This window comes from Streptomyces sp. NBC_00038 (assembly GCF_026343635.1).
Classification (GTDB): domain Bacteria; phylum Actinomycetota; class Actinomycetes; order Streptomycetales; family Streptomycetaceae; genus Streptomyces.
The window spans coordinates 7663204-7720122 of record NZ_JAPELQ010000001.1 but is presented as its reverse complement, the minus strand read 5'-3'; the positions used below and the strand labels follow the sequence as shown (position 1 = coordinate 7720122).

Below are 56919 nucleotides of genomic sequence, written 5' to 3'. Positions count from 1 at the left end.
CCCGGCGCACCCCCCGTTCGCCGGGGACCGTCCGGTTCGCAAGATCATCAGGGAGCCCCTCATGACCGCACTTCCGCAGGAGCGCCGCGTCGTCACCGCCATCCCCGGCCCGAAGTCGCAGGAGCTGCAGGCCCGACGCCTCGCCGCGGTCGCGGCCGGTGTGGGCTCGGTGCTCCCTGTGTTCACCACGCGTGCCGGCGGCGGCATCATCGAGGACGTCGACGGGAACCGCCTGATCGACTTCGGCTCCGGCATCGCCGTGACCAGCGTCGGCGCCAGCGCCGAGGCCGTCGTACGCCGGGCCTCCGCCCAGCTCCAGGACTTCACCCACACCTGTTTCATGGTCACGCCGTACGAGGGGTACGTCGCCGTCGCCGAGGCGCTCGCGGAGCTGACCCCGGGCGACCACGCCAAGAAGTCGGCCCTGTTCAACTCGGGCGCCGAGGCCGTCGAGAACGCCGTCAAGATCGCCCGTGCGTACACCAAGCGGCAGGCCGTCGTCGTCTTCGACCACGGCTACCACGGCCGTACGAACCTCACGATGGCGCTGACCGCGAAGAACATGCCGTACAAGCACGGCTTCGGCCCGTTCGCCCCCGAGGTCTACCGCGTACCCGTGGCCTACGGCTACCGCTGGCTGACCGGCCCGGAGAACGCCGGCGCCGAAGCGTCCGCCCAGGCCATCGACATGATCAACAAGCAGATCGGCGCCGAGAACGTCGCCGCGATCATCATCGAGCCGCTGCTCGGCGAGGGCGGCTTCATCGAGCCCGCGAAGGGCTTCCTTCCGGCTGTCAGCCAGTTCGCCAAGGACAACGGCATCGTCTTCGTCGCGGACGAGATCCAGTCCGGCTTCTGCCGCACCGGCCAGTGGTTCGCCTGCGAGGACGAGGGCATCGTCCCGGACCTGATCACCACCGCCAAGGGCATCGCGGGCGGTCTCCCGCTCGCCGCCGTCACCGGCCGCGCCGAGATCATGGACGCCGCGCACGCGGGCGGCCTGGGCGGCACCTACGGCGGCAACCCGGTGGCCTGCGCCGGCGCCCTCGGCGCGATCGAGACGATGAAGGAGCTCGACCTCAACGCCAAGGCGAAGAACATCGAGGCGGTCATGAAGGCCCGCCTGACCGCGATGGCCGAGAAGTTCGACATCATCGGCGACATCCGGGGCCGCGGCGCCATGATCGCCATCGAGCTGGTCAAGGACCGCGACACCAAGGAGCCGAACGCCGAGGCGGCCGGCGCGCTCGCCAAGGCCTGCCACCAGGAGGGCCTGCTGGTCCTGACCTGTGGCACGTACGGAAACGTCCTCCGCTTCCTGCCCCCGCTGGTCATCGGCGAGGACCTCCTGAGCGAGGGCCTCGACATCATCGAGCAGGCCTTCGCCCGTATCTGACGCACCACGAGCCCCACCAGCGGAATCCGGCTGCTCCTCGCACCGGATTCCGCTTCGTTCGAGTGGTGCGGCGGCGGGCGTCGGGCCGTGTGAAGAACGTGTGCGAGGTGCATGACGGGACGCGATTCCGGCTGTCGGACCCGCATCCCCTGTCGTAGGTTCTACCCAGATGAGAGATACACCCCGCCCACAGGGGACTGTGGGTGACACCGGGTCGAGGCCTCCCCAGCTTCGCCCTGGTCGTGCCCTCGCGCACACACCCGGAGCTTCCGGCTCCGGATCTCCTCACCGATCGGACAGTCGCCCGCCCCAAACCCCCCGGGGCGTGCGACGATCCGATCTGGACGGCCACCTCGGAACTGCCCCCCCTGTTCCGGGGTGGCCGACCTTCTCCCTCCTCTTCGGCCTTCCGGCCCTCCTTCTCGCGCTGATCACCTGGCAGGTCGCGGCCCACGGCCCCCTCGCCCGCGCGGACGAACGCCTCAGCGGCCATCTCGTACACCCCGCCCGGATCTACGAACTCCTCGCCGACCTCGGCGGCATCGCGGTCGCCGTTCCCGTCCTCGCCGTAGTCCTCGTGTACGTCGCCCGGCGCGCCCGCCGGGCCGGCAGGGACCGCTGGTGGCTGCCGTCCGTCGCAGCCGCGGTCCTGATGGCAGCCGTGCCCGCGCTGGTCGTGCCGATGAAAGAGCTGATCGCCCGGCCGGGCCCACCGGTCATGGGCCCGGGCACGGGCTTCTATCCCTCGGGTCACACGGCGACCGCCGCCGTCGCGTACGGCGCCGCGACCCTGGTCCTGCTGCCGTGGCTGCGCAGCAGCGGCGCACGCCGCGCGCTCATCACCGTCTGCACCGTCCTCAATCTCGCGGTGGCCTTCGGCCTGATCAGGCGCGGCTTCCACTGGCCGCTGGACGTGGTGGCGAGCTGGTGTCTGTGTGCGGTGCTGCTGCTCGCCCTGTGGGTGCTGCTCAGCCGGAGCGGCTCTGCGGCCGCCGCTCAGCCGAAGTAGCCGTCGAAGTTCTTCTGGAACTCCCAGCTCGAGTACCGGTCCCAGTTGATCGACCACGTCATCAGGCCGCGGAGGTCCGGCCAGGTGCCGTGGGTGGTGTACGTGCCGCAGTTGGTCTTCTTGGTCAGGCAGTCGAGTGCCTTGTTGACCTCCGTCGGTGAGACGTAGCCGTTGCCCGCGTTCGTCGACGCCGGCATGCCGATGGCTATCTGGTCGGGGCGCAGGGGCGGGAAGACGTTGCTCGCGTTTCCGGCGACCGGGAAGCCCGTGAGGAGCATGTCGGTCATGGCGATGTGGAAGTCGGCGCCGCCCATGGAGTGGTACTGGTTGTCGAGGCCCATGATCGAGCCGGAGTTGTAGTCCTGGACGTGGAGCAGTGTCAGGTCGTCGCGCATCGCGTAGATCACGGGCAGGTAGGCGCCGGCGCGCGGGTCCTGGCCGCCCCACGGGCCGGTGCCGTAGTACTGGTAGCCGAGCTGGACGAAGAAGGTCTCCGGGGCCATCGTCAGCACGAAGCCGGCGCCGTACTTGGCCTTGAGGGTCTTCAGGGCCGAGATGAGGTTCACGATCACGGGGGTGGTCGGGCTCTTGAAGTTGGTGTCGCTCGCGTCCAGCGAGAGCGAGTGGCCCTCGAAGTCGATGTCCAGACCGTCCAGGCCGTAGGTGTCGATGATGTTCGACACCGAGGTGACGAAGGTGTCGCGTGCCGCTGTCGTGGTCAGTTGCACCTGGCCGTTCTGGCCGCCGATGGAGATCAGGACCTTCTTGCCCGCCGCCTGCTTGGCCTTGATGGCCGCCTTGAAGTCGGCGTCGCTCTCGACGGTCGGGCACTCGGCGACCGGGCAGCGGGTGAAGCGGATGTCGCCGGAGGTGGTGGAGGTGGGTTCGCCGAAGGCCAGGTCGATGATGTCCCAGCTGTCGGGGACGTCGGCCATGCGGGTGTAGCCGGCGCCGTTCGCGAAGCTCGCGTGGAGGTAGCCGACGAGGGCGTGTCCGGTAGAGCCTCCGCTGCCGGCGGTCGTCGTAGCGGTGACCGTCGCTGACTTCGCCGACTCGCCCGCGTCGTTCACCGCCGCGACCTGGAAGGAGTACGCCGTAGAGGCCGTGAGTCCGCTGACCGTGGCCGAAGTCCCGGTCGCCGTCTGGACCTTCACTCCGTTTCGGTAGACGGCGTATCCGGTCGCGCCCGTCACCGCGGACCAGGACAGGGCGACGCTCGATGACGTGACCGTGCCGGCGGTCAGGCCGGTGGGCGCGGCCGGGGGCTGGCCCGGGTCGACGGCGGGGCCGACGAGGGAGATGTCGTCGGCGTAGTAGGCGCCGGTGCCGTACCAGCCGTGGGTGTAGAGGGTGACCCTGGTGGTGGACGGGCCGGTGCGGAAGGTGGTGGTGAGCTGCTGCCAGGCGGGCGCGGACTGGGTCCAGGTGGAGACGTCGGTGGTGCCGGTGCCGCTCGCGCCGAGGTAGACGTAGCTGCCGCGGACGTAACCGGCGAGCGTGTACTGGGAGTTGGGCTGAACCGTCACCGCCTGGGAGCACTGCGCGTAGTCGCTGCCGGCCGGGGTCGCCTGCAGCGCGGAACTGCCGCTCCGTACGGGTGAGTTGACGGTGGTGCCCGCCGTGCAGGTCCAGTTGTCCAGGCCCGACTCGAAACCGCCGTTCTTGGCGAGGTCCGCGTCGGCCGCACGGGCGGCCGACGAGAGCGCGGTCATGCCGGGAACGGCCAGAAGGACGGCCGTGCACACGGCGAGAAGTCTGTGACGCATGACTGATCCGTTGCGTCGGGTGCGATCCACGACTGCCTCCGGGCATGGGGGAATTGGAGGGTGGAGCGCGCCCAATTTGGTCCAGACCAATCCTGTTGTCAAGACCTCGGGAACCTCTGGAACCTCAAGACCTCTTGTCGAGTCCTGCGACGTGTCGAGTCCTGCGACAGTTGCCGGGGTCCGGCCCCGTCACCGCTATCGGCCCTCGTTCCCGGCACGGCCTGCCGCCGCCTCGTGCATGGCCAGTTCGAGCAGTGCCGGGTCGGTGAGCGTGCCGGAACCGTCCGGGGGGATCAGCCAGCGGACCCCGCCGGTCGTCCTTCCCGGATACGGCACCACGATCCACGTGCCGCGGCCCGCTGTGCGCACCCCCGTGCCGAGCCAGCGGGCCGCGGTGCCCGCGGGCACGAAGAAACCCATCCGGGCGTCCCCGAAATCGACGAGCACGGGCCCCAGTTGGTCGATCACCCGGGTCAGCACGTCGAGCGTGGGGTAGCCGAGTTCGCCCGGCAGGATGAGTACGTCCCAGGCCTTGCCCGCGGGCAGCAGCGCGATCCCCAGTGGATTGCGTTCCCATTCCCAGCGGCAGGCTTCGGGATCCGGAGCTACGGATGCCAGCCAGTCGACCGCCGTCTTAGCCCCTGTCATGGCGGAACCTCCCTTTCTCGTCGACGCTGGTCGCGTCACAGGAGAGAGGGGGGTTCGGGCCGGGCATTACGCGGGTTCTGAATAATTGTTGATAGTGAGCCGGATCACAGTGGCTGAGCTGGGCGTACGCCGTGGATCCGCGGGGTGCTGAGCGCCCCTCAGCTGTCGAAGCCGAGCCCCAGTCTGTCCATGGTCTTCAGCCACAGGTTGCGCCGCCCGCCGTGCGAATCCGCGCGCGCCAGCGACCACTTGGTGAGCGCGATGCCCGTCCAGGCGAAGGGCTCGGGCGGGAACGGCAGCGGCTTCCTGCGGACCATTTCCAGTTCGGTGCGTTCCGTACGCTCCCCCGCGAGCAGGTCGAGCATCACGTCCGCGCCGAACCGGGTGGCGCCCACGCCGAGCCCGGTGTAGCCCGCCGCGTAGGCGACCTTGCCCTGGTGGGCCGTGCCGAAGAAGGCCGAGAAGCGCGAGCAGGTGTCGATGGCGCCGCCCCAGGTGTGCGTGAAGCGGAGGCCCTCCAACTGCGGGAAGCAGGTGAAGAAGTGACCTGCGAGCTTCGCGTACGTCTCCGGGCGGTCGTCGTACTCGGCGCGCACCCGGCCGCCGTACGGGTAGATCGCGTCGTAGCCGCCCCACAGGATCCGGTTGTCCGCGGAGAGCCGGAAGTAGTGGAACTGGTTCGCCGAATCGCCGAGGCCCTGGCGGTTCTTCCAGCCGATGGAGGCCAACTGGTCGGTGGTCAGCGGCTCGGTCATCATCGCGTAGTCGTAGACGGGGACCGTGTACGCGCGCACCCGCTTGACCAGGTTCGGGAAGATGTTCGTGCCGAGGGCCACGCGACGGGCGCGGATCGAGCCGTACGGGGTGCGTACGGCCATTCCGTCGCCGTACGGCTTCAGGGCGAGCGCGGGGGTGTGCTCGTACACGCGGACCCCGAGTTCCACGCAGGCCCGCTTGAGGCCCCAGGCGAGCTTGGCGGGGTGGAGCATGGCTACGCCACGGCGGTCGTGGAGGCCGGCCAGGAATGTCGGTGAGTCGACTTGTTCCCGTACCGCTTCGGCGTCCAGGAACTCGGTGCCGTCCGCGAGGCCCTCGCGCTGCAACTCCTCGTGCCACTCGCGCAGTTCGGCCGCCTGGTGCGGTTCGGTCGCGACGTCGATCTCGCCGCTGCGCTCGAAGTCGCAGTCGATGGAGTAGCGGGCGACGGCCGCCTCGATCTCGTCGAGGTTGCGGGCGCCCAGCTCCTCCAGCTTCCTGATCTCGTCCGGCCAGCGGGTGAGACCGTTGGCCAGACCGTGGGTGAGGGACGCGGCGCAGAAGCCGCCGTTGCGGCCCGAGGCGGCCCAGCCCACCTCGCGGCCTTCCAGCAGGACCACCTCGCGCCGCGGGTCGCGCTCCTTGGCGAGGAGCGCGGTCCACAGTCCGCTGTAGCCGCCGCCGACGACGAGCAGGTCGCAGGTCTCGGTGGTGGTGAGGGCGGGTTCGGGGTGGGGTTTGCCCGGGTCGTCCAGCCAGTAGGACACCGGCTGTGCGTCGGAAAGAGACTTGGTCCAGCGGGTCATGGCGCTTGGGGCCATGATTTCAACTCCCTACAGGAATCTTGCGGTTATGCCTTTTGCTTGTTGCGGCGGTTGCTGACGACCATTCCGGCCAGGACGAACAGTACGGCGACGATGAACATGGCCGTACCGATGACATTGATCTGAACGGGTGTTCCGCGCTGTGCCGAGCCCCAGACGAACATGGGGAAGGTGACGGTCGAGCCGGCGTTGAAATTGGTGATGATGAAATCGTCGAAGGAGAGCGCGAAGGCGAGCAGCGCGCCCGCGGCGATTCCGGGGGCCGCGATGGGCAGGGTGACCCGGATGAACGTCTGCAGGGGGCCGGCGTACAGATCCTGTGCCGCCTGTTCCAGGCGCGGGTCCATCGACATGACGCGTGCCTTGACGGCCGTCACGACGAAGCTGAGGCAGAACATGATGTGGGCGATCAGGATCGTCCAGAAACCCAACTGTGCACCCATGTTGAGGAAGAGGGTGAGCAGTGAGGCGGCCATCACGACCTCGGGCATCGCCATCGGCAGGAAGATCAGCGAGTTGATGGCGCCGCGTGCGCGGAAGCGGTAGCGGACCAGGGCGAAGGCGATCATGGTGCCGAGGACGGTGGCGCCCAGTGTCGCCCACACGGCGATCTGGAGACTGAGCGAGAGCGAGCCGCACATGTCGGCGACGCCGCACGGGTCGGTCCAGGCGTCCGTGGAAAAGCTCTGCCACTCGTAATTGAAGCGCCCCTTCGGCTTGTTGAAGGAGAACACCGTGACGACGACGTTCGGAAGAAGCAGATATCCGAGTGTCACCAGTCCCGCGATGACGACAAGATGGTGCTTGAGCCAGCGTACGAAGGCCATTTAAACCAGATCCTCCGTCCCGGACTTGCGAATGTAGAGCGTGACCATGACGAGGATCGCGGCCATGAGAATGAAGGAGAGTGCCGCTGCCGTCGGATAGTCGAGAATCCTCAGGAACTGGGTCTGGATGACGTTTCCGACCATCCGGGTGTCCGTGGAGCCGAGCAGGTCGGCGTTCACGTAGTCACCGCTGGCCGGGATGAAGGTCAGCAGCGTGCCGGAGACGACACCGGGCATCGACAGCGGGAAGGTGACCTTCCTGAAGGTCGTGAACGGCTTCGCGTACAGGTCGCCCGCCGCCTCGTGGAGGCGTCCGTCGATGCGTTCCAGTGAGGTGTAGAGCGGCAGGATCATGAACGGCAGGAAGTTGTACGTGAGACCGCAGACCACCGCGAGGGGTGTGGCCAGGACGCGGTCGCCGGAGGTCATGCCGAGCCAGCTGGTGACGTCCAGGAGGTGCAGCGAGTTGAGGGTGCTGACGACCGGGCCGCTGTCCGCCAGGATCGTCTTCCAGGCCAGCGTGCGGATCAGGAAGCTGGTGAAGAACGGCGCGATGACCAGGATGAGGACGACGTTGCGCCAGCGGCCCGCGCGGAAAGCGATCAGATAGGCGAGCGGGTAGCCGAGGATCAGGCACAGGATCGTCGCGGAGCCCGCGTAGAGCACCGAGCGCAGGAACTGCGGCCAGTAGTCGGTCAGCGCGTCCCAGTAGGTCGCGAAGTGCCAGGTGACCTTGTAGCCCTCCTCCAGGGAGCCCGTCTGCACGGACGTGGAGGCCTGGTAGACCATCGGCAGCGCGAAGAAGACGACCAGCCAGAGTATGCCGGGCAGCAGCAGCCAGTACGGCGTGAGTCGGCCGCGCTTGCGATTGCGAGGCGGCTTGTCGGCCGGTTGCGGCGCCAGGGGTGGCGCCTCGGTGACGGTGGCCATCAGGCGGCCACCCCCGCTTCTGGGTCTACCGTCTCGACGCCCGCGTCGATGTCCTGGGCGGCGTCCAGGCCGAAGGTGTGCGCCGGGCTCCAGTGCAGGACGACGTCGGTGCCGGGCCTGAGCCGGGAGTCGCGGTCGATGTTCTGGGCGTAGACCTCGAACTCGGGGCAGACGGCGCTGTCGATGACGTACTGCGTGGAGACGCCGATGAAGCTGGAGTCGGCGATCTTGCCGGTGATCCGGTTGCGGCCCGCCGGGATCTCGCCTGCGTCGTCGGCGTGCGTGAGCGAGATCTTCTCCGGGCGGACGCCGACCAGCACCTTGCCGCCGGTCGTCGTGGGCGCGGAACATCGCGCCGCCGGCAGCAGGAGCTTGCCGCCGCCCGCCTTGAGGACGATCTCGTCGCCGCTCTTGGAGTCGACCTCGGCCTCGATGAGGTTCGAGGTGCCGAGGAAGTTGGCGACGAACGTGGTGTTCGGGTTCTCGTAGAGGTCGGCGGGCGAGCCGAGCTGTTCGACGCGGCCCGCGTTCATCACGGCGACGGTGTCGGCCATGGTCATGGCCTCCTCCTGGTCGTGCGTGACGTGCACGAACGTGATGCCGACCTCGGTCTGGATGCGCTTGAGCTCCAGCTGCATCTGGCGGCGCAGCTTGAGGTCGAGGGCGCCGAGGGGCTCGTCGAGGAGCAGCACCTTGGGGGTGTTGATCAGCGCGCGGGCCACCGCGACACGCTGCTGCTGGCCGCCGGAGAGCTGGTGCGGCTTCTTGCGGGCCTGCTCACCGAGCTGTACGAGCTCCAGCATGTCCTCGACCTGCTTCTTCACCGACTTGATGCCGCGCCGGCGCAGGCCGAAGGCGACGTTCTCGAAGATGTCGAGGTGCGGGAAGAGCGCGTAGGACTGGAAGACGGTGTTCACCGGCCGCTTGTAGGGCGGCAGGTTCGTCACGTCCTGGTCCCCCAGGTGCACGGTTCCCGAAGTGGGCTCCTCCAGGCCGGCGATCATGCGCAGCGTGGTGGTCTTGCCGCAGCCCGATGCCCCGAGGAGGGCGAAGAACGATCCCTGCGGCACGATCAGGTCGAGCGGGTGTACGGCCGTGAAGGCGCCGTACGTCTTGCTGATCCCGGAGAGGCGGACGTCGCCGCTGTTGTCTGTCGTCATCATGGTCACGCCCCTGTGAGCTTCGCGAACTTCTCTTCGTAGGCCGTCTCTTCCTTGCTGCTGAGCAAGCGGAAGGCGTGAGACTTGGCGGCCATGGCCTGGTCGGGAATGATCAGCGGGTTGTTCGCCGCGTCCTTGTCGATCTTCTCCAGGTACGGCTTCACCCCGTCGACCGGACAGACGTAGTTGATGTAGGCGGCGAGTTCGGCGGCCGGCTCGGGCTCGTAGTAGTAGTCCATGAGCCGCTCGGCGTTCGTCTTGTGGCGCGCCTTGTTGGGGATCAGCATGTTGTCGGTCGAGGTGATGTAGCCGCTGTCCGGGATGATGAAGTCGACGTCCGGGCTGTCCGCCTTGAGCTGGACGACGTCGCCGGCCCAGGCGATACAGGCCGCGAAGTTGCCGCTGGTGATGTCGGACGTGTAGTCGTTGCCGGTGAAGCGGCGGATCTGGCCCTTGTCGACGGCCTTCTGGAGACGGGCGATCGCCGCGTCGTAGTCGTCGTCCGTGAATTTGGCCGGGTCCTTGCCCATGTCGAGCAGCGTCATGCCGATGCTGTCGCGCATCTCCGTCAAGAAGCCGATGCGCCCCTTGAGCTTGGGGTTGTCGAGCATGTCGGAGACCGACTTCACCTCGATGCCGTCGAGCGCCTTCTTGTTGTAGGCGATGACGGTCGAGATGCCCTGCCAGGGGTAGGAGTAGGCGCGGCCGGGGTCCCAGTCGGGGTTGCGGAACTGCTGCGCCAGGTTGGTGTAGGCGTGCGGCAGGTTGGCCGGGTCCAGTTTCTGGACCCACCCGAGGTTGATCAGTCGGCCGGCCAGCCAGTCGGTGAGGACGATGATGTCGCGGCCGGTGTCCTGGCCCGCGGCGAGCTGCGGCTTGATCTTGCCGAAGAACTCCGCGTTGTCGTTGATGTCCTCGGTGTACTTGACCGTGATGCCGGTGCGCTCGGTGAAGGCGTCCAGCGTGGGGTGGTGCTTCTCGCTCTCGTCGACGTCCATGTACTCGGTCCAGTTGGAGAAGTTGATCGTCTTCTCCTTGGCCGAGAGGTCGTCGGCCGAGACGCCGCCCTGGGTCTTGCCGGCCGCGGGGATCCCGCAGGCGCTGAGCGCCCCGAGTCCACCGATGGCCAGCGCACCGCCCGCCGAGGCGCGCAGCAGCGAACGGCGGCCGAGGGAGGCCCTGCCGTTCCTGAGGCTGCGCCGCATGGCGGCCAGTTGGACCGGGGAGAGGCGTTCGGGCTCGTACTGCTCCATGCTCCTGGTGCCCTTTCGGAAGGATCTCGGCCGTGGTCGCGGCCTGGTCTGCCTCGGTGCCGCCAAAAAAGACTCGGCTAGCTCCGGTCCCCGAAGATCGTGCGGTGCCAGTCCTTCTCGGCAACCCCAGTGTTGTCGAACATGACGTGCTTGATCTGTGTGTACTCCTCGAACGAGTACGCGGACATGTCCTTGCCGAATCCGGAGGCCTTGTAGCCTCCGTGCGGCATTTCGCTGATGATCGGAATGTGGTCGTTGATCCAGACGCAGCCCGCCTTGATCTCGCGGGTCGCGCGGTTCGCGCGGTAGACGTCACGGCTCCAGGCGGAGGCGGCCAGTCCGTACGGTGTGTCGTTGGCCAGCGCGATGCCCTCGTCGTCGGTGTCGAAAGGCAGCACTACGAGAACCGGCCCGAAGATCTCGGACTGCACGATCTCGCTGTCCTGAGCGGCGTCGGCCACGAGGGTGGGCGTGTAGTACGCGCCGCTCTTGAGGTCCCCCTGCGGGGCGGTTCCGCCGGTGACCACGCGTGCGTAGGAGCGGGCCCGGTCGACGAATCCGGCGACGCGGTCGCGCTGGGCGTGCGAGATCAGCGGTCCGAGGTCGGTGTCCGGCGCGAAGGGGTCGCCTACGCGGACACTCGCCATGAGGTCGGCCGTTTTGGATACGAACGCTTCGTAGAGAGGCCTTTGTACGTACGCGCGCGTGGCGGCCGTGCAGTCCTGCCCGGTGTTGATGAGCGAACCGGCGACCGCGCCGTTGACCGCGGCGTCGAGATCCGCGTCGTCGAAGACCACGAAGGGCGCCTTGCCGCCCAGCTCCAGGTGGAGCCGCTTGACGGTCGAGGTGGCGATCTCCGCGACCCGCTTGCCGACGGCGGTGGACCCCGTGAAGGAGGTCATGGCCACGTCGGGGTGGCCGAGGAGGTGCTCGCCGGCGTCCTTGCCGGCCCCCGTGACGATGTTGATGACACCGTCGGGGATGCCTGCCGCCGTGGCCGCCTCGGCGAAGAGGAGGGAGGTGAGCGGGGTGAGCTCGGCGGGCTTCAGGACGATCGTGTTGCCGGCCGCGATCGCCGGGAGGATCTTCCAGGCGGCCATCTGGAGGGGGTAGTTCCAGGGCGCGATGGAACCGACGACACCGATGGCCTCGCGCCGTACGTAGGAGGTGTGGTCGCCGGAGTACTCGCCCGCGGACTGGCCCTGCAGGTGGCGGGCCGCGCCCGCGAAGAACGCGGTGTTGTCGATGGTCCCCGGGACGTCGAACTCCCGGGTGAGCTTGAGCGGCTTGCCGCACTGCAGGGACTCGGCGGCGGCGAGCTCCTCGGCGCGCTCCGCGAGCACGGCGGCGAAGCGGTGCAGCGCGTCGGAGCGCTCGCCGGGGGTGGCGCCGGACCAGCCGGGGAACGCCGCGCGGGCGGCCGCGACAGCGGCGTCCACATCGGCGGTGCCCGCGAGCTCGTACGTGTAGACCTCCTCGCCCGTGGACGGGTCGACGACCGCGTACGTGCGGCCGGAGGTGCCCTTGGTCAGTCGGCCCGCGATGTACTGCGCGCCGTCCGCGAAGCGGTCCTGCGCCTGGAAGCGATGGCCCGGATTGTGCATGTCGCTCTCCTCCGCCGCCCTCCCCGTCTGGCGGGGGTCGGCGTAGCTCCAGCTCGATTTGAGTGCCGATCCTGACAGAGCAAAGGGACTCCAACAAGTGATTCCGTTGTTGCCTTTTGGTTACGCGACGGAATCTGTCGACCAGGTGTCGAGTCCTTTTGGAAAAGGCAGGACGGATTGTCAGTGGTGGATGCCAGACTCGCGTGCATGGGGAAGATCGATTCACGGGACGCGCTGGTCAGCGCCGCTCGCTCCGGGGCGAGGGTGAAGTACCTGCACTTCTGGGGGCACCGGCCGCGGCCCGACGGTCGGGTGGGCGCGAGCTGTCTCAGCCAGTGGTGGCCGTCGCCGTTCACGGTGGACGGCGTGGCCTATGCGACGGCCGAGCACTGGATGATGGCGCGGAAAGCGCGGCTCTTCGGGGACCCGGAGGCGGAGCGGCGCGCTGTCGAGGCGCGCAGCCCGGCGCTCGCCAAGAAGGTGGGACGGCTCGTGCGCGGCTTCGACGAGGCCATATGGGACCGCGAGCGGTTCGGGATCGTGGTCGAGGGCAGCGTCCACAAGTTCGCCGCGCATCCGGAACTGGAGGCGTTTCTGCTGGGCACGGGCAAGCGGGTGCTGGTCGAGGCCAGCCCGATGGACCGGGTGTGGGGGATCGGACTCGCGGCGGACGACGAGCGTGCGGGGGATCCGGAGCGGTGGCGGGGGGCGAATCTGCTGGGGTTCGCGTTGATGGAGGCGCGGGAGCGACTCCAGCAGGCACCCGAGGGCGTCCACGAGGTGCCTGCGAAGCCCCTGGTCCGTTAGCGGAGGTTGTCCGGGTGCTCCACGACGAGTGACGTGGAGAAACCGTCGCCGTCGGTGCCCGAGTCGGTTTCGGAACTGGTGTCGTCCACGACGACCACGAAGAAGACGACCAGTGCGATGGACAGCACGATGCCGACCGCTCCGCAGATGATCCCGGCCAGCGCCTGGCCCCCGTTCGTCGCCTCGCCCCGGCCTGCCTTGCGGCGGCCGATCGCGCCGAAGACCACCCCGAGGATCCCCATCACGATGGTCAGCGGCCACATGCAGAACAGGGCCGCCGAGGCGATACCGAGAATCAGTCCGGCGGTGCCCAAGCCGTTGCTGGGCGGGAGCGGCAGCGCGGGCCAGCCGCCATACCCGGGCGCGCCCGGGTATGGGACCTGCTGGTGCGGGTACGCCGGGTAGGCGTACCCGTACGGGGGCTGGCCCGGGCCTCCGGGGGCAATGGGCGGCGGGGGGACGGGCTGTCCGGGGGCGGGCTGGGGATAGGGGGTGTGGCCGGCGGGGGGTGCGAAGGGGTTGTCCCAGGACGGGGGGTTGGGGGCGCCGGCGGCGGGCGTGGCCGGTGTGCCCGCACCGGGGGTCGGCGCGGGCGTCGACTGGTCGTGCGCGGGACCGTGCGTGGCGCCGCTTGCCCGGGAGGATGCCTTTTCCTCGGGCGAGGACCAGGGGTCCGGCTGGGGTCGCGGGCCGGGCCGCGCGTCGGCCGCGGGCTTGTCCAACGGGACCTTCGGGGCGGGAGCGGCGTCCTCGGGCCCGGAATCCGGTGCGTGGTCCGACGGCGGTATCGAGTCGGCGCGCAGCGGTGTCGGCTCCGTCGGCCTGCCCGACGGGACAGCCGGGGCGGGAGCGGCGTCCTCAGGTGTCGAGTCCGGTGCGTGATCCCCCGGGGAAACCGCATCCGACCGCGACGGCGGAGTTTCCTTCCCCTGTGCGGCCCGCGCGTCCGCGTCCTGCGGTGTTCCCGGCGTCTGCGCGTCCTCGGACATGCGTAAGGTCCCCCTCCGTCGTACGTTCCGTCATGCTACGGCCCGAGCCTGGGTGGCGTGGGCCGCCCGCCTACGATGATCCCTGAGTCACCGATCAGCCGATCACCCGCGTCCCGCCGACCGCGTTGCAGGGGCGCCGTTCCGGGGAGGAACCCTTGACCGACCACCACACCCCACGCGATGACGCCCGCGATCTGCACGCCTTCATCGCGGGACTTCCCAAGGCCGAACTGCACGTGCACCACGTCGGCTCAGCCTCCCCCCGTATCGTCTCCACGCTGGCCGCCCGCCACCCCGACTCCAAGGTGCCGACCGATCCCGAGGCCCTCGCGGACTACTTCACCTTCACGGACTTCGCCCACTTCATCGAGGTGTATCTGTCCGTCGTCGACCTCATCCGCACCCCGGAGGACGTACGGCTGCTGACGTACGAGGTGGCGCGGGACATGGCCCGGCAGCAGGTCCGTTACGCCGAGCTGACCATCACCCCGTTCTCCTCCACCCGCCGGGGCATCGACGAGCGCGCCTTCATGGACGCGATCGAGGACGCCCGCAAGGCTGCGGAGGCCGAGCTCGGCGTCGTACTGCGCTGGTGCTTCGACATTCCCGGAGAGGCGGGGCTCGACGCCGCCGAGGAGACGGTACGGCTCGCGACCGATGACCGGCTGCGTCCCGAGGGGCTGGTCTCCTTCGGGCTCGGCGGGCCCGAGATCGGCGTACCGCGCCCGCAGTTCAAGCCGTACTTCGACCGCGCGATCGCGGCCGGCCTGCACTCGGTGCCGCACGCGGGCGAGACGACGGGCCCGGAGACGGTCTGGGACGCGCTGCACGACCTGCGCGCCGAGCGCATCGGACACGGCACCAGCTCCGTCCAGGACCCGAAGCTGCTCGCGCACCTCGCCGAGCACCGTATCGCCCTGGAGGTCTGCCCGACCTCCAACATCGCGACCCGCGCGGTCCGCACCCTCGACGAGCACCCCATCAAGGAGTTCACCCGGGCCGGGGTCCTGGTGACCATCAACTCCGACGACCCGCCGATGTTCGGCACCGACCTCAACAACGAGTACGCGGTCGCCGCCCGCCTCCTCGACCTCGACGAACTCGGTCTCGCCGCGCTCGCCAAGAACGCCGTCGAGGCGTCGTTCCTCGACCCGGCCGGCCGGACCAAGCTCGCCGAGGAGATCGACACCTACGCCTCGACCTGGCTCGCGCCCTGACCGAACGCCACAATGGGACCATGCGCACAGTGACTGCCGTGGGCCATCGCGGCGACCCCTACCGTGTCCGCGAGAACACGATCGACTCGCTGCGTTCCGCGTTCCAACTGGGCGCGGACGCGGTCGAGATCGACGTTCGGCTCACCCGCGACGGCGTGCCCGTCCTGCTGCACGACGAGACGCTGAAGCGGCTGTGGGAGCAGGACCGGCCGCTCGGCTCGCTCTCCTCGGACGAGGTGTGCGGGCTCACGGGTGGTGGGGTGCCGACGCTCGTGGACGCGCTGTCCGCGAGCGGGGACGGGCGGTTCATGGTCGATCTGCCGGGGGCGCCCGATGCCGGGGTGGTACGCCGGATCGTCGGTGTCATCCGCGACTGCGGGGCGGAGGAGCGGGTGTACTACTGCGCGGGGGCCTCGGCCATGCTCGCCGTGCGGGCGGCCGACTCCGCTGCGGAGATCGCGATGACCTGGACGTCGCTGGCGCCGCCCCGGCCGGGTCTCCTCGGCGCGGTGCGGCCCCGCTGGCTCAACTACCGCTTCACCCTGATCGACCGCGACCTCGCGGCCCGCGTCCACCGTGACGGATACCTGCTGTCCGTCTGGACCCCGGACACCCGCCGCTCCATGCGTCGGCTGCTCGACATCGGCGTCGACTCGATCACGACGAACCGCGTCGATACGTTGTGCGCCCTGCGCAAGGTGTAGGGGACGGTCGGTTTTTTCGCCCCCTCCGCCCCTACCCGTCCCTTGCTCCTGGGGCTCCGCCCCAGACCCCGCTCCTCAAACGCCGGAGGGGCTGAGTTTTTCCCCTGGCCGGAGCTGAAATTTTTCAGCCCCGGCCAGGGGAAGGTCTTTCAGCCCGTCCGGCGTTTGAGGACGAGCGCGGCAGCGCGATGCGGGGGTCTGGGGGCGGCAGCCCCCAGGAACAAGGGACGGGTAGGGGCGGAGGGGGCGAAAAAACCATCCCTCAGGGCGAGACTTGTGATCTCTGGGCGACCGTCGCCTGGTCGGCCGGGATCGATCGGGTTACGTACTGCGGTACCGGAGTCGTGTCCTTGCCGGTGTCGCGGAGCAGGCCGTAGCGGATTGCGCCCTGGGCGGGGCCGGTGCGGATGTCCTCCGTCACCTTGTCCCAGGTCGATGGCTGGACGAAGAGGTTGTAGTCGGCGGAGCCCTCGTTCTGGTGGAGGGTGACGGTGCCGTCGATCCAGAAGTACTCGTTCTGCCACATCTGTTGGGCGCCGGAGGGAAGTACGACGGGGCCGGCGGACGGGCCGCCCATCCAGGTCGTGCCGTCCGTCGACCCGGACTGGACGTCGTCCATACGGTGGCCCCCGCCCGAGGCGACGTGGAAGAGCTTGCCGTCGAGCCCGGTCCATGTCGGCATCACCAGGTCGCCCGGACGTTCCCCGGGCCGGATCTGCCAGCGGACCCGAAAGTAGCCCACGCCGCTGAAGGTGACGGTCTCGCCGTTGTGGGTCAGCCCAGCGGCGGGGGCACCCGTCGCGGTGATGCCCTGCTCGGCGCGGCGAGGCAGCGCTCCCGGTTGGGCCGCAGCGGAGGGCGCGCCGTCCACGGCATCGACGACCGTGCCGTACAGCTGGACCCGGGTCGGGGACGGCGAGGGGCTCGGGGCCCGCGACGGCGGACGGGCCGTGCTCGCCGCCGTAGGAGAGGCGACGGATTCCGGGGGCCGCTGGTCCGGCGTCTGCGTCACGACGTACGCCCCACCCGCCGCGATGGTCGCGCCCGCCGTGACCGCGACGGCGGGCTTGGTGAGCGCGCTCAGGATCTTGGCGGACCACCCGACGGTCGTGGCGGCGGCCGTCGCCTTGCCACCGCCCACCAGGGCCAGGGAGATCACGAAAGCGACCGGCACCGGGACGAGCGCGATCCCGACGAGCAGCCGCTCCGCGGGGACGACCGCCTCGCTCGGGCGGCGGCCGGAGCAGTAGTCGCAGCCCCGGACGTGCCGGGCGAGACGCTTGCGCCACACCGAGTCGGGCCGGCCGTCCCAACGGGCGGTCACCGAGCCGAGATCCGGGCAGGCCGAGTCGAGTGCGCGGACGATGCCGCGTGCCGCCTCCAGGCGTTCCTTCATCCGCTGGACGCGGACGGCGGCGTGCTGCCGGCTGATGCCGACCGCCGACGCCAGCTCCCGCCGGGTGAGTTCGCCCGCGACCTCCAGCCACCACAGCGAGAGCAGCTGGCGATCCTCGTCGTCGAGCCAGCGCACCGCCTCCGCGACCTCGCGCCGCTGCCCCTCCAACTGGAGCCGCAGCACGGTGAGTTCGGCGAAGTCTGCTGCCTGTACGCCCGCGCCGTCGGCCGACGGCGCGGAGGTGCGGCGGCGAGCCCGGTCGCGTATCTGCCGCATCGCGATGGCGACCAGCCAGGACCGGAAGCTGTCCGGGTCGCGCAGCGAGCCGAGGTTGTCGACGGCGCGCAGCATGGTCTCCTGCACGACGTCGTCGACGTCCGCGTGGCCGTTCAGGGCGCGTCCGACGATGTTGTAGACGAGGGGCAGCCAGCCCGCGACCAGTTCGTCGAGCGCACGCCGGTCACCGGCCTGCGCGGCCGCGATGGTGGAGCGCCACTGCCGCCCGTCCACGTACGAGCCTTCCCCGCGAGTCGTCACTTGGCGTAGAGCAGCGTCCCGAAGCCGAGCTGGTCGTAGCCACCGCTGTTGGGCCCGTACTGACCACCGCCGCCTTCCGCTCGTACCTTCTCAGCCATGGTGGTGATGAAGGGGACGGAGAGCCGGCGGCGCCGGGCGTAGTGGTAGTGCAGAACGTCCCAGACCGGGCGGAGCTGGTCACGGTCCTGGGCGGCGATCACCGTCTGCTCGTTGTACTTTCCGGCGCCCTGGCCGCTGCGCCAGCTGTACTTCGTGAAGGTCACCTCCTGGCCGAGGTTGTACTTGGCGACGTACTGGGCGGCCTTCATGAACCGGCTGTCGTCATAGCCGTAGAGGTCGTCGCCCTGCGACCAGGCCATCTCGCAGAAGGCGCCGAGCTGCCCGATGCCCATCATGGTGTGGCCCTGGTCGCGGCCCGACTCCTGCCACTGGGCGAGGCCCTGTGACTCGTACACGAACGGGACGGCGTTCTTGATCGACCCGTTCCCCGCGCCGTTTTTGAAGTAGTCCACCGCCTGGTCGTACTTGGCGCGGTCGTCGCACAGGATGCCGATGGCCAGGATCGAGTTCATGTTGCACAGGTCCCAGTTGGCCCAGTAGTTGGTGATGCAGGCGTCGTTGTGGCCGGTCAGGAACTGGTTGTTGAGCGGGTAGAAGACGTCGATCAGCATCTTCTGGAAGCGGGCGAGGTCGAACCCGTCGTAGCCGCGCATGAGTTCGGCGGCGTTGGCGAACTGGTAGCCGTAGATCCCGGCGGCCAGGAAGCGGTCGGCGTTCCCGGTCACCGTGGTCAGCGTGGCCGACCAGGCGTTGAGGATGTCGCGGGCCGTGTCGCCGTTGGCCTTGGTGCCGGCGATCTTCCAGCGCAGGGCGTTCTGGTAGGCGGCGTGGATGTCGTTGTAGAGGGTCGCGTAGTTCTGCCCTGTGCCGCCGCGGACGATGGTGGCTCGCGGGTTGGGCCGCCAGGTGCTCTGGGAGTGGGAGTTGGCGGTGAGCCTCTCCCAACCGGCTAGCCAGGGCTGGGACTTCGCCGCCACCCTGACCTTCGCGCGGTTGAGCTCGCCGTAGGCGTGCAACATGCCCGGGTGGGCGAACGCCGCCGTCGCCGTCGCCGTAGGAGTCGCCGTGGGAGTCGGCGCCGCGTCGGCGTTGTCGCCGCCGGACATCACGATGGCCGCGCCGCCGCCGACGGCCGCGGTGGCCGCGAGACCGCCGCCGATGCGCAGCACGCCTCGGCGGGTCAGGCGGTGCTTGTTCTCGTGCTTCGGCTCGTTCGTGTTCTGGCGCTTGTGCGCAGGCATGCGGTGCTCCCGGGCAAAGGGGTGGTCTGACACACAGGAGACGGAGCGACGCCCTCCGCGATAACAGTTTTTCTCGTACGAAACTTTCGCCACGGCCACCACGGCCACTACTTAGGGGCAATCCCTGACAACACCCTTACGCTGCAAGGGAGTTACTCGGGGTCGATGCCAGGGGCGGGGCCCTTCCTGGTGAGGATCCGTGTAGGCGCGTACGGCCGCAGGATGATCGCAAACACCCGCGACCACCAGGAGCAGCCCATGCGCCGCACACGCATCGTCACCGCCGTCGCCGCCGCCCTCGTCCTGGGCCTGACGGCGGGTCCGCTGGCCGTCCCCGCCTTCGCGTCCTCGTCCTTAGCCGCCCCGTCCACCGCCGACCCCGACGCGGACGCCCTGGCCGCCGCGATCGCCGGGCTGCCCGATTCCGACGCGACGGCCGCCCTCGTACGGGTCGGCGGCACCGACGGGAGCTGGCGCGGGAGTGCCGGAGTGCACGACCTCGAAAGCGGGCGGGCGGCGGACCCGAACGGGCTGTTCCGGGCCGGTTCGACGACCAAGGTGGTCACGGCGGCGATGGTGCTCCAGCTCGCGGCGGAGGGCGACGTGGACCTCGGCCGGCCCGCCCGGCACTATCTGCCGGACCTGATCCCGTCCGCGTACAAGCGCGTGACCGTGCGCCAACTCCTCAACCACACCAGCGGAATTCCGGCCCCGGACTTCCCGGGCAACACCTTCGAGGAGGCTTACGCGCACCGCTTCGACATTCACACGGCCCGCGAGATGGTCGCCTCGGCCACCGCGAAGAAGCCCGAGTTCACGCCGGGCACCGGGCAGCACTACCTCAACATCGGCTACACCGTCCTGGAGGTGCTGATCGAGCGGGTCACCGGGCACTCGTACGAGCGGGAGGCGGCCCGCCGGATCTTCGACCCGCTGGGGATGGAGAACACGTACCTCCCGGGCACCGACCCGGAGATCAGGGGGCCGCACAATCGCGGCTACCAGGCCGTGCCGCGTGCGGACGGGACGACGGAGATGCGCGATGTCACGGTGTGGGGTACCACGGACACCGGGGCGGCGGGGGCCATGATCTCCACGACGGCGGATCTGGAGCGGTTCCTGAAGGCCCTCTTCCGTGGACAGGTGGTGCCGCAGCGGCAGTTGAAGGAGATGTTCACGGTTCCGGCCGGTATCCCCGGGGCCACGATGAGCGCGGGTCTCGAGCGTTATGTCGCCGGGGACGGCACGGAGTTGTGGCTGAAGACGGGCGGCCGCTGGGGGTACAACACGTTCATCGGCGCCACCCGCGACCTGTCCCGGACCCTCGTCTACTCCGTCAACTCGACCGATGCGAAGGGCCAGGGCATGAATCCGGTCGCCGAGCGCATCGTGCGGGCGGCGTTCACGCTGTGACGGCCGTCGCGGCCGAGGGCGCCGGGGTGAGCGCCTCCAAGCGCTTGATCCGCTTGCGCACGACGTACAGCGGGATCACCCCGAGGATCCCGAACGACATGTCGATGACCGTCCACCAGAAGGGAATTCCCCGGATGGGCCCGCAGATCAGCGCGAGCGGGACGATCCCGGCGCAGGCGATCATGCCGAACTCGATGACCCAGATGTTGCGCACGGGATCGCGGTAGGGCCCGTAGAAGGCGACCGCGATGACCAGGTGCGCGAACGCCAGCCAGTCCGTGCCGTACAGCACGAAGGGATACTCCGCGTCGGTGGCGTCGAGCCCCTGGCGCACCCGCTCGATCCAGTCCATCAGGGCGGGCAGGTGCTCGGGCACGGACAGCGCCCTCAGCGCGTCCTCGGTCCAGCGCAGTTCGTGCACCAGGGGAAAGGCCGTGGCGCCGCTGAGCACCAAGCAGACGACGAAGAAGACCAACCACGCGCGGATGCCCTTCAGAAGGGCGGCTCTGTCGCTCATGGCAGCAGCGTACGCCCTGAGTTGAACGCGTTCAAAACTGCCCCCTCGGGTCATGGCTCACCACGCGTCCCAGTGCAGCACCTCCTCGCGGGGCACTCGGCGGGCGGGGCGGAAGCCGGTGCCGAGGGTGTACGCGACGGGGATGAGGGCGGCCTGCATGACCTCGCCGTAGGGGATGCCGAGGACGCGGGCCGCCTCCTTCTCGTGGACGAGGTTGCCGGTCGTCCAGCAGGTGCCGAGGCCACGGGCGCGGGCCGCCAGCATGAAGCTCCAGACGGCCGGGAGTATCGAGCCCCAGGTGCCGGCCTGGCGGATGACCGGCGCGTCGTCCGTGCGGCCCTCGACGCAGGGGACCACGAGTGCCGGGACCTCGTGGAGGTGCTCGTAGAGATGCGTCGCGCCGGAGAAGACGCGGTCCATGACCCCCGGGGCGACATTGGCCCGCCGTACGTCGCGGGTCGGGACAGGGTCGGAGATGCCGGGCGTGGCCACACCCGCGCGCCACACCTCGGTGAGCGCGGCCCGCCGCTCCGCGTCCGTGACGATCACGAAATGCCAGCGCTGACGGTTGCGTCCGGTGGGCGCCTGGACGGCCAAGTCCACGCATTCTTCGAGGAGTTGACGAGGAACCGGGCGGGTGAGGTCGAGGCGGTGGCGTACCGCGCGGGTGGTGGAGAGCAGCTCGTCGGAAGAGAGGTCGAGAGTCATGTGTTGACCATCGCGGGCGGCGAGGTGGACCGGCAACGCACGGCTTTCACTGAGTAAAAGCGTGACGGTCGACACGCGTTGCGAACGAGACGTGACGACCGAGACGAGTCGAGACGAAAGGCGGTACGCGGCCATGAGTGAACGTCATGGGTGAGAGCGTCGCGGGGCGGGTCTTCTCGGTGCTGGACGCGTTCGAGGGCGCGCCGGACACCCTGCGGCTGACCGACATCGCGCGCCGCACCGGGCTGCCGCTGCCGACCGCGCTGCGCATGGTCCGCGAACTGGTCGCCTGGGGCGGCCTGGAGCGCGCCACCGACGGCTCGTACCGGCTCGGTACGCGTATCCGGGCGCTCGGCGCCGCGGCCCCTTGTCCGCGCGGGCTCCTCGACGCGGCACTCCCGGCGCTGCGTGCGCTGACGGCCCGTACGGGCGGCCACGCGGACGTCGCGGTCCCGGCGGACGGCACCGCCCTGTGCCTGGTGACCGGCGAACGGCTGCCGCTGCACGCGACGGCAGCCGGAAAGATCCTGCTGGCACACGGGCATGGTCCGCCCGCCACCGCCGTACGCCACACCCTGTACGCCGTACGCCACACCCCGTACACCCTGACCGCACCCGGCACCCTCGGCGCCCAACTGACCCGAATCCGTGAGACCGGCCTGGCCGAAGGCCACCAGGAGTACCGGCTCGGTGAACTCTCCCTGGCCGCCCCGGTGTCACGCGCCGGCCTCATGGTTGCCGCCGTCACCGTGACCACCCGAACCGGCACCCCGCGGCTCCGGCTCGCCCCGGCCGTACGCGAGGCAGCGGCCGCCATCGGCCGGGCTCTCGACGCGCCACCGCGTGCGACGGCGCGAGCGTAGTCAGCCCTGCGAGGCCGCCCGTGTGGGGACGTCCGTGCTCGGAACCGTCGACACCTCGGCGGCCGGCGAGGAGGGTGTCGCCGACGACGCGCGGGGGGCTTGGGTGCTGCTCGGGGAGCGGGAGCCGTCTGTCCGGGAAGTCTCGGTGGGGCGGGAGTCGACGGGCCCGGGCGTCGCCGACGGGGTGGGCGCGGTCGAAGGGGCGTTCGTGGACGGAGGAGCGGTCGGGGCCGGAGTGCTGCTCGCGGGCGGCGGAGCGAGCGGCACCGTCGGGGACACGGGTGTCTCGGGTGTCGCCAGGACGATGGGCAGCGTGACGATTGCGGCGACGGCGCACGACAGGCCGACCCCGGCCGCGGCGCGGAGCAGCCGGCGGCGGGCGGCACCGCGACGGATCGCCTCGTACCGGCCGGGGGGCGGGCCCAGGTACTCGGAGGCGGGCCGCAGGATGACGGCGAGGGGGTCGTCGGGGTCGAAGTCCGGACCCTGGTCAGAGTGTGTGATCAAGGCTTCTCCTCAGATGGGCACGAAGCAGTTCTCGGGCCGCGTGGAGGTCGGCCTTGATGGTTCCTTCCTTGCGCCCGGTCAGCACGGAAACCTCCCGGATCGGCATGTCAGCGTAGTAGTGCAGCAGGATCGGGACGCGCAGCCGTTCGGGCAGGGACTGCACGAGCAGGCGTACCGACGGATCGGCCTGTTCGGTCTCCGGACGGACGGCGGCTTCGGCCGTCGCACGGTGCACAGCCTTCCGTTCGCGCTCGATCTTGCGCCAGTGGTCCCGGACGAGGTTGGCCGCGGTCACGTAGAGGAAACCGCGGGGCTCCTCCACCGACGTCCATCGGGCCCAGAGCCGGGTGAACGCCTCCGAGGCGATCTCGTGGGCCGTCTCGTCGTCGTCGACCAGGCGACGGCACCAGCCGGCGAGGCGCGGGTAGAGGGCGGCGAACAGCTCGGACGCTGCCCTCTCGCTGGACCGTTTCAACGTTCTCCATGGTCGTGATGGCACCCGTACGGCACCGTGGGGAAGGATCCCAGGCCGTCGGCGTACGTTCCATCGGCCCAGGATCCCGGTGTCGGGTTGGGGGTTACGAGTGGCGGGTCAGGGACTGGCCTTGCCCAGCGCGGCGAAGACGATCACGTTGTCGGGGTAGCCGTCATCGGTGAGCGTCCCTCCGCAGGTGATGAGCCGCAGCTCCGGGCGGCCCACGTCCCCGTAGACGTCGTCCGTCGGGAACTCCGCCTTGGCGACCGTCCGTACGGAGGTCACGCCGAACACCGCCGACGTGCCGTTCTCCAGGCGCGCCACGATCCTGTCGCCCCGGTGCAGCCCCCCGAGGTGACGGAAGACCCCGTCGCCGTAAGCGCCGACCGTGACATGGCCGAGGATCACCGACGGCCCGGTCTGACCCGGCGTCGGCGAGTGCCGGTACCAGCCCGCCTGGTCGTGTGCCGTGATCGGGGGGACCTGCACGGTACCGTCCGAAGCCAGGCCCAGCCGCATGACCGGGGTGTCGACCTCGATGGCCGGGATCTGCAGCCTGACCGGGACCGAGCGTGCGAGGGCGTGCGTCGTCTTCGCGGAGGGCCGCGAGGACGACGGCGTGCTCGTGCCGGGGCTCGCGGTCGAGGGCTGTCCCCCGGCCTGCCGGCCACCACCACAGCTCACGAGCAGTGAGGCCACGGCCGCGGTGGTGAAGGCGCGCCTGGAGGGCGAGGTCATGCCCCGGTCGCCCGCCGGCGCCGTACGAGATAGACCGCCGCGCCGCCCGCGGCGAACACCGCGGCCGCACCCCCGCCGATCAGCGCACCGTCGGTTCCGGACTGCGCCGGCGCCACACCGGTGTCGGGCGCTCCCTCCGGTACCCGGGAGACCTCGCCCGGGGCGGGCGCCGTGGTCGGTTCGGCACTGGGCGCCCTGGTCGGTTCGGCGCTCGGAGCCTGTGACGCGCTCTCGGACACGCGGGTGGGGACCGGGCTCGGGGTCGCATCGTCGGCGAACGCGGGCACCGTGCTCGCCAGCACGGCGGTGCACCCGAGTGCCAAGGCGCTGAGGACAGTTCGGCGCATGAATCGCTCTCTTTCGTCGGTCCGCCCGCGCTCTTGCCCGGCGGGCTGGGTTACGGATCGAGAGGAGAGACGAGGCAGCGGCGGGTCGCGTTGTAAAGAGATGGCAAAGCCGGGCGCGGCCTCTCGGACTGTCCGCCGTGGGGCCTGCGGTCCAGCGGGTGAAAGGCGATCAGCTCGTGGCTGCGGTGAGGTCGTACACCGTCGTCGAGCCAACGGTCTGCGCGGTGAAGGTCGTCGTCACCCAGGAGGAGATCTGTGATCCGGTGGTGTCGGCGCCGTCGCGCGCGAAGCCGCCCTCCTGGTCGCCCTGGGTCACGAAGTAGTGGATCTTCCCGTCGGCGACGTACCGCTTGAACTGGGCCAGGGTCGGCGCCGGGTCGCTTCCGCCGAAGCCGCCGATGGGCATGACCGGTTCGCCGGTGGCGAGTTGCAGCCAGGTCTGGTTGTCGGAGGCGACGGTCGCGGCCACCCAGGTGTAGGCCTCGGCGTCCTTGACCAGCATGGCTCGCAGTTGGGGTGCGACCGCGTCGATGCTCCCCAGCTTGCTGTTGCCGCCCTTCGTGGTGCCGGCCTGTGCGCCCTGTCCGGACGGAGTGGACGCGGCGCCGGTCCCGCCCTGTTGGCCGTTCTGGGTTCCCCCGGTTCCTCCGGTGGGCCCGCCGTGGCCCTGCGCGTCGGACACCGCGGCGGGGCCGGCGAGTGGGGTCTGCCCGGTGTGTGCCGTGGTGACCGTGGCCCATGTGTAGGAGGCGGGGCCGGCCAGTACGGCTGCCAGTGCGAGCCCCGTCGCGCCGAGGGCCAGGCGCCGCGGAAGCGGAAGGAGTCGCGCGAGCAGCATCCCGGCTGCCGCCAGCACTCCTACGACGAGCACGGGCCAGCGGAGTTGGGAGGACCAGCCTTCCGCCCGTCCGAGCAGGACGAATGCCCACACCGCCGTCGCCGCGACCGTCACCGCCAACGCCGCCGCCGCGGCGCGGCCTCGCAGGCGCCGGAGGAGCACCGCCCCCATGGCGACGAGCGCGGCGATGTAGGGGGCCAGCGCGATGGTGTAGTACTCGTGGAAGGTCCCGGACATGAAGCTGAAGATCACCGCGGTGCATACCAGGGCGCCGCCCCAGGCCAGAAACCCCGCACGATGCAGGTCTGTTCGGGCGGCCTTGCGGGTGATCACCAGCGCGGCCACCAGAAGGATCAGTGCCGCGGGCAGCAGCCAGGAGATCTGGCTGCCCAGCGCGCTGTCGAACATGCGGGTGATACCGCCGGCCTCGCCTCCCTGGCCGACGCCTCCCCCTCCGCTCCCGCCGGGGATGCTGCTCGACGCGGTGCCGGGGATGCTGCTCGACGCGGTGCCGGAGATGCTGCCCGACGAGGAGGCACCTCCACCACCTTTGTTCCCTTCGTCGCCGGTGATGCGCCCCAGCCCGTTGTAGCCGAGGGTCAGGTCGAGGAAGCTGTTGTTGGTGGAGCCGCCCACGTACGGGCGGGAGTCGGCGGGCCACAGTTCGACGAGGGCCACCCACCATCCGCTGCTGACCACGATCGCGGCTCCGGCCAGCAGGACATGGCCGATCCGTTTGGTCAGCGGAAGTGCCGCGCAGACCAGGTAGACCAGCGTCAGAGCCGGCAGGATCAGCCACGCCTGCAGGGTCTTGACCAGGAAGCCGAGACCGAAGCAGACCCCGGTGAGCACCATCCAGCGGACGGCCCGGTGCCCCTCCAGAGCGCGCTGGAAGCAGTAGAGCGCGCACACCATGAGCAGGGTCAGCAGCGCGTCCGGATTGTTGAAGCGGAACATCAGAGCCGCGACCGGAGTCAGGGCCAGCAGCGCGCCCGCCAACAGCCCGGCGGCCGGTCCGTACAGTCGGCGCACGGCCGCGTACAGCACACCGACGGTGGCGACGCCCATCAGCGCCTCGGGGGCGAGGATCTGCCAGGACCCGAGTCCGAAGAGGCGCACGGAGACGTCCATGGGCCACAGTGCGACCGGTGGCTTGTCGACGGTGATGGAGTTCCCCGCGTCCGACGCCCCGAAGAAGGCGGCCTTCCAGTTCTCGCCGCCCGCCTGAGCGGCCGCCGCGTAGAACTCGTTCGCGAAGCCCGATGCGCCCAGGTTCCAGAAGAAGGCCACCGCCGTGACGGTCAACAGTGCCCAGAAGGCGGGGCGTTCCCATGCGGGACCGGCCGCGCGGTCGGCCTCCCCGGCCGTCTGAGGTGGCACTGGTCCCTCAAGGACAGAGGGGTTGAGCGTGGTCATGTCTCTCCTTGTGGATGATCGCGCAAGAGCTGTGGCCGAGGCTTCTGGAAGACCGCTGTCACCCTGCACGGGGGACCTCTCAGCCCGCTCTCAGCGCTCGGACCGGGGCGAGTTGTCCCCGCACGCCCTTCCCAGGCCGTGGGGTGCGGCTGACCAGTAGGGAGAGCGCGTCTCCGGCCGCTCCGCGCCTCACGCTCCGGGCATCCACATCTCAGGTGAATCTCACAATCGAGCGGTGTGATGTCGGGGTGACTCCAAGCCCTGCCGACCCCGCCTCCACGGCGCCCGAGCTGGTCCGCCCCGACGGCACCCGTGTCCGGGTGCTCGTGGTCGACGACGAACCGGACCTCACCGAGGTGCTCTGCGGCGCGCTGGCCTACGAGGGCTACGACGCACGCCCCGCCGCGGACCGGGCCACGGCGGTGCGGGCCACGGCCGAGTTCCGGCCGGACGCCGTGATCCTCGACGTGATGCTCCCGGACGCCGACGGTTTCACGGTGCTGCGCGAGATCCGCGCCGAACTCCCCCTGGTCTGCGTGCTGTTCCTCACCGCGCGGGACGCGGTCGAGGACCGGGTCGCCGGGATCCGGGCGGGCGGCGACGACTACGTCACCAAGCCGTTCAGCCTGGACGAGGTCACCGCCAGGCTGCACGGCCTGCTCCGGCGGGCGGGCATGGCTCGCCGGAGCGCGGGAGAGACCGCGCTGACCGTCGGCGACCTGGTACTCGACGAGGACGCCCACGAAGTCACCCGGGACGGTGAGGTCATCGCCCTGTCCCCCACCGAGTACGCGCTGCTGCGGCTGCTGATGCACCATCCGCGCCAGGTGCTCAGCAAGACGCTGATCCTCGAACGGATCTGGTCCTACGACTACGGCCACCACGCACACGTCGTCGAGCTGTACATCTCGTATCTGCGCAAGAAGGTGGACGCCGGCCGGCCGCCCATGATCCATACCGTGCGCGGCGTCGGCTACGTCCTCAAACCCACCGCCTCATGAACCCGGCGCCGCGCTCCGGGCTGGACCGGCTGCGCCCCCGCACCCTGCGCGCCAAGCTCACCTGGGGCCTGGTCGCCCTGCTCGCGCTGAGCTGCGCGACCGTCGGCCTGACGAGCGTGTTCGCCCTGCGCAGTTACCTCACCAGGCAGATCGATCATCAACTCGCCGACTCCGGCTGCCTGTTCCCCTCCTCGCTGCAGCAACCCGCGGACACCGAGCAGGAGTCGGTCGCGGACGACGACCACGCGGACACGGAAGCCGACACCCGTGGGCAGGCGATCGGCACCTTCGGCGCACGGCTGACCGACGCGAAGATCAGTGAGGCCGCCGTCGTCCAACCCGACCGGCGCACCGCCGTCACCCTCGACGCGGCCGACGAAGCGACCCTCAACGCCGTCCCGACCGACGGAAGCGCCCACACCGTCACCTTTTCGGCCCTCGGCGACTACCGCGTCTACGCCTGCGTGGGAAAGGACGACGACGTCCTGGTCAGCGGTCTGCCGCTGGCGTCGCTCCAGGAGACGGTCCATCGCCTGACCATCGTCTCCTCCGTGGTCTTCGGCGGAGCGTTGGTGATCACCGGAGTCACCGGTGCCCTGTGGGTACGCCGCTCGCTGCGCCCCCTGCGCCGGGTGACGGACACCGCGGCCGCCGTCGCCACCCTGAACCTGGACAGCGGCGCGGTCACCCTGCCGGGCCCGACGTCGGCAGGCGACCCGCACAGCGAGGCCGGCCAGGTGGCCGCCGCCCTGGACCGCATGCTCGGCCACGTCCAGGAGGCCCTGGCCAAGCGCCACACCAGTGAGGAGCGGCTGCGCAGCTTCGCCGCCGACGCCAGCCATGAACTGCGCACCCCGGTCGCGTCGATCCGCGGGCACGCCGAACTCGCCCTGCGCCACCCCGGCCCGGTCCCCGACAAGGTCGAACGGGCCCTGGACCGCGTGGCCGCCGAGGCCGCACGTATGAGTGCCATGGTCGACGACCTGCTGCTGCTCGCCCGCCTCGACGCCGGTCGCCCCCTGCAGCGTGAACCCGTCGACGTGACCCGCCTGGTCATCGACTGCACGGACGACGCCCGAGCGGCGAGCCCCGGCCACAGCTGGGCCCTGGACCTGCCCGAGACGCCGGTCACCGTCACCGGCGACTCCCACCGCCTGGCGCAGGTACTGACCAACCTCCTGGCCAACGCCCGCCTGCACACCCCCGCCGGCACCCTGGTGACGGTCCGCCTGGAGCAACGCGAGCCGGGCCAGTGCCTCCTGTCCGTCACGGACAACGGCCCCGGAATTCCACCCGAGCTCCGGCAGACGCTCTTCGAGCGCTTCACCCGCGCAGACCGCCGTCACCCCGGCACCGGGACCGGCAGTGCCGGAGCCGGCCTCGGCCTGTCCATCGCGGCGGCGGTCGTGGCGGCCCACGAGGGCACTCTGACCTTCGAGAGCAAACCGGGTTCGACGGTGTTCAGCGTGCTGCTGCCTGAGATTCCCCTTTAAAACCGGCCGGGTAACCGGTATCCGCCCTGACCTGAGAGGGAACTGAGAGGTCCGCTCGGGAAGGTGAGCGCAGACCACCGTCAAAGGAGCCCCATGAGCAGCGTTCAAGGCCATGCAGACTCATCGCCGCGGGCGAACCAGTCCTCGACCGACGCGTCTGCTCGGCATGTCCACGTAGAGCACGTCATGGGCACCGTGGTCTCCATCGACCTGCGCAACTGCGCCAGGAAGGAGGCCGTATCGGGTACCCGCAGTGTGGTGCGCTGGCTGCATGAGGTCGACGCCCTCTTCAGCACCTACCGGCCGGACAGTGCCGTCTCCCGTATCGTCCGCGGCGAGTTGACGCCCGGCCATGCGAGCGCCGAGGTGGCGTGGGTGCTCGAGAGGTGCGAGGAACTCCGGCGCGAGACAGGCGGGTACTTCGACGCATGGGCGACGGGATCCCTGGACCCGTCCGCCCTGGTCAAGGGCTGGTCGGTGCAGCGGGCCGCGGACGCGTTGGCGGCCCGGGGCCTCACCGACTTCTGTCTGACGGCCGGCGGCGACGTCGTGAGCCGCGGCAGCCGCCAGGGCGGTCTGCCCTGGCGGATCGGGATCCAGCACCCCGGCGACCGCCGTGCCCTGGCCGGGGTGGTGCACGCGCGGAGCCTCGCGGTGGCGACTTCGGGAACGTACGAGCGCGGGCAACACATCGTGGACCCGCACACCCGCACCCACCCCACCGGGCTGTTGTCCGTCACCGTCTGCGGTCCCGATCTGGGCACCGCCGACGCGTACGCGACCGCGGCCTTCGCGATGGGGCGCAAGGCCGCCGACTGGACGCTGGACCTCGACGGATACGAGGCCATGACCGTGCTGGACGACGAACGCGTGCTTCTCACGCCGGGCTTCCCGCTGGCCGACGGCGCCGAGGAGTCGAAATGACCACGCCCCGCGTCTCCCAGCCTCCTCCCAAGCCTCCCGTCCGCCCGCGCGACTGGCCCCCGCCCTCCGTTCCTCCCTCGTCACGGCGCACCGGGCGGGTGCGCCGCAGGCTGCCCGCCCGCCGCCGCCCGCTCGTCGTCGACGCGCTGGCCGCGGCCACCGGTCTCGGCCTCGGCATCTCACTGGCGCTGGGCATCGGCGCCCAGACCGTCAGCGCGCTGCACGCTCCGGGCGGAGTCGCCACCGCGCTCGGCCGCGTCACCGGAATGCTCAGCGGATACGCGATGGTCGTCACGGTGCTGCTCTCGGCACGCATCCCTCCGCTGGAACGCGCCCTGGGCCAGGACCGGTTGATCGTCTGGCACCGGCGCATCGCTCCCTGGGGTCTCTACCTGCTCCTGGCCCACGCCGTGCTGATCACCGTCGGATACGCGCGCGCGGCGAAGACGGGGATCCTGGCGGAGATCGGCCAACTGCTGTGGACCTACTCGGGCATCCTGTCGGCGACCGTCGGCAGCGCCCTGCTGGTGGCCGCCGGGGTCACCTCCTACCGGCGGGCACGTCGCCGGATGAAGTACGAGACCTGGTGGGCCGTCCACCTCTACACCTACCTGGGTCTCGGCCTCTCGTTCGTCCACCAGGTCGACACCGGTGCGCCGTTCGTCGGGCACTCCCTGGCCACGGCCTGGTGGACCTCGTTGTGGGTGGGTGCCCTGATCGTCGTGCTCGTCTTCCGGGTGGGGCTGCCGCTGTGGCGATCCGTCAGGCACGACCTGCGCGTCGCCAAGGTGTCCTCCGCGGGGCCGAACACCTGGTCCATCGTGCTCAGCGGGCGGCATCTGGAGCGGCTGCCCACGGCCGGCGGACAGGTCATGATGTGGCGCTTCCTACGCCGTGAGCTGTGGTGGCAGGCCCACCCCTACTCGCTGTCGGCTGCCCCCGAAGCGGGTCATCTCCGGATCACCGTCAAGGAGTTGGGCGACCACAGTACGGCCCTGTCCCGGCTCGCCCCGGGCACCAGGGTGGCGTTCGAGGGCCCCTACGGCGTTTTCACCGCTGACGCGAGGCATTCCCGAAACGTCCTGCTCGTCGGCGCCGGAGTGGGTACGACCCCGATCCGCGCCCTCCTCGACGACCTGCCCCGGGACACCCACGTCGTCGTCCTGCTGCGTGGCAGGCGCTCCGAAGACATCGCCCACCTGGACGAGTTCGAGCGTCTGGTCGGCAAACGCCAAGGCCGGCTGCACGCGTTGACCGGACCGCGGGAGGCCGTCCGTCTGGACGCACCGTCCCTGCACACCCTCGTCCCCGACATCGCGGGCCGGGACGTATTCGTCTGCGGCCCCGAGGAGTTCACCCGCGCGGTCATCGCCGCCGCCCGTGACGCCGGGGTGCCCGCCCGCCACATCCACCACGAGGACTTCGCGTTCTGACCCCGGTGACAGGCCACAGCCCCTCGACCACCCCTGGAGAATCCCATGCGACGTGCCCCGATCGTTCTGGTCGCGACCGTCATCGGCACCACCGGCGTGCTGATGTTCGAGCCCCGCGAGGTCACCCCGACCGTCGCGTCATCCTCTTCGTCGACGGCGAGTCAGGACGCGACCGTCTCGAAGAGCGGCTCCACCACCACCGCAACCGGCGCCGCCATCAGCACCCAGTTCGGCACCACCCAGGTTCAGGTCACCATCGAGGCCGGGAAGATCACGGACGTCAAGCCGCTCCAGATCCCCAGCAACGAACCGCAGTCGGTGCAGATCAGCAACGGCGCCGTGCCGACTCTGCGGGAGAGCGCCCTGACCAAGCAGAGCGCCGCGATCGACTCGGTCAGCGGCGCGACCATCACCAGTCAGAGCTACGCCGCCTCCCTCCAATCCGCCCTCGACAAGGCCGGTTTCACAGCGGCCGACGGCTCCACCGCACCGACCACCGCGCCCACCGAATCCGAGGAACACGGGCACGGCGGCGGATTCGGAGGCGGTGGCTTCTGACGGGGGCCCGCGCGGGCGGTCCCCGGTGACCGATTCCCGCCCTGCGCGGCCACACTTCCCCGGCACAGGCAACCCACAGGCCCCGTTTCGCTTCCTTCGAGGCGTGAGGGGCTCCCGGTACCGATGGGACGCCCGTGCTCGAAGTGTGAGGAGGGGACCTCTTGAACCGTACCCGGCGAATAGGTGTCACCGCCGTGGCCGTGCTCGCGGCCATGGCGGGCTTACCGGGACTGGCCCAGGCCCAACAGCCGTCCCAGGCAAAGCCGTTGACGGCGAACGCCGACGGCGCGCTGCCGCCGGGCTGGAGCGTCGCCGGGGAGGGCGGCGCGCGTGAGCTGGTCTGGCGGTCGGACAGGACCGTGCCCGTGGGCGACGCCCGGGTCGAGTTCCACTCGGACGGCAAGCTGCTCGGCGTACCGAAGCAGGCGAAGGACGGCCGCACGTTCCGGCTCGCCCTCGACCAGTCCACCCCGCTCAAGGACCTCCAAGTCCTGGCCGCCGGGCGCCGGTTGGACGCGTCCGCCGACACCGCGAGCAAGAAGCCGAAGAACTCCCTGGCGGCCGTACAGCCCCCGGCCCAGCTCCCGGCGAACTCCGTGGACCCCGGCAAGCCGGGCTCGTACGGCACCGTCACCGGTGAGTACGACCTCGACCCGGTGAAGCTGCCCGGCTTCCCCCAGCCGGTCGAGATGCAGGCCGTGGTCGTCGCACCCAAGGGCGCCACCGGCAAGCGGCCGCTCGCGCTGTTCCTGCACGGCCGCCACCCCACCTGCTTCAAGCCGGGCGGTACCGAGGACGACTGGACCCTCGAATGGCCCTGCTCGGCCGGCACCCAGCCGATCCCGAGCCCCAAGGGCTACCTGAAGGACCAGAAGCTGCTGGCCTCCCAGGGCTATGTGACGGTGTCGATCTCGGCGAACGGCATCAACGGCCAGGACGCGGACGTCGAGGACGCCGGTGCGCAGGCGCGCTCCTCGCTGGTACGGCAGCACCTCGCCAAGTGGGCGGGCTGGGCCGCCCACCCGAGTACGGCGCCGACCTCCGTGCCCGACGCGGCCAGGGCCGACCTGTCCCGTGTCCTGCTCGTCGGCCACTCGCGGGGCGGCGAGGGCGTCAACCGGGCCGCCATGGACAGCCTGTACCCGCCGCCCGCGGCGCAGGACGGCTACCGGGGCCCGGTGCGCTGGAAGATCCGCGGGACCGTCCTCATCGGACCGACGATCTTCGGCCAGAACCCGGTCGCCGACGTGCCGTCCACGACGATCCTGCCCGGCTGCGACGGTGACGTCTCCGACCTCCAGGGCGAGGTGTACGTCGACGGGACGCGCGGAGTCAGCAAGGGCACCGCCCTGCACAGCGCCGTCTACGTGATCGGCGCCAACCACAACTTCTTCAACACCGAGTGGACGCCCGGCCAGTCCGAGGCACCCTCCTTCGACGACTTCTGGGAGGACCCGGAGGGGCCGCCCGACCCGGTGTGCTCCCAGGGCGCCCCCACCCGCCTGACCGCGGACCAGCAGCACCAGGCCGGCGCCACCTACATCGCCGCCGCCGCCCGGCTGTACATCGCCGGCGACGACCGGGTGCGCCCGCTGCTCGACGGCTCGGGCAAGCGCGCCCCCTCCGCCGACCCGGCCCGCGTGCTGACCCACGCGGTCGGCGCCCGCCGCACCGGCGGCTTCCTGCCCGACGCCCCGGTCGAGGTGACCGGCGGCAGGCTGTGCTCGGCGATCGACCCCGACCCGGCCGTGGCCTGCCTGGACCCGGAGACCGAGGGTTCCTCGCCGCACTTCGCGTGGTGGTGGAAGGAGAAGGAGGCCGGCCGCAGCGCGGTCGCGCTGAAGTGGTCGGCGCCGGGCGCGGCGACCAAGGTCACCCCTCCCGCTCCGGTCTCCCTCTCCGGCGCCAAGAGCCTGGCGCTGCGGGTCTTCGTGCCGCCGAACACGACCGGCACCAAGCTGGACGTGACCGTCACCGACGCCTCCGGCCGCCGGGTCAAGCTCGGTCAGGTCAATGTCGACGGGCTGCCCGGCACCGCGCGCACCGCCTCCTACTGGGCGCGCGAGGTGCGTGTCCCGCTGGCCGCGGCCACCCGCGCCGGACTCGACCTCAAGCACGTCAAGTCCCTTGAGCTGACTCCGCGTTCATCGTCCGGACAGGCCTGGCTGATGGACGCCTGGGGCTGGGCCCCCGGTACGCCCGCGGTCAAGGCCCCGGCACTGCCGCGCGTCGACATCGGCCGGCTCACCGTCGAGGAGGGCGACTCGGGCAGCCTCACCTACCACGTCCCGGTCCAGGTCTCCGGGCACGGCAGCGGCAAGGTCCGCTTCTCCGTCATCGACCCGGACACCGGAGGGGCCACGGACAAGCTGGTCACGGTACGGCCCGGCAGCACCCCCATCGACGTGCCCGTGGAGGTGAAGGGCGACACGCGCTTCGGCTACGACGAGCAGTACGACGTCCTCGCGAAGGCCGTGCGCGGCGCCGTCATCGGCTCCTACCGGGGCGGGGTCACCGCGCTGAACGACGACCCCGAGCCCGCGATCACCCTCACTCCGGTCAAGGACCAGGGAGTCGAGGGAGACACCCTGACCTGGCGGATCTCCCTCTCCGAGCCCGCCGACGCGGACATCTGGCAGCCGGTCCTGGTCCTTCCGGTCACGGAGGGCGCCGAGCTGTCCACCAAGGACGTGGACCCGCAGTGGCTGATGGACTACGGCGGTGACCTCCCCGACCCCGAGCGCTCGCTTTCCGAGGCGGACCTGTGGGCGTGGATGAACATCCCGGCCGGGGCCACCGGCGTCGACTTCATCGTGCCGACGGTGAAGGACCAGCTGACCGAGCCGGCCGAGTCGGTACGCCTCGCGCTGACCGACTACGAGGCCGAGCCGCTGCCCGGCCACCCTGTGGTGACAGGCACGGTGGTGGACGGGTCGTAGGCCGCCCTGCGCGGGGGGCATGGACCTGGTGGTCCATGCCCCCCGCGTGTTCCCGGCCGCGATGCGGCGCCTCACATGTTGATCATGTGTCCGGCCAGCCCGTGCACCGCCTCCTTCACCGCCTCGCCCAGAGTGGGGTGGGCGTGCACGTTGCGGGCGACCTCGTGAACGGTCAGGTCCCACTGCTGGGCCAGGGTCAGCTCGGGCAGCAGTTCGGTGACGTCGGGGCCGATGAGGTGGCCGCCGATCAGCTCGCCGTACTTCGCGTCGCTGATCAGCTTCACGAAGCCGGTGGTGTCCCCCAGCCCGTGCGATTTGCCGTTGGCGGTGAACGGGAACTTCGCCACCTTGACGTCGTAGCCCCGCTCTCGGGCCTGGGCCTCGGTGTAGCCGAAGCTGGCGATCTGCGGCTGGCAGTACGTGGCGCGCGGGATCATCGCGTAGTCCAGCTCCATGGTCTCCGCGTCGGAGAGGGTCTCGGCGGCGATCACTCCCATCGCCTCGGCGGCGTGCGCGAGCATCAGCTTGGCGGTGACGTCGCCGATGGCGTAGATGTGCGGGACGGAGGTACGGCAGCGGCCGTCGACGTCGATCGCGCCGCGCTCGGTGACGGTCACGCCGGTGTTCTCCAGGCCGTAGCCGGTGACGTTCGGCGCGAAGCCGATCGCCTGGAGCACCTTGTCGGCCTCCAGGACCTGCTGGGCGCCGTCCTTGCCGGTGACCGTGACGCGGACCTGCGGGCCGGACTCGTCGATCGACTCGACGCGGGTGGAGGTGAGCACGTCGATGCCCAACTTGCGGTACTGCTTGGCCAGTTCGGCGGAGACCTCGGCGTCCTCCAGCGGGGCGATACGGTCCAGGAACTCCACGACCGTGACCTTCACGCCGTAGTTGTGCAGCACGTACGCGAACTCGATACCGATCGCGCCGGCGCCCGCGATGACGATCGACTGCGGCAGGTCCTCGGCGAGGATCTGCTCCTCGTACGTCACCACGCGCGAAGTGCGCCGGGTGCCGGGCAGCAGTTTCGGGGTGGCACCGGTGGCGATGATGCAGTGCTCGAAACCGATCGTGCGCGTCTCGCCGTCGTAACCGGCCACCTGGAGCGTGTGCGGGTCGAGGAACGTGCCGCGGCCGTCGATCTCCGTGATCTTGTTCTTCTTCATCAGGTAGTGGACGCCCTTGACCCGGCCGTCCGCGACCCGGCGGCTACGGCGGAACGCCTCGCCGTAGTCGAAGGAGACCGTCCCCTCGACCTTGATGCCGAAGGTCTTCGCCTCACGGGTGAAGATGTGCGCCAGCTCGGCATTGCGCAGCAGGGCCTTGGTGGGGATGCAGCCCACGTTCAGACAGACACCGCCCCAGTACTTCTCCTCGACCACGGCGACACGCTTGCCCAGCTGAGCGGCCCGGATGGCAGCGACGTAGCCGCCGGGACCGGCACCGAGGACCACGACATCGAAGCGCTCGTCCTGCTCGACCATGGAGAGTTCCCTTCTCACCGGGCGGTCTCGGGCATCACGTACGACTGACCGGCCCCAAAGGGATCATCCGTGCGCCGGACCGGCTCCCGCAACCGCTTCTTGTCGACCTTGCCGGCCTGCGACTCGCCGGGCCGCTCTTCCCACTGCGTCGCGAGTTGCGGCGGTACGAGGAATTGCTGATCCGGAGCCACGTGCGGCAACTCGCTCACGAACTCCTCAGCCGACCTCAATGCGCCTACCCACAAAGGGAGTTGAGTGGGTCCCGGGTGGGCATCGGGGGCTTGCGTGACCGGTGCGGACGTCCCATGCTGGCCGCAGCACCGAGGCAGGGGGGCCTTGATATGCGGTACGGGCGCGGTATTCGAGCTGCCGTCTTATTGGGTGTACTGGTGTCGGCCGGCGGCTGCTCGGACGGCGATGACGGAGCACGTGGATCGTCGACGCCACCCGCAGTGTCGACCCCGGCCCCTGCCGCGACCGGGACCGCGACCCCGTCGAGCAGTCCGCCCCAGTCGCCGTACAGCGACAGCGACACCGTGCTGATGGCCAAGGGCGACTGCTACGGATCCGTGCCGGACAACGCGCCGGGTCGTGTCGAGGAGATGGCCTGCGACGCCCCCGACGCCATCGGCAAGGTCCTCAAGCGCGCCAAGGAGAAGACGACCCAGGACACCTACATCGACTGCCCCGACTCCACGGACGACGTGCTGGGCATCAGCGACACCGGCGGCCCGGAACTCGCGGGCTCACGTGACTACACCCAGTACGTGAACGGCATCGGTTACGCCTGCGTTCGCAACCTCAAGGCCCCGCACCCCGGCGACCCGGGCGGAGGCGGCATGGAGATCCGCGTCGGTGACTGCCTGTGGACCGAGGGCCCGGACGACCAGTACCGGGAAGTCCCCTGCGAAGGCGAGACGTTGCCCGACCTCAAGATCGTCGGCGACCTGGACCTGTACGGCAACTGCCCACGCGAGGACGACATCCAGCTGACAGAGGACTCATTCCTGAGCATTGCCGGGCTGGAGGGTCCGACCTACTGCGCCCGGCGTCTGTGATCACACCCACCACGCCCGGATCAACACATCAGACCAGCCCGACGCCGAGACGATCGCTGCAGCTACGCTTCCGCGGCACAGCCGATGTTGAGCAAGACCGGGGAGATCGTGAACAGACCGCTGCTGTTCCTCGACGTGGACGGCCCGCTCAACCCCTACGCGGCCAAGCCGGAGAAGCGCCCCGACGGCTACACCACGCTCAGAGTGCCCCAGGACAGCGGAACTCCAGACGAACGCAGAGGACTCTCGGCCCGGCGGCGACCCCTGCGGGTCTGGCTCAACCCAGAGCACGGGCGATCCCTGCTCCGACTCGGCTACGAGCTGTGCTGGGCCACCACATGGATGGACGACGCCAACCAGTGGATCGCCCCGGTGCTCGGCCTTCCCGAACTCCCCTTCGTCGACTTCGGCGACGCCCTGCTACAAGACCGCCCCGACGGGGTCCACTGGAAGACCGGCCCCCTGGTGGACTACGCCAACGGCCGTCCCTTCACCTGGGTGGACGACGAACAGAGCGATCTGGACCACGCATACGTGACTGCCCACCACCGCGGGCCTGGGCTTCTGCACCACGTCAACCCGCGAATCGGTCTGCGCGAGGACGACTTCCGCACGCTCGCCGACTTCGCTCGATCCCTCGACACTCCACGAGCCAACGACTGAGCACGTCGCCAGTCCTCCAGACAGCATTGTGCTCGGTTCCGCGATCATTGCGGGACAACCCTTAGCGTTTGTGGTGTTCGGCTGACCAAGCCTTGCCAACGCCCCGTCAGGCTGCGGTCATGCCGCCGTCGATGGCGAGCGCTGCTCCGGTGATGAAACTTGCTTCGTCGCTGAGGAGGAAGGCCGCGAACGCCGCGATCTCCTCGGGCTGGGCGATCCGCCCGATCGGGTGCAGCGCTCCGGCCACGCGGACGGCCTCTTCCGGCGGCATGCCCATGTTGCCGCGGAGCAAGGGGGTGTCCACGCCACCGGTGACGAGGGCGTTGATCCGGATGCCGGCGGCGGCCGTGTCGAGGGCGGCCGACCGGGTGAGCCCGACCACGCCGTGCTTGGCGGCGCTGTAGGAGGCCATGGCGGCGGCGCCGGTGACTGCGAGGTTGGAGGTGTTGTTCAGGATCGCGCCGCCACCGGACGCCTGCAGCAAGGGAATCTGGTACTTCAGGCTGTAGAAGACGCTGGTGAGGTTGAGCGCCAGGTCGGCGTCCCAGGCCTTGGCGTCGATACCGGCGACCGGGCCCACCGCGGTGGCCGCGCCAACGTTGTTGAAGGCCGCGTCGAGGCGCCCGTGCCGGTCGACCACCTGCTGGACCAGGTCCGCGACTTGGGCCTCCACGGTCACATCTGCGGCCACGAAGACGGCGTCCGCTCCGCCGGCGCGAAGTTCGGCAGCCAGCGCGTCGCCGGCTTCCTTGCCGCGGGCCGCCAGGACGACCTTCGCGCCTTCGGCGGCGATCCGTTCGGCTGCGGCACGGCCCATGCCGGAGGTGGCGCCGGTGACCAGAACGACCTTGTCGGTGAAACGTGCTGACATTGCTGCGTACTCCTGTGTGTGCTCGATAGGGCCAATGGACGCCTGGGACCCGGCGATGAGGACGTCCGCCTCGGGGAGGTCCCGGAGTCGGTTCGGCCGGTGATTCAGCGCGGCTGCGCCCGCCCACGTCCGGCTCGGCGAATGCGTAGAGGCGAACGGCTCGACCGCCGCCATTCTCAGAGGGGTACCTGATGTGTACCCGGTACGTTTCCCATACCTGGTACGTATCCGTACCTGGATCGAGTCTCCGGAACAGGAATCAACGCGGCAAGAGGGCATTTTGAAGTGCTCAGGTATCACCGAGGGAACCGACCCTGGGGATGGGGCTGGTCCTATGATCTGCAGCCTGGGGCCGTCTCCGTACCTGGTTACGCTTGTATACTTCCTGGTATGACGCAGGCGATCACGGAACCGCGGGAGACAGGCACCGAACTGTGCGAGCAGGGCCATGACCTCATCCGCAGCGTGCTGGAACGCATCGGCGACAAGTGGTCGGTCGTGGTGATCTGCAAGCTCGCCGACACCACCCGCGGGTTCAACGAACTGCGCCGCCTCAGCGGCCCCAACCCCATTACCCAGCGGATGCTCAGCGCCACCCTGCGAAGGCTTGAGCGTGACGGTCTCGTCTCGCGGACCGTCCACCACACCAAGCCCCCGCGCGTCGACTACGCCCTCACCGCGCGCGGGCTCAGCTTGCTGGGCATAGTCCAGTCACTCGCGCGTTGGGCAGAGGACAACTCCGGCGGCATCCTGGACTCAAGAACGGCTTTCGACGCCGAACAGGCCTGACAGCCTCGGTGTGAGGCGTCCGGAGTCCAGTTCTCCAGTGGGTCCATGGACCAGATCCCGGACAATGTCGGCGAGATCCTTGCCCGAGTTCCAGGTGGTCTCCGTCGTTGCACCTGCTCGCCGCGTGGTTGTCCGCAGACACCCCCCGGAGCGGTTCCCTCGGTGATACCAGGGCACTTCAAACTGCCTTCTTGTCGACCCATCGGATCGGTCCGACGATCGTCGAGTCAGTGGTCGACCGACACTGACCTGCGCATGGGGTACTGGAGGATGATCCGTGAGAGCCGTAGCAGTGACCGAGTACGGCGGGCCAGAGGTGCTGCGACTGGTCGACCTGCCCGAGCCGCATGCGGGACCGGGACAGGTCCGGATCCGGGTGCACGCGGCCGCGGTGAACCCTGCCGACACCCTCCTGCGGATCGGCGACACGGACGGAGCACTGTCCGAGGTGGTGCCTCAGCCCTACCGGCCCGGCATGGATCTGGCCGGAGTCATCGACGAGATCGGCGAGGAGACCGACACCGACCTCGAACTCGGTGACCGCGTGATGGCCATGGTCGTCCCCATCGACGCCTCGGGCGGCGCCTACGCCGAGTTCGTGGTGCTCGACTCACGGCAGGTGAGCCGCTCCCCCGAGGGAGCGCGGCACGTAGAGGCCGCGACAGTGCCGATGAACGGGCTCACCGCGCGTCTTGCCATCGACGTGCTGTCACTCCCGCCCGGTGCTTGGATCGCGATCACCGGAGCGGCCGGCGCCGTGGGGGGCTACGCGGTGGAACTCGCGAAGGCCGACGGCCTTCGGGTGATCGCCGACGCTGCCGCAGCCGACGTCGATCTGGTGCGCGGTCTGGGTGCCGATGAGGTCGTCGCACGAGGCGACGGCATCGCGGACCGGATCCTGGAGGTGCGACCAGAGGGTGTCGACGCGGTGATCGACGCTGCCCTCCTGGGCGCTCAGGTAGAGCCGGCGCTCCGACCGGGCGGTCAGCTCGCGATTCTGCGGGGGCCGACGGAACGGGGTGCGGGCCCGCTGTCGGGCCGACCCGGAGTGCACGTCCGCGACGTCTGGGTGCCCGAATACCGGTTCGCCACGGACAAGTTGGAGCAACTCCGCCTTCTGGTGGAAGACGGCAAGCTCTCGATGCGAGTGGCTGCGGTCTATCCCGCGAGCGAGGCCGCCGAAACGCATCGTCGGCTTGAGGCAGGCGGAGTTCGGGGACGCCTCGTCCTCGAATTCTGAGCGCACCCAGCACTTCCCGAGAAGAGAGAGATATGCCAAAGCCCATAGGCGTCGGCGTAATCGGCGCCAGTCCGGGGCCAAACAGTTGGGCGGCGAACTCGCACATCCCTGCCCTGCGTGCATTGCGCGGCTTCGAGTTGCGCGCGGTCGCGACGAGCCGAAGGGCGTCCGCCGATGCAGCCGCACAGGCCTACGGCGTCGAGGGCTTCGACGATGCACGCAAGTTGATCGACCACCCTGGCGTCGATCTTGTGGTTGTCGCCGTCAAGGTCACCCAGCACTACGACCTCGTCAAGCAGGCGCTCGCGGCGGGCAAAATGGTCTACAGCGAATGGCCACTGGGTGCGACGTTGGCGGAAGCAAGAACACTGGCCGAGCTCGCCGAGGCCAATGGTGTGCGAACAGTCATCGGACTCCAATCGAGGTTTGCGCCCGCAGTGCGCCGCATGCATGACCTTGTCGACGAGGGCTATCTCGGCCGGACATTGGCAACCACGCTGATCGGGTCCGGCGTGGCCTGGGGAGCGACGACAGACCGAGCTCACGCCTACATGTTCGACGCCGCCAACGGCGCGACCACTCTCACTGTGCCGACGGGCCACGCCCTCGACGCGCTCACCTACGTACTCGGCGATATCACCAGCGTCACCGCAACTCTCGGAATCGGCCGCGGAGTAGTCCGGATCGCAGACGAGGGCGCGGACGTGCCGGTGACAGCACCGGATCAAATCGCCGTGACCGCCGGTCTACGGTCGGGAGCCACCGCGTCGATCTTCTACCGCGGAGGCTTGTCCCGCGCCGGTGATCTGCGATGGGAGATCAACGGCACATCGGGCGACCTGTTGTTGACCAGCCCGGTGGCGAACGGGAACATCCAGGCCACCGAGTTGACCTTGGCAGGCGGGAGCACCCCGGAAACAACGCTGAGCCACCTGGATTTGCCGCAGCCTGCCGACCCGGAACTCGCCGCCGTCCCGGTCGGACCTGCCCGTAACGTCGCCGCGCTCTACGCGGCGTTCGCCGAAGATCTGGCCAAGGACACCTGCCAAGTACCGGACTTCGCGCACGCTCTCACGATCCAGACGTTGATTGCAGACATCCAGGCCTCGGGCACCCGTTGAAACGCAAGCCCTGAACGTCGTCGCTGGAGATCCGTGCCCATTACGGAACAAGTGGCTTGGACTGAGATGTACTGGAGCAGGTCTCGCCCTTCTTCACGACGTACAGGGTGACGGATGTGGTGAGGGACAAGCGCGCAGGCGGCGGCTGCTGCGAGCAGACTTTCCAGTTGCTTCCGCGCAGCGGAAGGCGGTTCCTGTAGTGGGCGTCTTCGCTGGCGAGCCGGTTGAATCCTGCCTTCCGGGCAGCCGTCTGAGCCTCGCGGAGGGTCATCCCGCGCAGGTCCGGAAGCTCGGCCGTGCGTTTTTGGGCCTGTTGGGACAGTGCCACCAGAGCGACGACGATCGCGACGGTGAGGACCGCGGTGCCTTTACGCATGACTCACTCCAGGGGTCATACGCCCGCACACGGGATGTGCGGGCGCATCGGGGGCTCAGCGGGTCGGGGTGAAGGCGGCGTCCCTGGGGGCGGGTTCGTGGGTCGCGGGGACGGCGCTGCCGAGCTTCTCGCCTTCGATGTCGACGTGCGGCAGGCGCCGGTCGAGCCAGCCGGGCAGCGACCAGGCCCGTTGGCCGAGCAGGGCCAGGACGGCGGGCACGATGGTCATGCGGACCACGAACGCGTCGAAGATCACCGCGGCGGCCAGACCGAAACCGAGCGATTTGATCATGGCGTCGTCGCCGCCGACGAAGCCGCCGAAGACACCCGTCATGATGAGGGCGGCGGCGATGACGACCTTCCCGCTGTGCCGGAAGCCCTCGGTGATCGCGGCTCGCGGCTCGGCGCCGTGGACGTACGCCTCACGGATCCGGGTGACCAGGAAGACCTGGTAGTCCATGGCGAGGCCGAAGACGATGCCGACCAGGAGGATCGGCATGAGGCTCATGATCGGACCGGTGGCCTGCAGGCCGAACAGGTCCTTGAACCAGCCCCACTGGAAGACCGCGACCACTGCGCCGAGAGAGGCCAGTACGGACAGCAGGAAGCCGAGCGCCGCCTTGAGCGGCACCAGAATCGAGCGGAAGACGAGGATCAGGACCAGGAAGGCCAGGCCGACGATGAGCGCCAGGTAGGGGAACATCGCGGCGGAGAACTTCGCGGCGACATCGATGTTCATCGCGGTGGTACCGCTGACCAGGGCCTGCGCGCCGGTCGCGGTCTGGACCTCCTGAGCCTGGTCGCGGATGGTGTGGACGAGGTCGTTGGTCTGTTCGCTCGCGGGCGAACTCTTGGGGACAACGGTGACCATCGCGGTGTCGCCGGCCGGGTTGTACGTAGCTGGTGTGACGGCGGCGACGTCCTTCAAGTCCGCAACGTGGTCGGTGAGTTGACCGACCGCGGTCTTCGTGGCTACGGGATCGCTGTCGCTGACGACGAGGGTCAACGGGCCGTTGAAGCCGGGGCCGAACGACTCGGTCAGCATGTCGTAGGCCTTGCGCTCGGTGGTGGCGGTGGGCTTGGAACTGTCGTCGGGCAGGCCCAGTTCGAGCTTGGTCGCGGGCAGCGCGATCACACCGAGACCAAGAACCGAGAAGATCAGGACCTTCCACGGGCGGCGCAGGACGAAGGCCGCCCAGCGTTCCGCCGCCGGCGGCTTCAGGGCGGTGCTCACGGTGGTCTTCGTACGGGCGGGCTTCCGGCTTGAACTACGCCCCAGGGCCCGGTCGGGGGCGAAGGCCAACAGGGCCGGGACCAGGGTGATGGCGACCAGGACGGCGATGATGACGGCGCCGGCGCCGGCCATTCCCATGGCCGTGAGGATGGGCAGGTTCACCACGGCCAGGCCGACCAGGGCGATGACGACGGTCAGACCGGCGAAGACCACCGCGGAACCGGCGGTCCCGTTCGCCCGGCCGGCCGCCTCGCGGGCGTCATGCCCTGCGGCACGTTCGGAGCGGTAGCGGGAGACGATGAACAGGGCGTAGTCGATGCCCACCGCGATGCCCAGCATGGCCGCCAGCGCCGAGGTGCTGCTGCTGAGGTCCAGGGCGGCGGTGAGCGCCGTGATGGCACTCATGGTGACGCCGACACCGATCAGGGCGGTCAGCAGCGGCATGCCGGCCGCGATGAACGAGCCGAAGGTGATGACCAGGATCAGCGCGGCGAGCACGAACCCGAGCGCCTCGGAGGAACTGCCCGACTCGGCGGGTGCCAGTGCGCTGCCGGACGCCTCGACGATCAGGCCCTGGTCGCGTGCGGCGTCGAGGGCGCCGTCGAGGCGAGTGTGGTCCGCGTCGGTCAGGTCTGCGGCCTTGGCCTTGTACGTGACCTGGGCATAGCCGGTGGTGCCGTCGGCGCTGATGGTCTTGGCCGCGAACGGGTCGGCGACCGAGGCGACCCGTGGCGATGAGGCCTTCAAGTCCTTGAGCAGCGAGGAGACTTCGGCCCGCGGACCGCTGTCGGCCAGCTTCTCCCCGCCGGGCGCCCGGACGACGACGCGGGCGCTCGCCCCGTCGGCGTTGGCCGCGGGGAACTTCTCGCCGAGCACGTCGTACGCCTTCTGCGCCTCGATGCCGGGCAGGGTGATGTTCGAGTTGCTGCTGCCGCTGCTGCCCGCCGCCGCGGCGCCCGCGATGCCGAGTACGACCGCCCAGACCAGCAGGGTCAGCCAGCGGCGCTTGAATGTGCCGCGCCCGATCCGGTGCAGAAATGTAGCCATGAGAAACACAGACTCCGTACGTCAAGAGCGAGACGAGGAAGGGGAGAGGGTGGTGCCCGGGGCAGGTCACGCGTCCGCGGCACAGACTCCGGGACCACGCGTGCGCCCGGAGCGCCGAAGGGTTCACCCCCGGCCCGCCGTCGTCGACGGCCCGGGGGTGGGGCACTGGTGCCGGGGGACCGCCCGCGCCCTTGATCCATGCTGCGGCAGCCCGCGGCGGCGCGGCGTCAGCCCTGGGTACGGACTGCGGCGCGCCGTGTCGGTCATCCGGCCGACACCACGGGAGCGGTTCCGCTTCCTAGGCTGGTGACGTGGACTGGAAGCTTCCGTTTTCCCCTGGTATCCGACGCGTCATCTCCGCCGCCGCGATGGTGTCCCTGGCCCTGCTGTGGGCGGGCGACATCCTGGTGCTGCTGCTCGTGACCGAGCCGCCGATCTCCCCCACCACCTGGATGCCTGTGTTCGTCACCGGCCCCGCGGCCGCGCTCGCACTGCCCGGTACCCGCTACTCACCGGCGTTCCCGGTCCGGGCAGCGGGGGCGGCCGCCCTGTCCCTCACGCTCACCTGCGTGTGCCTGGTGGTGCCGGTGAGCGGAACTGACATCGGCTACCTGGAGGCGTTCGCGCTGCTGTGCCTGATCATCCGGACACTCGCCCAGGTCCACCCCACCCGCACCATGGCGTGGACCGTCGCCGCCCTGGCCGTCAGCATGGTGGCGCAGACACTGCGCACCCGGACGCTGGACGGCTTCATCGCGGGCAGTTACGCGGTGACGATCATGCTCTCGCTCGGCATCGCCATGGGGTGCGTCCTCCGCGCGACCGAGGCCCGCCGACAGCGCGCCGAACAGGACGTGCGGCAGGCTGAACGGCTGGCTCTGGCCCGGGATCTGCACGACCTGATCGCCCACCACATGACGGGCATCATCGTGCAGGCCAACGCGGCCAGGGCCGTCCACGCGACCGCACCCGAGAAGGTCGAGCCGGCCCTGGAGGCGATCGCCCGGTCCGGTACGGAGACCTTGGAGTCGATGCGCCGGCTGGTACGGGTGCTGCGCGAGGACAACCATCAGCCCCTGCGGCCGGGCGATCTGCTCGCCGAACTCGGGGATCTCGTCGGCGAGTTCTCCCGACATCGCCCGGGCGCCCCGGCGGCCCGGCTCGAGGCGAGCGCCGCGGTCCGCACGAGCCGGTTCAGCCCGGAGGTCGAGGCGACCGTGCTGCGGGTGGTCCGGGAGGCCCTCACCAATGTCCTGCGACATGCGCCGGGCGAGCAGGTGACCGTGCGGCTGGACGCCGCCACGGAGTGGCTGCGGCTGACGGTGACCAACAGCGCGAGGCCGCGCCCGGCGGACCGTCCGGCGGGCGGCCGCGGCGGCTTCGGCCTGATCGGTCTGCGCGAACGCGTCGAGGCACTCGACGGCACGTTCCGGGCCGGTGCGACGGACTCCGGTCAGTGGGAGGTACGGGCCATCGTGCCGCGCCCCGTCACGGACGCTGATCGCGCGAGGTGACCACGCTGTTCTCCCACGCCCAGGCCGCGATCTCGACACGGTTGCGGGCCTCGACCTTGGCCTGGATCCGGGCCAGATACGTCTTCACCGACGACAACGACAAGAACAGCTCCTCCGCGATCTCCTGGTTGGTGCGGCCCACCGCCACCAGGCGGGCGATCTCCGTCTCCCGTCCGCTCAGCCCGGCAGCCTCCCGCTGCTCCTCGCCGCCGAGTCCGTGCGTCAGTCCGCGCAGCAGCCGCACGGTGACCGCCGGCGAGACCAGCGCGTCGCCACGCGAAGCCGCCCTTACCGCCTCCACCAGCAGCGCGGGCGGAGCGTCTTTGAGCAGGAAGCCACAGGCCCCGTTGCGCAGTGCGTCGCGCACGTAGTCGTCCTGGTCGAACGTCGTGATCACGACGACGTTCGTCGCGGGTTCGCCCGACCGCTCGCCCGCCAGGATGCGGGTGACCTCCAAACCGTCCATCCGCGGCATACGAATGTCGACCAGCGCCACCGCGGGGCGCAGCCTGCGGGCCAACTCGACGCACTCGACACCGTCGCGGGCGACACCCACGACCCGGATGCCGGTCTGGGCGTCGAGGATCATCTCAAAGCCGGCCCGGACCAGCTCCTGGTCGTCGGCGATCACCACATCGATCAGCTCATCGGCCACAGTCGTCCTTCTGTCTCACGAGAGGAGTCCCGCAGAGGGACCCACCGCCGTGTGACCGAACAGGTGGTACCCCGTGCCGACGAAGTCGGCAACCACAACAGGCTAGCCGCCGCCTATGACATGACTGTCAGGCATCACCACGGTGAAGGTGCCCGGCCGTGCCAGGACGACGCATTCGGCGCAGCCGGGAATCTCGCCGCACCACCACGCCACTACACCGCGGTGAATCCTCCGTCGACGGTGAGCGTGGCACCGTGCACCTGGGACGCCTCGTCGCTCGCGAGGAACACGACGGCGGCAGCCACCTCCGCCGGGGAACCGGCGCGGCGGGAGGGCATGCCCGCGATGATCGGGGCCAGGTGCTCCTCCATCGCCGCCACCTTCTCCGTCAGCGTGGGGCCGGGAGCGACGGTGTTGACGCGGACGCCGTGCGGCCCGTACTCCGCAGCCCACGACTCGGTGAGCGAGTGCACGGCTGCCTTGGTCATGCCGTAGAGCGCCGAATGTGCCATGCCCCGCATGCCGTTGATGGACCCCAGGTTGACCACGGCGCCGTGGCCGCGCTCGGCCATGGGCGGTACCAGCAGGCCGGTGAGGAGGAACATCGACCGCACGCTCACGGCCAGCGCCTCGTCGATGGTCTCCTGCGCCACCTCGGCGGTAGGGGTCGGCGCGAGCAGGAGCGCCGCGTTGTTGACGAGCACGTCGATCCGCCCGTCGGCCGCGGCGACCGCGTCGGTGGCGAGGCGGCCGATCACATCGGCACCTGCGGACAGATCCGCCTTGACGAAGGCCGCCGCACCGTTGTCCTTCTCGATGCGCGCCACCACCTCTGCGCCGCGACGCTCGTCACGTCCGCTGACGACGACGAACGCGCCTTCGGCAGCCAGGGCTGCCGCGATGGCGGCGCCGATGCCCGTGGTGGAGCCGGTGACCAAGGCCGTCCGCCCGGTGAGTCGCTGGGTCATGGTGCCCTGCCTTCCTGTACTGAACCGGTCTGTACCGAACCGGCTGGGAGCGGCAAATCTGCCACCCAAAAAATGGACCTTCAAGTCCAGAAAGTGGCAGGATGGCGGCATGGCACCACGACTGACCCCCAAAGGTGCGGCCACCAGGCAACGCATCATCGAAGGAGCCGCGGAGGAGATCCGCGAGCGCGGCGTGACCGAGACGACCCTGGACGACATCCGCGCCCGCACGGCCACCAGCAAGAGCCAGCTCTTCCACTACTTCCCCAGCGGCAGGGAGGAGCTCCTGCTCGCCGTGGCCCGGCACGAGGCCGGCCGCGTCCTGTCCGACCAGCAACCCCACCTGGGTGAGCTCACCTCTTGGCAGGCCTGGCGCGACTGGCGGGACGCCGTCGTCGACCGTTACCGCCAACAGGGGCAGCAGTGCCCGCTCAGCGCGCTCATGTCGCAGCTGACCCCCGCCACACCCGGCACGCAGGCCGTCACCGGACAACTGATCTCCTCGTGGCAGGCCCAGATCACGGCCGGTATCCGGGCCATGCAGGACCAGCGCGAGATCCCGCTCGGCCTCGACGCCGACCGCGCCGCGGCCGCCCTGCTGGCCGGTATCCAGGGCGGCGTCCTGATCATGATGTCCACCGGCTCCCTCGCACACCTCGAAGCGGCCCTCGACCTGGGCATCCACCAGCTCATGACCCCGCCCGCGCCGGTACGCGCGACACCGACGGGCTGACCGGCCCGCGGGCGCACGCGCCGGGCATCGTCCCTTCATGGGTGCACTCGTGGGTGCACTGCAGTGACTCGCCCGGGCGGGCCCGGGATGGCCGCCCGCTCCGGTCGGCTTTGGTCGAAGCAGGCGGCCAGGTCCGAGCCCGTCGGCCGGATCTGCGCTTGTTCCGAGCGTTCAGGGCGTGAGGACGAGCCGGCCCCGCAGGCCGCCCTCCGCGAGGCGTCCGTGGGCCTGCGCCGCCTCTTCCAGTGGGTATGTCCGGGCGACCCGAAGGGTGAGCGCGCCTGAGGTGGCGAGGTCGGAGAGGGTGGTGAGCATCGCCGCGTCGGGGGAGACCTGGGTCAGCCTCACCCGGATGTCGCGCTCCGCCTGGGGCAGGGCGTCCATCCGCGTGGTGACGAACGTTCCGCCGTCCCTGACCGCTGCGATGACGCCGAGCGTGGTGGTGTCCAGCACCGCGTCGACTCCGTGCGGGTAGAGCCGGCGCACCGCTGCGGCGGGGTCCTCACTCGCGGGCACGAAGGCGTCGGCGCCCAGGACGCCGGTGACGAAGCTCTCGTCGTCGGCGAAATCGCTGGCGATCACCGTCAGCTTGCGTCGCTTGGCCAGTTGCACGGCGTATCCGCCGACCGCACCGGCCGCGCCGGTGATGAAGACACTCCGCCCTTCACCGAGGCCGAGAAGCTCCACCGACTGCGCGGCGGTCAGGCCGTTCAACGGGATGGTGGACGCGTGTACGGCGTCGATCCCGGTCGGCGCGTGGGCCAGGGCGCTGCTGGGCACAATCGTGTACTCGGCCTGGGCCCGCACGACACCGGTCGCGCCCTGCACGATCGCGATCACGGGCGTACCGACCTCCCACACCGCACCGGGGCCCACGGCGTCGACTGTGCCTGCCACGTCCCAGCCCAGCCCGAAGTGACTCCCCGGAGCCGGAGCCGGAAACAGACCGCTCCAGGCCGCCACATCGGCCGGGTTGAGCGCGGCGGCATCCACCTTGATCCGTATCTCGAACATCCCCGGCTCAGGCAGGTCGACGTCCGCCACTTCGATGACGTCCGGTGCGCCGACGGACCTGTAGACAACTGCTCGCATGATCTTCGCTCTTCCGTTTGCGAATTCGAACGCTACGAACGCTAGTTAGGTTACGATCGATTCGGAAGTAGGTACTTTTTAGTGCGTTACGCTCCTGGCAGGAGAGACGGATGACCACCAAGGCGAAACCGGCACGCCGAATCGAGCCCGGCACGTACGCGGCGTACATGCACGACTGTCCCGCAGTGGCGTTGCTCTCGACGATCAGCAACCGGTGGGTCAGCCTGACGATGTGCACGCTCGGGTCCTTCGGCGATCCGATGCGTTACAGCCACGTCAGCCGCGAGATCCCGGGCGTCAGCCAGAAGATGCTCACCCAGACCCTGCGCATGCTTGAGCGCGACGGCATGGTGAAGCGGACGGTGACACCGACCGTGCCGGTGCGCGTCGACTACGAGTTGACCCCGCTCGGGCAGGGTCTGTACGAGCTGCTGTCCCAGGTTCGCGACTGGGCCGCCGACAAAACCGACGCGGTCGACGCGGCGCGGGCCCGCTACGACACCCGGCAGACCGACCAGTGACGACGACACAAGCCTCCCCGCGCGCTGTGCGCCTGCACCCGAACGGGATGACCGGCCCCACAGGGGAGTAACGCACTTAAAAGTACCTACTTACGAATCGATCGCAACCTGCCTAGTGTTCGTAGCGTTCCTGACGTTCGAATATGCAAAGGGAAGAGCGAAGATCATGCGCGCAGCAGTCGTGAAGAAGGTCGGCGGACCCGAGGCTGTCGAGGTCTTGGAGGTCCCCCTCCCGGAACCAGGGCCCCTGGAGGTCCGTATCAAGGTCGCGGCCGCCGCACTCAATCCCGCCGACGCCGCTGTGTGGGCCGGGGTCTTCGCGCAGCCGGAGGGCATGGAGTACGCCGGTCTGGGGCTGGACGCCGCCGGGACGATCGACGCGGTCGGTCCAGGCGTCCTGCTGCCCGTCGGAACCCCGGTGATCGCGTTCGATGCCCCGGCGCTGCGCCCGACGAAGGCCCAGGCCGAGTACCTCGTGACCGACCTGGGTTCCATCGCACCCGCCCCGCAGGGCATGGACCTGACGCTCGCCGCGACGATCCCCCTCAACGCGATGACCGCCTCACTGGCCCTGGACCACTTCCCGCTGCGCCCCCGCGACACGCTGCTGGTCACCGGCGCCGCCGGGGCCGTTGGCGGCTACGCCGTCGAGTTGGCCAGGACCCGGGGCGTGCGGGTCCTCGCGCAGGGCCGGCCCGAGGACGAGGAGTTTCTCCGCGGCCGTGGCGCCACCTGGTTCGTATCGCGCGACGAGGAACTGAGTGACGCGGTGCGGCGGTTCGTGCCCGGAGGCGTGGACGGCGTGCTCGACGCGGCGGCGCTGGGCACCCCTGCGCTGGCGGCTGTCCGCGACGGCGGCATCTTCGTGAGCGTGAGGGGCGATGTGCTGCCGGCCGCGCAGCGGGGCGTGGTGGTACGACACACGACCGCCGGCCCCGAAGCGACCCGCTTCTCGTACCTCTCCGCACTCGCCGAGGTGGGCGTGCTGACACCGCGCGTAGCGCAGACCTACCCCCTGTCACAGGCCGCCGAAGCCCACGCCCAGCTCGCCAGGGGCAGCCGGCGCGGCCGGATCGTGCTGGTGCCGTGACCGACACCGACGGCACCGGAAGGAGCCGATCGTGAAGAAGGCCCCCACTGCCACGGCGGTGACCAGGATCTCCGCCCCGGTGGAGGACGTCTGGCGCGTACTCGTGGCGTTCGACCAGTACGCGCAGTGGCACCCGGTTCTGTCCCTCGACGCGAAGCCCGAACAGGTCGTGGTCGGGGCCGACATTCCGGGCCACCGCTCGGGCGGCGACACCGGTCGGCAGGACGTCACTTTGAGGATCGTCGACGTGCAAGCCCCCCACCGGCTGGCCTGGGAAGGCGGATCGCTCGACACGCTCCTCGGCAGGCACTCGTTCGTGCTCACCCCCCAGCCGGACGGCACCACCGAACTCACCGACACCGAGGAGTTCTTCGGCCCCGCCGCCGTCGAACTCATCCCGGCACTCGGCGGGCTCACGCAGGAGTACTCCCGATACGGCGCCGCCCTGCGCGTACGTGCGGAGGATCTGTCCGGCTGACGAGCATGCCGAGGTTGCTTGCCGTGCCGTGACGAGCAACGTCCGAACGTGGCCTGGTGACGACAGCCGAACGTGCCCGGTCAGCGCGCTCGACGGCGGCGAGGCCCTGTCCCTGCGCCGGGGCAGGGACAGGGGCCGGCCGGTCGCACCTGAGGCCCCTTTGCCGGTCGACGGCGTCAAGGATGAGGCCGTCGGCGACCGTTCGGTCCGCAGACGGTCGGCTGTTGCCCAGCCGACCACGCGGCGCGAGGCGATGTCGATGACGGTGGCCGGACAGAGCCGGCCCTCGTCGATCGGGACATAGGTGATGCCACGGCACCAGCGAGTGTCGAGGCCCCCGAGTCGGGAGCGAAGTCGCGGACGACGAGGCCGGGCCGGGCGACGGCCCACGTGTCGGGGATCGTCGTCACCTGCCGTCGCCGCGGTGTCGACCCTGCAGCCCGGCGGCATCCGTTTGGCGACGCGGCTCCGGGCGCGCTCGGTGAGCTCAAGGACTTCCGGTCCGCCGAAGCGCCGGGCACACGACGGCCTTCAACGCTCAGCTCAGGCCTCCAGGACCGCGTACGGCATGTCGTGCAGGACGCGGTGCCGGACGATCTTCCACTCGCCGTCGATGCGGCGCAGATCGGAGTCGTAGTAGCCGGACTCGATGGGCCGGATGGTGCCCTGGGCGCCGAAGGCGTCCTCGGGCCAGCCGCCCGCCGGGCGGGTCAGGGCGCGGACCTCGAAGACCACGAAGTGGGCGTTCATGTGCGCCCGGTCGCCGTCGACCTCGATGAGGTGGTCCGCCGTGACGTGGTGGCTGGAGCCGCCCTCGGGGTGCGGCGCCATGAAGTTGTCGACCGCGTACGCCACACCCGAACCACCGATGATCGGCTCGCCGGCCTGCTCGTAGGCGTCGGGGCCGGTCTTGACGAAGACGTCCACGATCGCGTCGTCGGTGAAGAGGGCGCCCTGGCTCTTGCCGTCGCGTCGGTCGGCGGCGCGGACATAGCGTGCCAGGACCTCCTGGACCTTGCGCTCGTCGCTCATGCTTCGCACGTTCCTTTCGTGTTCCTGATGCGGGTCGTGTGCCTGTTTCGAGTGGACCAGCGGGAACGGGCGAGAGCTATGAGGGTTTTGGCAGTGGTCGATACCCTGAAGGTATGGATCGTCTGGAGACCCGCGAACTCGACTATTTCGTCGCGGTCGCCGAGGAGCTGCACTTCGGAAAGGCCGCGGAGCGCCTGGGCATGGCCCAGCCCCCACTGTCGCGCGCGATCAGCCGTCTGGAGCGCCGAATGGGCGTGCGACTGCTGGAGCGCACCAGCCGCCGTGTCGCGCTCACCGACGCAGGTGCCGTGTTCCTGGACGAAAGCCGACGGCTGCTCGACTCGCTCGACGCGGCCGTGCGGCGGGCCCAGCGCGTGCAGCAGCCCGGTCGGCTGGTGATGGCGGTACGTCCCGGCACCGCGTCCGGGCTGATCGCCGACCTGCTCCGCTCCTCCGAGGTCGGCGGCCACGACGTCGTCTTCACGCATGACCGCCCGGCCGCCCTCAGAGACGGCAGGGCCGACATCGCGCTGCTGTGCGTCGGCACCGACGACCTCACCGGGCTGCGCACCGCCGACCTGACCGAGGAGGCGCCCTTCGCGCTGGTCCCGCGTGGCCATCCACTGGCCCGGCGCACTGTGGTGACGGTCGCCGAGCTCGGCCAGGACGCGAACTTCACGCCCGAGTGCCCGTCGGTCGGGCTCGACGAGATCGTCGACCGGATCGTGCTCGGGCGGCTGGTCACCGTTGTGGGTTCGGGGGCTGCCGAACGGGTCTCCTCCGAGGTGGCCGCGGTGCCGGTGTCGGACCTGCCGCCCACACGTCTTGCCCTGGCGTGGCCCGAGGGGGCGTCCCGTCCGGCCGTCACCGCCTTCGTCCGTTCGGCCCGCGCGGCCGAGGCGCAGCGGGCGCTCGACGCGAAGGGCAGAGACACAGCCAAGGCCTGAAGCTGACGAAGGCTTCAGCCCGCGATCTTGGTACCGACCATCCCTCTTCTGTTCCAGCCAAAAATCCTCGTCACAGGCTTCAGCGGCCGGGAGCACAGAATCGGAGAGATAGTTGGCACTTTGGTACAGCGCAGATCACGGCACCTAGGGCGACCGCGCCTCCGACATCGTTGTCGAAGGCGCGGCCTGCACGCGGCGCGGCCCTACGGGATGGAGCAAGCCCCGAGGGGGCACCGGACTCCGGGGAGTGTGGTCGGCCTACGGCGTGTAGTGGGCGTCACTGCCGTACAACTCCCTGGTGAACGCGGAGACATCGGCGCTGCGATCGGCGCCGTCCAGGTTGTACGTCAGATAGACGCCGTACCCCTCGCTGACCGTGCGGCGGGCGAGGCTGGCGGCCGTGCTTTGCGAGGTTCCGCCGATCTGGACGGCCGCCGGTGACAGCTTCGACTTGGGCAGTGCGATGCCGGGGACCTGCCAGGTGCCGTAGTACGGGTTCCAGGCGTAGTCGAACTTGGACGAGACGTCGACGCCGCCGTAGGACAGGCGCGACGCGGCCGGGCCGATGTTGTAGAGGCTGATGATCTTGTCGGGCATGTTGGCGCGCAGTGCCGACACCAGGTACACGAACGAGCTGGCGTTGGGCTGGCCGGTGCCGTTGTTGCCGTAGTCGGCGTACTCGTCGTCGAAGTCGATGCCGTCGAGGCCGTACTTGGCCACGGTGTCCGACAGTTGTTTCGCGAACGTCGAAGCCGCCTGCTGGGACGGGAAGTTGGCGAAGCCCGCGCCCTGGTGGTTGCCGAGCACCGAGAGGACGACCTTGATGCCCTTCTGCTGCAACGGCCGTATCTGCGTGGCGGCGTTGTCGAGGACGCGTTGTACGTTCTCGTTGAAGTACAGGGTCGCCGCTTTCGTGCTCGTGTTGTAGTTGATGTTCGCGGCGAAGATCACGGCGACGTCGAAGACGTTGCTGCCGCCGTTGGCGAGGGTGTACTTGCCGACGTTCAGCATGCTGTTGTTGTTCACCTCGACGTATGCCACCGAGGTCGGTCCTTGTTTCGCGAGAGCGGGAGCGGGGACCGCTGCCGCGCCGGTCGTGGCGGTCGTGCCTAAGGCGAGGGCCGTAATGGCCGAGAGCGCGAGCGCGGCCGTCCGTATTCTGCTCCGCACCGGAGTGAACATCGTTGATCGGTCTCCCATCGCATGGAGCGGCGCCCGACCTGTTGGCGAGCGCCGAGTGAGCCCCCCGGACCTCTCCGTTCCCATGAGCGAGTCCCCGGAACCATGCGAGAACTCGCCACGACTCCCACGCACGTCGCGCCGCAACTCCGAATCCGGGCAAGGGAGTTGCTAAAACGCTGCGCTGCCGCACTGTCCCGGACCTACGACCGACAGAACCCAATCCTCGTCACAACAGCGCGCCCGCCCCCGCTACAGCCCCGCGATCGCGTTCCACCGCTTCGCGAACTCAGTACGTTCCGTGGACTTGATGTCGCGCGCGATCGCGAGCCGCTTGCGCATCGCGGTGTCCGGGAAGATGAGCGGGTCCTCGGCGAGGGCGGCGGTGTCCTCGTCCTTGGAGGAGGCGAGGATGTCCTGGGCGGCGGGGACGGGGCAGACGTAGTTGACCCAGGCGGCCAGTTCGGCGGCCACCTCCGGCTGGTAGTAGTAGTCGACGAGCTTCTCCGCGTTGGCCTTGTGGCGGGCCAGGTTGGGGATCATCAGGGACTCGGCCCACAGCTCGGCGCCCTCCTCGGGGACGACGAAGCGGATGTCGGGGTCGTCGGCCTGGAGCTGGATCACGTCGCCGGAGTACGCCTGACAGGCCAGGACGTCGCCGCTGGAGAGGTCCTTGATGTAGTCGTTGCCGGTGAAGCGCCGGATCTGGCCGCTCTTCACGTACTTCTCGACCTGGTCGCAGACCTCGTGGAAGTCGTCCGCCGTCCACTTGGTGATGTCGACGCCGTTGCCCTGCATCAACAGCGCGAACGCCTCGTCCAGGCCGGAGAGAAGGGTGACCCGGCCCTTGAGGTCGTCCGCCCACAGGTCGGAGACGTGTTTGATCTCGCGGCCGACCTTGCGGCGGTTGTACGCGATGCCGGTGATCCCCGACTGCCACGGCACGCTGGACTTGCGCCCGGGGTCGAAGGCGGGCGAACGCAGCAGCGGGTCAAGGTACTTGGTGACGTTCGGCTGCTTGACCCGGTCCATCTCCTGGACCCAGCCGAGTCGGACGAACCGCGCGCACATCCAGTCACTGATGACGATCAGGTCGCGGCCGGTCTGCTGGTGGTTCATCAACGACGGGCTGATCTTGCCGAAGAACTCGTCGTTGTCGTTGATCTCCTCGATGTAGTCGACCGAGATCCCGGTGCTCTTCTCGAAGGCGTCCAGTGTCGGCCGCTTCGTGGTGTCCTCGTCGTCGGTGTCGATGTAGAGCGGCCAGTTCGCCCAGGTCAGCCGCTTGTCGCTGGCGGAGACGTCGGCACCGGCCCGGTCACCCGGTGACACGTACGCAGCGGGCACCCCGCACCCCGCCAGGGCGCCGAGCGCCGCCCCACCGCCCACGGCGCGCAGCAGGGACCGGCGGGACAAGGGCGAGGTCTTCCGAATCACTGGCACGCGAGCAGCATGCCGCCGCCGGCCGGCCCGGACAATGGACGCTGCGTCGAGCGCTCGCGCACCGACCCGACACCCTGTCGATCACTTCGT

At 69.8% G+C, this 56919-nt stretch carries 53 protein-coding genes; 24 read left to right on the top strand and 29 right to left on the bottom strand.

The window, feature by feature from the left end:
• Positions 1-61: 61 nt before the first annotated feature.
• The gene (gabT, locus tag OG219_RS34995) at positions 62-1396 is read left to right on the top strand and encodes a 4-aminobutyrate--2-oxoglutarate transaminase (protein ID WP_266833375.1); all 1335 of its coding nucleotides are present in this window, start codon (positions 62-64) and stop codon (positions 1394-1396) included.
• A 325-nt stretch (positions 1397-1721) separates the two neighbouring features.
• A complete protein-coding gene (locus OG219_RS34990) occupies positions 1722-2405 on the top strand; it encodes a phosphatase PAP2 family protein (RefSeq protein ID WP_266833374.1) in 684 nt (227 codons plus the stop codon).
• On the opposite strand, the gene OG219_RS34985 is transcribed toward OG219_RS34990, so the two are convergent.
• From OG219_RS34985 to OG219_RS34950, 8 genes are all read right to left on the bottom strand, one after another.
• Positions 2393-4171 carry a chitinase gene (locus tag OG219_RS34985; protein ID WP_266833372.1) on the bottom strand — a complete coding sequence of 593 codons (1779 nt, stop codon included), beginning with the start codon at positions 4169-4171 and terminating at the stop codon, positions 2393-2395. The genes OG219_RS34990 and OG219_RS34985 overlap by 13 nt on opposite strands.
• A 195-nt stretch (positions 4172-4366) precedes the next feature.
• Entirely contained in the window at positions 4367-4819 is a 453-nt protein-coding gene (locus OG219_RS34980) for a hypothetical protein (protein WP_266833370.1), read from the bottom strand.
• 158 nt (positions 4820-4977) lie between these two features.
• Positions 4978-6396: an FAD-binding oxidoreductase gene (locus OG219_RS34975; RefSeq protein WP_266833368.1), complete on the bottom strand. Its 1419-nt coding sequence runs from the start codon at positions 6394-6396 to the stop codon at positions 4978-4980.
• A gap of 29 nt (positions 6397-6425) precedes the next feature.
• The gene (locus tag OG219_RS34970) at positions 6426-7226 is read right to left on the bottom strand and encodes an ABC transporter permease (protein WP_266833366.1); all 801 of its coding nucleotides are present in this window, start codon (positions 7224-7226) and stop codon (positions 6426-6428) included.
• Positions 7227-8156 carry an ABC transporter permease gene (locus tag OG219_RS34965; RefSeq protein ID WP_266833364.1) on the bottom strand — a complete coding sequence of 310 codons (930 nt, stop codon included), beginning with the start codon at positions 8154-8156 and terminating at the stop codon, positions 7227-7229. It abuts the gene before it with no gap.
• Entirely contained in the window at positions 8156-9316 is a 1161-nt protein-coding gene (locus OG219_RS34960) for an ABC transporter ATP-binding protein (RefSeq protein ID WP_266836337.1), read from the bottom strand. Before OG219_RS34960 ends, OG219_RS34965 begins: the two co-directional genes overlap by 1 nt.
• 5 nt (positions 9317-9321) lie before the next feature.
• Complete coding sequence (locus OG219_RS34955; RefSeq protein WP_266833362.1) at positions 9322-10569, bottom strand: spermidine/putrescine ABC transporter substrate-binding protein; 1248 nt, start codon at positions 10567-10569, stop codon at positions 9322-9324.
• 77 nt (positions 10570-10646) lie between these two features.
• Positions 10647-12173 carry a gamma-aminobutyraldehyde dehydrogenase gene (locus OG219_RS34950; RefSeq protein WP_266833360.1) on the bottom strand — a complete coding sequence of 509 codons (1527 nt, stop codon included), beginning with the start codon at positions 12171-12173 and terminating at the stop codon, positions 10647-10649.
• A 207-nt stretch (positions 12174-12380) separates the two neighbouring features.
• Here OG219_RS34950 and OG219_RS34945 point away from each other — a divergent pair, with 207 nt between their 5' ends.
• Positions 12381-12980 carry an NADAR family protein gene (locus OG219_RS34945; RefSeq protein WP_266833358.1) on the top strand — a complete coding sequence of 200 codons (600 nt, stop codon included), beginning with the start codon at positions 12381-12383 and terminating at the stop codon, positions 12978-12980.
• Here the strand turns inward: OG219_RS34945 and OG219_RS34940 are convergent.
• Positions 12977-13969: a DUF4190 domain-containing protein gene (locus OG219_RS34940; protein WP_266833356.1), complete on the bottom strand. Its 993-nt coding sequence runs from the start codon at positions 13967-13969 to the stop codon at positions 12977-12979. The two genes, OG219_RS34945 and OG219_RS34940, sit on opposite strands and share 4 nt — an antisense overlap.
• 125 nt (positions 13970-14094) lie before the next feature.
• Between OG219_RS34940 and OG219_RS34935 the strand changes: the two genes are divergently transcribed.
• Both OG219_RS34935 and OG219_RS34930 read left to right on the top strand, forming a co-directional pair.
• On the top strand, positions 14095-15186 hold the full coding sequence (locus OG219_RS34935) for an adenosine deaminase (RefSeq protein WP_323183317.1): 1092 nt from the start codon (positions 14095-14097) through the stop codon (positions 15184-15186).
• A 20-nt stretch (positions 15187-15206) separates the two neighbouring features.
• A complete protein-coding gene (locus OG219_RS34930) occupies positions 15207-15890 on the top strand; it encodes a glycerophosphodiester phosphodiesterase (protein WP_266833352.1) in 684 nt (227 codons plus the stop codon).
• Positions 15891-16152: 262 nt separating this feature from the next.
• On the opposite strand, the gene OG219_RS34925 is transcribed toward OG219_RS34930, so the two are convergent.
• Together OG219_RS34925 and OG219_RS34920 are read right to left on the bottom strand one after the other, a co-directional pair.
• Positions 16153-17823 carry an RNA polymerase sigma factor gene (locus OG219_RS34925; RefSeq protein ID WP_266833350.1) on the bottom strand — a complete coding sequence of 557 codons (1671 nt, stop codon included), beginning with the start codon at positions 17821-17823 and terminating at the stop codon, positions 16153-16155.
• Complete coding sequence (locus tag OG219_RS34920; protein ID WP_266833348.1) at positions 17820-19124, bottom strand: alginate lyase family protein; 1305 nt, start codon at positions 19122-19124, stop codon at positions 17820-17822. Before OG219_RS34920 ends, OG219_RS34925 begins: the two co-directional genes overlap by 4 nt.
• A gap of 258 nt (positions 19125-19382) precedes the next feature.
• On the opposite strand from OG219_RS34920, the gene OG219_RS34915 reads away from it, so the two are divergent.
• Entirely contained in the window at positions 19383-20537 is a 1155-nt protein-coding gene (locus OG219_RS34915; RefSeq protein ID WP_266833346.1) for a serine hydrolase, read from the top strand.
• Here OG219_RS34915 and OG219_RS34910 read toward each other — a convergent pair.
• On the bottom strand, positions 20527-21054 hold the full coding sequence (locus OG219_RS34910; RefSeq protein WP_266833344.1) for a hypothetical protein: 528 nt from the start codon (positions 21052-21054) through the stop codon (positions 20527-20529). The two genes, OG219_RS34915 and OG219_RS34910, sit on opposite strands and share 11 nt — an antisense overlap.
• Before the next feature lie 57 nt (positions 21055-21111).
• Positions 21112-21762 (bottom strand): nitroreductase family protein, encoded by a 651-nt coding sequence (locus OG219_RS34905; RefSeq protein WP_266833342.1) that lies wholly within the window; start codon positions 21760-21762, stop codon positions 21112-21114.
• A 146-nt stretch (positions 21763-21908) separates the two neighbouring features.
• Between OG219_RS34905 and OG219_RS34900 the strand changes: the two genes are divergently transcribed.
• The gene (locus tag OG219_RS34900; RefSeq protein ID WP_266833340.1) at positions 21909-22625 is read left to right on the top strand and encodes an IclR family transcriptional regulator; all 717 of its coding nucleotides are present in this window, start codon (positions 21909-21911) and stop codon (positions 22623-22625) included.
• On the opposite strand, the gene OG219_RS34895 is transcribed toward OG219_RS34900, so the two are convergent.
• The 5 genes from OG219_RS34895 to OG219_RS34875 form a co-directional block, all read right to left on the bottom strand.
• Positions 22626-23132, bottom strand: a complete 507-nt coding sequence (locus OG219_RS34895; protein WP_266833338.1) for a hypothetical protein — start codon at positions 23130-23132, stop codon at positions 22626-22628.
• Positions 23116-23607, bottom strand: coding sequence for an RNA polymerase sigma factor (locus OG219_RS34890; protein ID WP_266833336.1), 492 nt, complete (start codon positions 23605-23607; stop codon positions 23116-23118). Before OG219_RS34890 ends, OG219_RS34895 begins: the two co-directional genes overlap by 17 nt.
• Before the next feature lie 117 nt (positions 23608-23724).
• Entirely contained in the window at positions 23725-24345 is a 621-nt protein-coding gene (locus OG219_RS34885; protein ID WP_266833334.1) for a class F sortase, read from the bottom strand.
• On the bottom strand, positions 24342-24692 hold the full coding sequence (locus OG219_RS34880) for a Tat pathway signal sequence domain protein (protein ID WP_266833332.1): 351 nt from the start codon (positions 24690-24692) through the stop codon (positions 24342-24344). The genes OG219_RS34885 and OG219_RS34880 overlap by 4 nt, the downstream gene beginning before the upstream one ends.
• A gap of 169 nt (positions 24693-24861) precedes the next feature.
• Positions 24862-26946 carry a glycosyltransferase family 39 protein gene (locus tag OG219_RS34875; RefSeq protein ID WP_266833330.1) on the bottom strand — a complete coding sequence of 695 codons (2085 nt, stop codon included), beginning with the start codon at positions 26944-26946 and terminating at the stop codon, positions 24862-24864.
• Positions 26947-27194: 248 nt separating this feature from the next.
• On the opposite strand from OG219_RS34875, the gene OG219_RS34870 reads away from it, so the two are divergent.
• The 6 genes from OG219_RS34870 to OG219_RS34845 all read left to right on the top strand — a co-directional run bounded on the left by OG219_RS34870 (position 27195) and on the right by OG219_RS34845 (position 35294).
• A complete protein-coding gene (locus tag OG219_RS34870; protein WP_323183316.1) occupies positions 27195-27947 on the top strand; it encodes a response regulator transcription factor in 753 nt (250 codons plus the stop codon).
• Complete coding sequence (locus OG219_RS34865; protein WP_266833328.1) at positions 27944-29440, top strand: cell wall metabolism sensor histidine kinase WalK; 1497 nt, start codon at positions 27944-27946, stop codon at positions 29438-29440. Before OG219_RS34870 ends, OG219_RS34865 begins: the two co-directional genes overlap by 4 nt.
• Positions 29441-29533: 93 nt before the next feature.
• Complete coding sequence (locus tag OG219_RS34860; RefSeq protein ID WP_266833326.1) at positions 29534-30364, top strand: FAD:protein FMN transferase; 831 nt, start codon at positions 29534-29536, stop codon at positions 30362-30364.
• Entirely contained in the window at positions 30361-31797 is a 1437-nt protein-coding gene (locus OG219_RS34855; RefSeq protein WP_266833324.1) for a ferredoxin reductase family protein, read from the top strand. Before OG219_RS34860 ends, OG219_RS34855 begins: the two co-directional genes overlap by 4 nt.
• Positions 31798-31842: 45 nt before the next feature.
• A complete protein-coding gene (locus OG219_RS34850; RefSeq protein WP_266833322.1) occupies positions 31843-32355 on the top strand; it encodes an FMN-binding protein in 513 nt (170 codons plus the stop codon).
• Positions 32356-32516: 161 nt separating this feature from the next.
• Complete coding sequence (locus tag OG219_RS34845; protein WP_266833320.1) at positions 32517-35294, top strand: hypothetical protein; 2778 nt, start codon at positions 32517-32519, stop codon at positions 35292-35294.
• 71 nt (positions 35295-35365) lie between these two features.
• On the opposite strand, the gene lpdA is transcribed toward OG219_RS34845, so the two are convergent.
• Both lpdA and OG219_RS34835 read right to left on the bottom strand, forming a co-directional pair.
• Entirely contained in the window at positions 35366-36778 is a 1413-nt protein-coding gene (lpdA, locus tag OG219_RS34840; protein WP_266833318.1) for a dihydrolipoyl dehydrogenase, read from the bottom strand.
• 14 nt (positions 36779-36792) lie between these two features.
• Entirely contained in the window at positions 36793-36987 is a 195-nt protein-coding gene (locus OG219_RS34835) for a hypothetical protein (RefSeq protein ID WP_266833316.1), read from the bottom strand.
• 243 nt (positions 36988-37230) lie between these two features.
• On the opposite strand from OG219_RS34835, the gene OG219_RS34830 reads away from it, so the two are divergent.
• Positions 37231-37836, top strand: coding sequence for a hypothetical protein (locus OG219_RS34830; RefSeq protein ID WP_266833314.1), 606 nt, complete (start codon positions 37231-37233; stop codon positions 37834-37836).
• Between the two features lie 108 nt (positions 37837-37944).
• The gene (locus OG219_RS34825; RefSeq protein ID WP_266833312.1) at positions 37945-38499 is read left to right on the top strand and encodes a hypothetical protein; all 555 of its coding nucleotides are present in this window, start codon (positions 37945-37947) and stop codon (positions 38497-38499) included.
• A gap of 106 nt (positions 38500-38605) precedes the next feature.
• On the opposite strand, the gene OG219_RS34820 is transcribed toward OG219_RS34825, so the two are convergent.
• On the bottom strand, positions 38606-39370 hold the full coding sequence (locus OG219_RS34820; protein WP_266833310.1) for an SDR family oxidoreductase: 765 nt from the start codon (positions 39368-39370) through the stop codon (positions 38606-38608).
• A 390-nt stretch (positions 39371-39760) separates the two neighbouring features.
• Between OG219_RS34820 and OG219_RS34815 the strand changes: the two genes are divergently transcribed.
• The 3 genes from OG219_RS34815 to OG219_RS34805 all read left to right on the top strand — a co-directional run bounded on the left by OG219_RS34815 (position 39761) and on the right by OG219_RS34805 (position 42520).
• Positions 39761-40159: a helix-turn-helix domain-containing protein gene (locus OG219_RS34815; RefSeq protein WP_266833308.1), complete on the top strand. Its 399-nt coding sequence runs from the start codon at positions 39761-39763 to the stop codon at positions 40157-40159.
• 277 nt (positions 40160-40436) lie between these two features.
• Positions 40437-41399, top strand: coding sequence for an NADP-dependent oxidoreductase (locus OG219_RS34810; RefSeq protein WP_266833306.1), 963 nt, complete (start codon positions 40437-40439; stop codon positions 41397-41399).
• A gap of 32 nt (positions 41400-41431) precedes the next feature.
• Positions 41432-42520, top strand: a complete 1089-nt coding sequence (locus OG219_RS34805) for a Gfo/Idh/MocA family protein (RefSeq protein WP_266833304.1) — start codon at positions 41432-41434, stop codon at positions 42518-42520.
• Between the two features lie 40 nt (positions 42521-42560).
• Here the strand turns inward: OG219_RS34805 and OG219_RS34800 are convergent, their stop codons facing one another.
• Both OG219_RS34800 and OG219_RS34795 read right to left on the bottom strand, forming a co-directional pair.
• Entirely contained in the window at positions 42561-42896 is a 336-nt protein-coding gene (locus tag OG219_RS34800; protein WP_266833302.1) for a PASTA domain-containing protein, read from the bottom strand.
• A 55-nt stretch (positions 42897-42951) separates the two neighbouring features.
• A complete protein-coding gene (locus OG219_RS34795; RefSeq protein WP_266833300.1) occupies positions 42952-45177 on the bottom strand; it encodes an MMPL family transporter in 2226 nt (741 codons plus the stop codon).
• Positions 45178-45488: 311 nt separating this feature from the next.
• Between OG219_RS34795 and OG219_RS34790 the strand changes: the two genes are divergently transcribed.
• Complete coding sequence (locus tag OG219_RS34790) at positions 45489-46691, top strand: sensor histidine kinase (protein WP_266833298.1); 1203 nt, start codon at positions 45489-45491, stop codon at positions 46689-46691.
• On the opposite strand, the gene OG219_RS34785 is transcribed toward OG219_RS34790, so the two are convergent.
• Both OG219_RS34785 and OG219_RS34780 read right to left on the bottom strand, forming a co-directional pair.
• A complete protein-coding gene (locus OG219_RS34785) occupies positions 46666-47346 on the bottom strand; it encodes a response regulator transcription factor (RefSeq protein WP_266833296.1) in 681 nt (226 codons plus the stop codon). The genes OG219_RS34790 and OG219_RS34785 overlap by 26 nt on opposite strands.
• Before the next feature lie 212 nt (positions 47347-47558).
• Positions 47559-48314, bottom strand: coding sequence for an SDR family NAD(P)-dependent oxidoreductase (locus tag OG219_RS34780; protein WP_266833294.1), 756 nt, complete (start codon positions 48312-48314; stop codon positions 47559-47561).
• Between the two features lie 109 nt (positions 48315-48423).
• On the opposite strand from OG219_RS34780, the gene OG219_RS34775 reads away from it, so the two are divergent.
• The gene (locus OG219_RS34775; RefSeq protein ID WP_266833292.1) at positions 48424-49047 is read left to right on the top strand and encodes a TetR/AcrR family transcriptional regulator; all 624 of its coding nucleotides are present in this window, start codon (positions 48424-48426) and stop codon (positions 49045-49047) included.
• A 171-nt stretch (positions 49048-49218) separates the two neighbouring features.
• On the opposite strand, the gene OG219_RS34770 is transcribed toward OG219_RS34775, so the two are convergent.
• Entirely contained in the window at positions 49219-50139 is a 921-nt protein-coding gene (locus OG219_RS34770; RefSeq protein WP_266833290.1) for an NADP-dependent oxidoreductase, read from the bottom strand.
• A 110-nt stretch (positions 50140-50249) separates the two neighbouring features.
• Between OG219_RS34770 and OG219_RS34765 the strand changes: the two genes are divergently transcribed.
• The 3 genes from OG219_RS34765 (at position 50250) to OG219_RS34755 (ending at position 52228) form a co-directional block, all read left to right on the top strand.
• The gene (locus OG219_RS34765) at positions 50250-50660 is read left to right on the top strand and encodes a helix-turn-helix domain-containing protein (protein ID WP_266833288.1); all 411 of its coding nucleotides are present in this window, start codon (positions 50250-50252) and stop codon (positions 50658-50660) included.
• Positions 50661-50826: 166 nt separating this feature from the next.
• On the top strand, positions 50827-51750 hold the full coding sequence (locus OG219_RS34760; RefSeq protein ID WP_266833286.1) for an NADP-dependent oxidoreductase: 924 nt from the start codon (positions 50827-50829) through the stop codon (positions 51748-51750).
• Positions 51751-51781: 31 nt separating this feature from the next.
• Positions 51782-52228: an SRPBCC domain-containing protein gene (locus tag OG219_RS34755; protein WP_266833284.1), complete on the top strand. Its 447-nt coding sequence runs from the start codon at positions 51782-51784 to the stop codon at positions 52226-52228.
• 543 nt (positions 52229-52771) lie between these two features.
• Here OG219_RS34755 and OG219_RS34750 read toward each other — a convergent pair.
• The gene (locus OG219_RS34750; protein ID WP_266833282.1) at positions 52772-53260 is read right to left on the bottom strand and encodes a nuclear transport factor 2 family protein; all 489 of its coding nucleotides are present in this window, start codon (positions 53258-53260) and stop codon (positions 52772-52774) included.
• A gap of 113 nt (positions 53261-53373) precedes the next feature.
• On the opposite strand from OG219_RS34750, the gene OG219_RS34745 reads away from it, so the two are divergent.
• On the top strand, positions 53374-54207 hold the full coding sequence (locus tag OG219_RS34745; RefSeq protein WP_266833280.1) for a LysR family transcriptional regulator: 834 nt from the start codon (positions 53374-53376) through the stop codon (positions 54205-54207).
• Positions 54208-54465: 258 nt separating this feature from the next.
• Here the strand turns inward: OG219_RS34745 and OG219_RS34740 are convergent, their stop codons facing one another.
• Together OG219_RS34740 and OG219_RS34735 are read right to left on the bottom strand one after the other, a co-directional pair.
• Positions 54466-55389, bottom strand: coding sequence for an endo-beta-N-acetylglucosaminidase H (locus tag OG219_RS34740; RefSeq protein WP_266833278.1), 924 nt, complete (start codon positions 55387-55389; stop codon positions 54466-54468).
• A gap of 249 nt (positions 55390-55638) precedes the next feature.
• Complete coding sequence (locus tag OG219_RS34735) at positions 55639-56829, bottom strand: PotD/PotF family extracellular solute-binding protein (protein ID WP_266833276.1); 1191 nt, start codon at positions 56827-56829, stop codon at positions 55639-55641.
• Positions 56830-56919: the final 90 nt, after the last annotated feature.

Coding starts and splice junctions, on each gene's coding strand:
- gabT (WP_266833375.1), top strand. CDS start 62: ATGACCGCACTTCCGCAGGAGCGCCGCGTCGTCACCGCCATCCCCGGC.
- OG219_RS34985 (WP_266833372.1), bottom strand. CDS start 4,171: ATGCGTCACAGACTTCTCGCCGTGTGCACGGCCGTCCTTCTGGCCGTT.
- OG219_RS34980 (WP_266833370.1), bottom strand. CDS start 4,819: ATGACAGGGGCTAAGACGGCGGTCGACTGGCTGGCATCCGTAGCTCCG.
- OG219_RS34975 (WP_266833368.1), bottom strand. CDS start 6,396: ATGGCCCCAAGCGCCATGACCCGCTGGACCAAGTCTCTTTCCGACGCA.
- OG219_RS34970 (WP_266833366.1), bottom strand. CDS start 7,226: ATGGCCTTCGTACGCTGGCTCAAGCACCATCTTGTCGTCATCGCGGGA.
- OG219_RS34965 (WP_266833364.1), bottom strand. CDS start 8,156: ATGGCCACCGTCACCGAGGCGCCACCCCTGGCGCCGCAACCGGCCGAC.
- OG219_RS34960 (WP_266836337.1), bottom strand. CDS start 9,316: ATGACGACAGACAACAGCGGCGACGTCCGCCTCTCCGGGATCAGCAAG.
- OG219_RS34955 (WP_266833362.1), bottom strand. CDS start 10,569: ATGGAGCAGTACGAGCCCGAACGCCTCTCCCCGGTCCAACTGGCCGCC.
- OG219_RS34950 (WP_266833360.1), bottom strand. CDS start 12,173: ATGCACAATCCGGGCCATCGCTTCCAGGCGCAGGACCGCTTCGCGGAC.
- OG219_RS34945 (WP_266833358.1), top strand. CDS start 12,381: ATGGGGAAGATCGATTCACGGGACGCGCTGGTCAGCGCCGCTCGCTCC.
- OG219_RS34940 (WP_266833356.1), bottom strand. CDS start 13,969: ATGTCCGAGGACGCGCAGACGCCGGGAACACCGCAGGACGCGGACGCG.
- OG219_RS34930 (WP_266833352.1), top strand. CDS start 15,207: ATGCGCACAGTGACTGCCGTGGGCCATCGCGGCGACCCCTACCGTGTC.
- OG219_RS34920 (WP_266833348.1), bottom strand. CDS start 19,124: ATGCCTGCGCACAAGCGCCAGAACACGAACGAGCCGAAGCACGAGAAC.
- OG219_RS34915 (WP_266833346.1), top strand. CDS start 19,383: ATGCGCCGCACACGCATCGTCACCGCCGTCGCCGCCGCCCTCGTCCTG.
- OG219_RS34910 (WP_266833344.1), bottom strand. CDS start 21,054: ATGAGCGACAGAGCCGCCCTTCTGAAGGGCATCCGCGCGTGGTTGGTC.
- OG219_RS34905 (WP_266833342.1), bottom strand. CDS start 21,762: ATGACTCTCGACCTCTCTTCCGACGAGCTGCTCTCCACCACCCGCGCG.
- OG219_RS34900 (WP_266833340.1), top strand. CDS start 21,909: ATGGGTGAGAGCGTCGCGGGGCGGGTCTTCTCGGTGCTGGACGCGTTC.
- OG219_RS34885 (WP_266833334.1), bottom strand. CDS start 24,345: ATGACCTCGCCCTCCAGGCGCGCCTTCACCACCGCGGCCGTGGCCTCA.
- OG219_RS34880 (WP_266833332.1), bottom strand. CDS start 24,692: ATGCGCCGAACTGTCCTCAGCGCCTTGGCACTCGGGTGCACCGCCGTG.
- OG219_RS34875 (WP_266833330.1), bottom strand. CDS start 26,946: ATGACCACGCTCAACCCCTCTGTCCTTGAGGGACCAGTGCCACCTCAG.
- OG219_RS34865 (WP_266833328.1), top strand. CDS start 27,944: ATGAACCCGGCGCCGCGCTCCGGGCTGGACCGGCTGCGCCCCCGCACC.
- OG219_RS34860 (WP_266833326.1), top strand. CDS start 29,534: ATGAGCAGCGTTCAAGGCCATGCAGACTCATCGCCGCGGGCGAACCAG.
- OG219_RS34855 (WP_266833324.1), top strand. CDS start 30,361: ATGACCACGCCCCGCGTCTCCCAGCCTCCTCCCAAGCCTCCCGTCCGC.
- OG219_RS34850 (WP_266833322.1), top strand. CDS start 31,843: ATGCGACGTGCCCCGATCGTTCTGGTCGCGACCGTCATCGGCACCACC.
- lpdA (WP_266833318.1), bottom strand. CDS start 36,778: ATGGTCGAGCAGGACGAGCGCTTCGATGTCGTGGTCCTCGGTGCCGGT.
- OG219_RS34820 (WP_266833310.1), bottom strand. CDS start 39,370: ATGTCAGCACGTTTCACCGACAAGGTCGTTCTGGTCACCGGCGCCACC.
- OG219_RS34815 (WP_266833308.1), top strand. CDS start 39,761: ATGACGCAGGCGATCACGGAACCGCGGGAGACAGGCACCGAACTGTGC.
- OG219_RS34805 (WP_266833304.1), top strand. CDS start 41,432: ATGCCAAAGCCCATAGGCGTCGGCGTAATCGGCGCCAGTCCGGGGCCA.
- OG219_RS34800 (WP_266833302.1), bottom strand. CDS start 42,896: ATGCGTAAAGGCACCGCGGTCCTCACCGTCGCGATCGTCGTCGCTCTG.
- OG219_RS34795 (WP_266833300.1), bottom strand. CDS start 45,177: ATGGCTACATTTCTGCACCGGATCGGGCGCGGCACATTCAAGCGCCGC.
- OG219_RS34780 (WP_266833294.1), bottom strand. CDS start 48,314: ATGACCCAGCGACTCACCGGGCGGACGGCCTTGGTCACCGGCTCCACC.
- OG219_RS34775 (WP_266833292.1), top strand. CDS start 48,424: ATGGCACCACGACTGACCCCCAAAGGTGCGGCCACCAGGCAACGCATC.
- OG219_RS34770 (WP_266833290.1), bottom strand. CDS start 50,139: ATGCGAGCAGTTGTCTACAGGTCCGTCGGCGCACCGGACGTCATCGAA.
- OG219_RS34765 (WP_266833288.1), top strand. CDS start 50,250: ATGACCACCAAGGCGAAACCGGCACGCCGAATCGAGCCCGGCACGTAC.
- OG219_RS34760 (WP_266833286.1), top strand. CDS start 50,827: ATGCGCGCAGCAGTCGTGAAGAAGGTCGGCGGACCCGAGGCTGTCGAG.
- OG219_RS34750 (WP_266833282.1), bottom strand. CDS start 53,260: ATGAGCGACGAGCGCAAGGTCCAGGAGGTCCTGGCACGCTATGTCCGC.
- OG219_RS34745 (WP_266833280.1), top strand. CDS start 53,374: ATGGATCGTCTGGAGACCCGCGAACTCGACTATTTCGTCGCGGTCGCC.
- OG219_RS34740 (WP_266833278.1), bottom strand. CDS start 55,389: ATGTTCACTCCGGTGCGGAGCAGAATACGGACGGCCGCGCTCGCGCTC.